Annotated in this window: 45 protein-coding genes and 2 pseudogenes (2 of these 47 running past the window's edge); 30 read left to right on the top strand and 17 right to left on the bottom strand. The window is 63.9% G+C overall.

The features are described 5' to 3' along the window. On the top strand, nt 1-508 hold the final stretch of the coding sequence (locus tag GWG67_RS10275; protein WP_275169236.1) for a hypothetical protein. It extends 566 nt beyond the left edge of the window; 508 of the gene's 1,074 nt are visible here — the last part of the coding sequence; its start codon lies off the left edge, out of view; the stop codon is at nt 506-508. A gap of 129 nt (nt 509-637) precedes the next feature. Here GWG67_RS10275 and GWG67_RS10280 read toward each other — a convergent pair whose 3' ends face one another. Beyond that, nucleotides 638-1,456: a transporter substrate-binding domain-containing protein gene (locus GWG67_RS10280; protein WP_275169238.1), complete on the bottom strand. Its 819-nt coding sequence runs from the start codon at nt 1,454-1,456 to the stop codon at nt 638-640. A 255-nt stretch (nt 1,457-1,711) separates the two neighbouring features. Here GWG67_RS10280 and GWG67_RS10285 point away from each other — a divergent pair, with 255 nt between their 5' ends. Both GWG67_RS10285 and GWG67_RS10290 read left to right on the top strand, forming a co-directional pair. After that, nucleotides 1,712-2,905, top strand: coding sequence for an efflux RND transporter periplasmic adaptor subunit (locus GWG67_RS10285; protein ID WP_275169239.1), 1,194 nt, complete (start codon nt 1,712-1,714; stop codon nt 2,903-2,905). A 15-nt stretch (nt 2,906-2,920) separates the two neighbouring features. After that, on the top strand, nt 2,921-6,079 hold the full coding sequence (locus tag GWG67_RS10290; RefSeq protein WP_275169241.1) for an efflux RND transporter permease subunit: 3,159 nt from the start codon (nt 2,921-2,923) through the stop codon (nt 6,077-6,079). Here the strand turns inward: GWG67_RS10290 and GWG67_RS10295 are convergent. Both GWG67_RS10295 and GWG67_RS10300 read right to left on the bottom strand, forming a co-directional pair. Beyond that, a pseudogene (locus GWG67_RS10295) lies at nt 6,076-8,342 on the bottom strand (cation:proton antiporter). The gene GWG67_RS10290 and the pseudogene GWG67_RS10295 sit on opposite strands and share 4 nt — an antisense overlap. A gap of 436 nt (nt 8,343-8,778) precedes the next feature. Beyond that, nucleotides 8,779-9,951, bottom strand: coding sequence for an MFS transporter (locus tag GWG67_RS10300; protein WP_275169243.1), 1,173 nt, complete (start codon nt 9,949-9,951; stop codon nt 8,779-8,781). A 59-nt stretch (nt 9,952-10,010) separates the two neighbouring features. Between GWG67_RS10300 and GWG67_RS10305 the strand changes: the two genes are divergently transcribed. Next, nucleotides 10,011-10,808: a helix-turn-helix transcriptional regulator gene (locus tag GWG67_RS10305; RefSeq protein WP_275169245.1), complete on the top strand. Its 798-nt coding sequence runs from the start codon at nt 10,011-10,013 to the stop codon at nt 10,806-10,808. Nucleotides 10,809-11,102: 294 nt separating this feature from the next. Then, a complete protein-coding gene (locus tag GWG67_RS10310) occupies nt 11,103-12,455 on the top strand; it encodes a malonyl-CoA decarboxylase (RefSeq protein WP_275169246.1) in 1,353 nt (450 codons plus the stop codon). 339 nt (nt 12,456-12,794) lie between these two features. Here GWG67_RS10310 and GWG67_RS10315 read toward each other — a convergent pair whose 3' ends face one another. From GWG67_RS10315 to GWG67_RS10340, 6 genes are all read right to left on the bottom strand, one after another. After that, entirely contained in the window at nt 12,795-13,082 is a 288-nt protein-coding gene (locus GWG67_RS10315; RefSeq protein ID WP_275169248.1) for a GIY-YIG nuclease family protein, read from the bottom strand. A 225-nt stretch (nt 13,083-13,307) separates the two neighbouring features. Beyond that, nucleotides 13,308-14,477: a D(-)-tartrate dehydratase gene (tarD, locus tag GWG67_RS10320; RefSeq protein ID WP_275169250.1), complete on the bottom strand. Its 1,170-nt coding sequence runs from the start codon at nt 14,475-14,477 to the stop codon at nt 13,308-13,310. Nucleotides 14,478-14,621: 144 nt separating this feature from the next. Further along, a complete protein-coding gene (locus GWG67_RS10325; protein WP_018318553.1) occupies nt 14,622-14,879 on the bottom strand; it encodes a DUF3297 family protein in 258 nt (85 codons plus the stop codon). Beyond that, a complete protein-coding gene (locus GWG67_RS10330; RefSeq protein WP_275169252.1) occupies nt 14,876-15,352 on the bottom strand; it encodes a glutathione peroxidase in 477 nt (158 codons plus the stop codon). Before GWG67_RS10330 ends, GWG67_RS10325 begins: the two co-directional genes overlap by 4 nt. Before the next feature lie 2 nt (nt 15,353-15,354). After that, nucleotides 15,355-16,755: an amidase family protein gene (locus GWG67_RS10335; RefSeq protein WP_275169254.1), complete on the bottom strand. Its 1,401-nt coding sequence runs from the start codon at nt 16,753-16,755 to the stop codon at nt 15,355-15,357. Between the two features lie 202 nt (nt 16,756-16,957). Beyond that, nucleotides 16,958-17,215 carry a hypothetical protein gene (locus tag GWG67_RS10340; RefSeq protein ID WP_007595657.1) on the bottom strand — a complete coding sequence of 86 codons (258 nt, stop codon included), beginning with the start codon at nt 17,213-17,215 and terminating at the stop codon, nt 16,958-16,960. 249 nt (nt 17,216-17,464) lie between these two features. On the opposite strand from GWG67_RS10340, the gene pqqA reads away from it, so the two are divergent. The 10 genes and pseudogenes from pqqA to GWG67_RS10390 all read left to right on the top strand — a co-directional run bounded on the left by pqqA (nt 17,465) and on the right by GWG67_RS10390 (nt 27,467). Next, the gene (gene pqqA / locus GWG67_RS10345; protein ID WP_007595659.1) at nt 17,465-17,545 is read left to right on the top strand and encodes a pyrroloquinoline quinone precursor peptide PqqA; all 81 of its coding nucleotides are present in this window, start codon (nt 17,465-17,467) and stop codon (nt 17,543-17,545) included. Nucleotides 17,546-17,662: 117 nt separating this feature from the next. After that, a complete protein-coding gene (gene pqqB / locus GWG67_RS10350; protein ID WP_275169255.1) occupies nt 17,663-18,592 on the top strand; it encodes a pyrroloquinoline quinone biosynthesis protein PqqB in 930 nt (309 codons plus the stop codon). Continuing rightward, a complete protein-coding gene (gene pqqC, locus GWG67_RS10355; protein ID WP_275169257.1) occupies nt 18,589-19,380 on the top strand; it encodes a pyrroloquinoline-quinone synthase PqqC in 792 nt (263 codons plus the stop codon). The genes pqqB and pqqC overlap by 4 nt, the downstream gene beginning before the upstream one ends. A 6-nt stretch (nt 19,381-19,386) precedes the next feature. Continuing rightward, nucleotides 19,387-19,698, top strand: coding sequence for a pyrroloquinoline quinone biosynthesis peptide chaperone PqqD (pqqD, locus tag GWG67_RS10360; protein WP_275169259.1), 312 nt, complete (start codon nt 19,387-19,389; stop codon nt 19,696-19,698). Then, nucleotides 19,695-20,894 carry a pyrroloquinoline quinone biosynthesis protein PqqE gene (gene pqqE, locus GWG67_RS10365; RefSeq protein WP_275169260.1) on the top strand — a complete coding sequence of 400 codons (1,200 nt, stop codon included), beginning with the start codon at nt 19,695-19,697 and terminating at the stop codon, nt 20,892-20,894. The genes pqqD and pqqE overlap by 4 nt, the downstream gene beginning before the upstream one ends. Next, nucleotides 20,884-21,870, top strand: a complete 987-nt coding sequence (gene pip / locus GWG67_RS10370; RefSeq protein WP_275169261.1) for a prolyl aminopeptidase — start codon at nt 20,884-20,886, stop codon at nt 21,868-21,870. Before pqqE ends, pip begins: the two co-directional genes overlap by 11 nt. Nucleotides 21,871-21,885: 15 nt before the next feature. Then, a pseudogene (locus GWG67_RS10375) lies at nt 21,886-22,564 on the top strand (hypothetical protein). 234 nt (nt 22,565-22,798) lie between these two features. Further along, the gene (locus GWG67_RS10380; RefSeq protein ID WP_275169262.1) at nt 22,799-24,598 is read left to right on the top strand and encodes an FAD-dependent oxidoreductase; all 1,800 of its coding nucleotides are present in this window, start codon (nt 22,799-22,801) and stop codon (nt 24,596-24,598) included. Next, nucleotides 24,568-26,415 (top strand): 2-oxoacid:acceptor oxidoreductase subunit alpha, encoded by a 1,848-nt coding sequence (locus GWG67_RS10385; protein ID WP_275169263.1) that lies wholly within the window; start codon nt 24,568-24,570, stop codon nt 26,413-26,415. Before GWG67_RS10380 ends, GWG67_RS10385 begins: the two co-directional genes overlap by 31 nt. Next, nucleotides 26,412-27,467, top strand: coding sequence for a 2-oxoacid:ferredoxin oxidoreductase subunit beta (locus GWG67_RS10390; RefSeq protein WP_275169264.1), 1,056 nt, complete (start codon nt 26,412-26,414; stop codon nt 27,465-27,467). Before GWG67_RS10385 ends, GWG67_RS10390 begins: the two co-directional genes overlap by 4 nt. A 4-nt stretch (nt 27,468-27,471) precedes the next feature. Here GWG67_RS10390 and GWG67_RS10395 read toward each other — a convergent pair whose 3' ends face one another. Both GWG67_RS10395 and GWG67_RS10400 read right to left on the bottom strand, forming a co-directional pair. Then, on the bottom strand, nt 27,472-27,915 hold the full coding sequence (locus GWG67_RS10395) for a DUF4399 domain-containing protein (RefSeq protein WP_275169265.1): 444 nt from the start codon (nt 27,913-27,915) through the stop codon (nt 27,472-27,474). A 17-nt stretch (nt 27,916-27,932) separates the two neighbouring features. Further along, nucleotides 27,933-29,459, bottom strand: coding sequence for an SUMF1/EgtB/PvdO family nonheme iron enzyme (locus GWG67_RS10400; RefSeq protein WP_275169266.1), 1,527 nt, complete (start codon nt 29,457-29,459; stop codon nt 27,933-27,935). Nucleotides 29,460-29,765: 306 nt separating this feature from the next. Between GWG67_RS10400 and GWG67_RS10405 the strand changes: the two genes are divergently transcribed. The 6 genes from GWG67_RS10405 to GWG67_RS10430 all read left to right on the top strand — a co-directional run bounded on the left by GWG67_RS10405 (nt 29,766) and on the right by GWG67_RS10430 (nt 32,560). After that, complete coding sequence (locus GWG67_RS10405) at nt 29,766-30,383, top strand: hypothetical protein (protein WP_275169267.1); 618 nt, start codon at nt 29,766-29,768, stop codon at nt 30,381-30,383. Nucleotides 30,384-30,414: 31 nt separating this feature from the next. Further along, complete coding sequence (locus GWG67_RS10410) at nt 30,415-30,864, top strand: DsrE family protein (protein ID WP_275169268.1); 450 nt, start codon at nt 30,415-30,417, stop codon at nt 30,862-30,864. Between the two features lie 241 nt (nt 30,865-31,105). After that, a complete protein-coding gene (locus GWG67_RS10415; protein WP_007595691.1) occupies nt 31,106-31,432 on the top strand; it encodes a helix-turn-helix transcriptional regulator in 327 nt (108 codons plus the stop codon). Next, nucleotides 31,429-31,860 carry an SRPBCC domain-containing protein gene (locus GWG67_RS10420; protein WP_275169269.1) on the top strand — a complete coding sequence of 144 codons (432 nt, stop codon included), beginning with the start codon at nt 31,429-31,431 and terminating at the stop codon, nt 31,858-31,860. Before GWG67_RS10415 ends, GWG67_RS10420 begins: the two co-directional genes overlap by 4 nt. 44 nt (nt 31,861-31,904) lie before the next feature. Further along, a complete protein-coding gene (locus tag GWG67_RS10425) occupies nt 31,905-32,129 on the top strand; it encodes a hypothetical protein (RefSeq protein WP_275169270.1) in 225 nt (74 codons plus the stop codon). Further along, nucleotides 32,126-32,560: a DUF1801 domain-containing protein gene (locus GWG67_RS10430; protein ID WP_275169271.1), complete on the top strand. Its 435-nt coding sequence runs from the start codon at nt 32,126-32,128 to the stop codon at nt 32,558-32,560. The genes GWG67_RS10425 and GWG67_RS10430 overlap by 4 nt, the downstream gene beginning before the upstream one ends. 172 nt (nt 32,561-32,732) lie before the next feature. Here GWG67_RS10430 and GWG67_RS10435 read toward each other — a convergent pair whose 3' ends face one another. From GWG67_RS10435 to GWG67_RS10450, 4 genes are all read right to left on the bottom strand, one after another. Beyond that, complete coding sequence (locus GWG67_RS10435) at nt 32,733-34,268, bottom strand: SpoVR family protein (protein ID WP_275169272.1); 1,536 nt, start codon at nt 34,266-34,268, stop codon at nt 32,733-32,735. Further along, a complete protein-coding gene (locus tag GWG67_RS10440; protein WP_275169688.1) occupies nt 34,265-35,542 on the bottom strand; it encodes a YeaH/YhbH family protein in 1,278 nt (425 codons plus the stop codon). Before GWG67_RS10440 ends, GWG67_RS10435 begins: the two co-directional genes overlap by 4 nt. Nucleotides 35,543-35,561: 19 nt before the next feature. After that, the gene (locus tag GWG67_RS10445; protein WP_275169273.1) at nt 35,562-37,505 is read right to left on the bottom strand and encodes a PrkA family serine protein kinase; all 1,944 of its coding nucleotides are present in this window, start codon (nt 37,503-37,505) and stop codon (nt 35,562-35,564) included. 299 nt (nt 37,506-37,804) lie between these two features. After that, a complete protein-coding gene (locus GWG67_RS10450) occupies nt 37,805-38,455 on the bottom strand; it encodes a hypothetical protein (RefSeq protein WP_275169274.1) in 651 nt (216 codons plus the stop codon). Between the two features lie 308 nt (nt 38,456-38,763). Between GWG67_RS10450 and GWG67_RS10455 the strand changes: the two genes are divergently transcribed. From GWG67_RS10455 to GWG67_RS10480, 6 genes are read left to right on the top strand one after another with little or no spacing between them, the layout of a single operon-like run. After that, a complete protein-coding gene (locus GWG67_RS10455; RefSeq protein ID WP_275169275.1) occupies nt 38,764-41,613 on the top strand; it encodes a bifunctional transaldolase/phosoglucose isomerase in 2,850 nt (949 codons plus the stop codon). Nucleotides 41,614-41,626: 13 nt separating this feature from the next. After that, the gene (gene gnd / locus GWG67_RS10460) at nt 41,627-42,625 is read left to right on the top strand and encodes a phosphogluconate dehydrogenase (NAD(+)-dependent, decarboxylating) (RefSeq protein WP_275169276.1); all 999 of its coding nucleotides are present in this window, start codon (nt 41,627-41,629) and stop codon (nt 42,623-42,625) included. A gap of 44 nt (nt 42,626-42,669) precedes the next feature. Beyond that, entirely contained in the window at nt 42,670-44,181 is a 1,512-nt protein-coding gene (gene zwf / locus GWG67_RS10465) for a glucose-6-phosphate dehydrogenase (RefSeq protein WP_275169277.1), read from the top strand. Beyond that, on the top strand, nt 44,181-44,930 hold the full coding sequence (gene pgl / locus GWG67_RS10470) for a 6-phosphogluconolactonase (RefSeq protein ID WP_275169278.1): 750 nt from the start codon (nt 44,181-44,183) through the stop codon (nt 44,928-44,930). Before zwf ends, pgl begins: the two co-directional genes overlap by 1 nt. Beyond that, complete coding sequence (locus GWG67_RS10475; protein WP_106945853.1) at nt 44,917-45,447, top strand: gluconokinase; 531 nt, start codon at nt 44,917-44,919, stop codon at nt 45,445-45,447. Before pgl ends, GWG67_RS10475 begins: the two co-directional genes overlap by 14 nt. A 23-nt stretch (nt 45,448-45,470) precedes the next feature. Next, a complete protein-coding gene (locus GWG67_RS10480; protein WP_275169279.1) occupies nt 45,471-46,283 on the top strand; it encodes an HAD family hydrolase in 813 nt (270 codons plus the stop codon). A gap of 1 nt (nt 46,284) precedes the next feature. On the opposite strand, the gene GWG67_RS10485 is transcribed toward GWG67_RS10480, so the two are convergent. Then, nucleotides 46,285-48,087, bottom strand: coding sequence for a glycoside hydrolase family 15 protein (locus GWG67_RS10485; RefSeq protein ID WP_275169280.1), 1,803 nt, complete (start codon nt 48,085-48,087; stop codon nt 46,285-46,287). Between the two features lie 43 nt (nt 48,088-48,130). Continuing rightward, nucleotides 48,131-50,092: a 4-alpha-glucanotransferase gene (malQ, locus tag GWG67_RS10490; protein ID WP_275169281.1), complete on the bottom strand. Its 1,962-nt coding sequence runs from the start codon at nt 50,090-50,092 to the stop codon at nt 48,131-48,133. Nucleotides 50,093-50,296: 204 nt separating this feature from the next. Between malQ and GWG67_RS10495 the strand changes: the two genes are divergently transcribed. The 3 genes in view from GWG67_RS10495 to glgB are tightly spaced (at most 11 nt apart) and all read left to right on the top strand, a layout consistent with a single transcriptional unit that may run on beyond the window. After that, nucleotides 50,297-52,243: a maltotransferase domain-containing protein gene (locus GWG67_RS10495; protein WP_275169282.1), complete on the top strand. Its 1,947-nt coding sequence runs from the start codon at nt 50,297-50,299 to the stop codon at nt 52,241-52,243. A gap of 11 nt (nt 52,244-52,254) precedes the next feature. Next, the gene (gene treS / locus GWG67_RS10500) at nt 52,255-55,548 is read left to right on the top strand and encodes a maltose alpha-D-glucosyltransferase (protein WP_275169283.1); all 3,294 of its coding nucleotides are present in this window, start codon (nt 52,255-52,257) and stop codon (nt 55,546-55,548) included. Next, on the top strand, nt 55,541-57,671 hold the 5' portion of the coding sequence (glgB, locus tag GWG67_RS10505; RefSeq protein ID WP_275169284.1) for a 1,4-alpha-glucan branching protein GlgB. 8 nt of this gene lie beyond the right edge of the window; the window shows 2,131 of its 2,139 coding nt (coding positions 1-2,131); its start codon is at nt 55,541-55,543; its stop codon lies off the right edge, out of view. The genes treS and glgB overlap by 8 nt, the downstream gene beginning before the upstream one ends.

Here is a 57,671-nt window from a genome sequence, read left to right on the forward strand (position 1 = left end):
TATGGGCAGCTTCCAGACCGGCCCGTCCGAGGACCGCAACGGGCGCAGGAAATGGGAGGCCATCAAGGCCGAGATCGCGGCCACCGATCCCGACTTGAGCGCGCGCGATGACAAGGAGGAGGCGCGGGCCCGCGGCACCGATCATCGCTTCAATCACTGGACCAACGTGCGCGACGGCCTGATGAACGCGCATGCGGATGTTTTCCGGGATATCCCGGGAATCGTGAAGACGCTGCCCGACCCGATCGACCAGATGAAGCTGTTCGAGCTGATCCAGATCGTTCCCACGCCAACGCGGTCGGCGCTCAAGTCCGGCGATCTCCTGAACTACAGGGTGTCCAGTCCGACCATCATGAAGCACCTGCGCAACAACAGCATTTTTGCTTTTGGACAGGCCGACCGGGCGCGAACCTCGGCAAGCTTCCGGGAGATCCTCGCGGCGATGTGGCTGTTCAACCGGAAGTTCGAGAAGGCGATGGCGAAATACGCGGAGATCAAGCCGCGCTGAGGTCGGGGTTTGCGGCGGGACATCAAACCCTCATGGTCAGGAGCCCGCCAAAGCGGGCGTCTCGAACCATGCAGGCCGAGCACATTCGGCAGCGTCCCAGCTGTTCGTATCCGATCGCACTGGCCCGTCCTATTCGGTGCGGATCGGCGTGTCCTTCAGGCCGTTGTTATCATAGGCTTTGCGTAAGGTGCCATTCGTCACCGCCCCGTTCATGAACTTGGCGACGAAGGTGAGCGCTTGGGGATGACCGAGCGGCACAGCGACTGCGGTGACGGTCTTCTTGAAGGTTTCGTCGAGCACTCGCGTGCCCGGAATCCTTTGCGCCATCTTGTTGAGTTGGTCGCGCGACAGCGCGAAGGCGTCGATCTCGCCGCTCTTCAGGAGGCCGAAGATTTCGTCGTAGGTCTGATAGCCCGTGACCTTCGCGTTCTTCAAATGCGCGACCGCGCCGCGCATGGTGGTGGTGGCGTTGACGGCCGCGACCTTGATGCCGGGCTGGTCGAGCGTGACGAAATTGGTGACGCTCGAGCCGGGCTTGACGATGTAGGTGGCGTCCGCGACCTCGTAGATCGGGCCGAACATCATCCTGGTCTCGCGCTCGGGATCCTTGGGCAGCCAGGTGACGTCCCAAGCACCTTTTTCAAGAGCCCCCTTGGACGCCGCATCGGTGATCTGGCCGGAATTCTGGTGCACGACATATTCGACGAGCACGCCGAGCTGGGCAGCCATCTCCTTGCCGAGATCGACGGGAACGCCGGCATAGCCGGCTTCTGTCTTGGTGGACCAGAACGCGCCGCCCGCCGGGCTGATCGCGATCGCGACCCGCAGCTTGCCGGTCGGCGCGATCTCGTCCTTCAGACCATCGGCTAGCGCGGGCATGGCAACCGCCGCTGCGAGAACGAGGCCGGCAAGGACCGACTCAAGCACCGACTGGAGAGACGTGGGCATGTCATGATCTCCCGACCTTTTCTTTTTTTATTCTTCTCTTGTTCGTCCCGACTACTCCGCGTGCCGCCGCACGGCCTTTGACATAATTCTGGTCGATCGTGCGCGCGATGAAAAGCGGTTTGTGATGGCAAAACTGCCAAAGGCCACAGCGCAGGCTGTCGTGCAAGGCCGACGACTGCCATGGCTATGGTGTTCCACGTCCGCGCATTTGTTGGTAGCCTCCCGCCCCGACAGACAGCAACCGGGGGCCACCGAATGACCTGCGCGAATCCCGCATCTCCCGCACGGCGCAAAGGAGCGTGGAGACATGTCGGGCGAGCACTGGCCGCCGCGATGGCCGTGGCCGCGCTCACCGGCTGCGAGGACAAAAATACGTTCGTCGCGCCGCCCCCGCCCAAGGTGGACGTCGCCGCGCCGGTGCAGCGCCCGGTGACCCGCTATGTCGAGGCCACCGGCAACACCGCGCCGGTCAAGAATGTCGATCTCGTCGCGCGCGTGCAGGGATTCCTGCAATCGATCGACTACCAGGACGGCGCGTTCGTCAAGCAAGGCACCCAGCTGTTCACGATCGAGCCCGAGACTTACAAGCTCAAGCTCGACCAGGCGCAGGCGGCCGAGGCGGGCGCGCAGGCCTCGCTTCGGCAGGCGGAAGCCGACTACAAGCGGCAGAGCGATCTTGTGCAGCGGCAAGCGGCCTCGCAAGCGACCTTGGACAACTCGACCTCGAACCGCGACAACGCACAAGCCAACCTCCAGCAGGCCCAGGCCAATACCCGCCTCGCCGAAGTCAACTACGGCTACACCAAGGTGAGCGCACCATTCGACGGCGTCGTCAGCGCGCATATGGTCTCGATCGGCGAACTCGTCGGGGTCTCCTCCCCGACTCAACTCGCGTCCATCGTCGCGATGGACCCGATCTATGTGAACTTTACCGTCAACGAGCAGGACGTGCTGCGCATCCGTGCCGAGGCCGCCCGCCGCGGGCTCACCGCCGCCGACATGAAGCAATTTCCGATTCAAGTCGGTTTGCAGACCGAGGCCGGCTATCCGCATGAGGGCAAACTCGACTATGTCGCCCCGACCCTCACCCAGTCGACCGGCACGCTCGCGGTGCGCGGTCTCGTGCCCAACGACAAGCGGGTGCTGCTGCCCGGCTATTTCGTCCGCGTTCGCGTGCCCTTCACCCAGGAGAAGGACGCCCTGCTCGTGCCCGACACCGCCCTCGGCAGCGACCAGGGTGGTCGCTATCTCCTCGTCGTCAATAGCGACAACGTCGTCGAGCAACGCAAGGTGCAGATCGGTCCCGTCGATAACGGCCTGCGCGTGATCGAAAGCGGCTTGAAGCCGGATGACCGCGTGGTGATCGCAGGGCTGCTGCGGGTGATTCCGGGCCAGAAGATCGACCCGCAGGTGACGAAGATCGAGCAGCCGCAGGCGTCTGCCAAGTAAGTAGGAGCGCCTGCCATGATCTCAAAATTCTTCATCGAGCGGCCGGTCCTCTCGAACGTCATCGCGCTGCTGATGATCCTGATCGGCGGCGTCGCGCTGTTCAATCTCGCGATCGCACAATATCCCGATGTAGTGCCGCCGACGGTGCAGGTCACGACCCGCTATCCCGGCGCCAGCGCCAAGACCGTGATCGACACCGTCGCCTTGCCGATCGAGCAGCAGGTCAACGGCGTCGAGGACATGCTCTACATGCAGTCCTACAGCGGTTCGGACGGCAGCTATACGCTGACCGTGACCTTCAAGATCGGCACCGACCTCAACTTCGCGCAGGTGCTGGTGCAGAACCGCGTCTCCAGCGCGCTGTCGCAGCTGCCCCAATCGGTGCAGAACCAGGGCGTCACCGTGCAGAAGCGGTCGACGTCTATCCTGCTGTTCGTGACGCTGACCTCGCCCGACAAGACGTTCGACAGCCTTTATTTGAGCAACTACGCCACCATCAACCTTCGCGACGAACTCTCGCGCCTGCCCGGCGTCGGCAACGTCACCGTGTTCGGCGCCGGCCAATATTCGATGCGGGTGTGGCTCGATCCGAACAAGCTGCAGGTTCGTGGCCTGGTGCCGCAGGATGTCATTCAGGCGATCCAGCAGCAGAGCCAGCAGGTCTCCGCCGGCCAGGTCGGCGCACCGCCGACACCGTCGGGACAGGCGTTTCAGTATACCCTCAACGTCAACGGCAGGCTCGACGACACCACCGAATTCGAGAACATCATCGTCAAATCGGGCACCAGCGGCGACGTGACGCGGGTGCGCGACGTCGGCTGGGTCGAGCTCGGCGCGCAGACCTACAGCCAGATCTTCTCGCTGAACAAGCAGCCGGCCACCGGCATCGGCGTGTTCCAGTCGCCCGGCGCCAATGCACTCCAGGTCGAGCAAGCCGTCGAAAAGAAGATGGCGGAGCTTGCAAAGGCCTTCCCGCAAGGGATGAAATACGACACGCCGTTCGACACCACCAAATTCGTGCAGGCCTCGGTGCACGAGGTCTACATGACCCTGATCGAGGCCGGCCTGCTGGTGCTGGTCGTCATCCTGGTGTTCCTGCAGGATTGGCGCGCGATGCTGGTGCCGGCAACCACGGTGCCGGTCACCATCATCGGCGCCTTCGCCGCCATGGCGGCGCTCGGCTTCACCATCAACATGTCGACCCTGTTCGCGATCGTGCTCGCGATCGGCATCGTTGTCGACGACGCCATCGTCGTGGTGGAGGGTGCTGCTCACAACATCGAGCAGGGCATGAATGGCCACGACGCCGCGATCAAGGCGATGGACCAGCTGTTCGCGCCGATCGTCGGCATCACGCTCGTGCTGATCTCGGTGTTCTTGCCGGCCTCGTTCCTCGCGGGCCTCACGGGCCGGATCTATTCGCAATTCGCACTGGTGATCGCCGCGACCGCGCTCTTGTCCGCCATCAACGCGGCGACGCTGAAGCCGACGCAATGTGCGCTCTGGCTGCGGCCGACCGTGCCGCCCGCGCAGCGCAATTTCTTCTACCGGGGTTTCAACGCGGTCTATGATCGCGTCGAGCGTGGCTACACGAGGCTGATCGGCTTCCTGTGCCGGCATGCCACGATCTCGGTCGCATTCGCGCTGGTGCTGATCGGGATCGGCGGCTACGGCCTGTCCCGGGTGCCGACCGGCTTCCTGCCGATCGAGGACCAGGGCTATCTGATCGTCGCCGTGCAACTGCCTGACGGCGCCGCGCTGGAGCGGACCCAGAAGGCGCTCGACAGAGCGAGCGAGCTGATCAAGGACACGCCTGGAGTCCAGCAGGTCATCACCATCGCCGGCATCTCCGCACTCGACAACAGCGCCAGCCTTGCCAATGCCGGTGTCGCCTACATCATCCTGAAGGACTGGGACGCGCGCAAAGGACCGGGCGAAGATCTGCGCTCGCTGGTCTACGGGCTGAACGACAAGCTCGCTGTGATCATGGAGGCACGCACTTTGGTGCTGCCGCCGCCGCCGATCCAGGGCATCGGCAACGCGGCCGGCTTCTCGATGCAGGTCGAGCTGCGCGACGGCAACAGCGATTTCGCCAAGCTCCAGGCCATCACCGGCGCGATGGTCAGCAACGGCCAGAGCCAGAGCGCGCTGCAGCGCGTCCAGTCCTCGTTCCGCTCCTCGGTGCCGCAATTCAACATCGAGATCGACCGCATCAAGACCCAGACGCTGCACGTGACGACGGACCAGGTGTTCGCGGCGCTCTCGACCTATCTCGGCTCGTCCTACGTCAACCAGTTCAACAAGTTCGGCCGCGTGTTCCAGGTCTACACCCAAGCCGATCCCGCCTTCCGCGTCACCGAGCGCGACATCGCCAACATGATGGTGCGCAACTCGAACGGCGACATGATCCCGATCGGCACTGTCGCCACCATCACGCCCGCCACCGGCCCGTCGCTGATCAGCCTCTACAATCTCTATCCGTCCTCGACGGTCATCGGCCTGCCGGCGCAGGGCTACTCCTCGGGCCAGTCGCTGAAGCTGATGGAGGAGATCGCCGAGAAGACGCTGCCGCCGGGCACCGGCTACGAATGGACTGCCATGTCCTATCAGGAGAAGGCCGTCTCGAACCAGATCTACTGGGTGTTCGGGCTCGCCATGCTGCTGGTCTATCTCGTGCTCGCCGGCCAGTACGAGAGCTGGTACGCACCGATCTCGGTGATCCTGGCAGTGCCGCTGTCGTTGCTCGGCCCCATGCTGATCCTCAACGCACTGAAGATCGACAACAACCTCTATTGCCAGATCGGCCTGATCCTCTTGATCGCGCTGTCGGCCAAGAACGCCATCCTGATCGTCGAGGTCGGGCTCGAGCTGCACGGCCGCGACGGCAAGCCGGTGCTGGAATCCGCCATCGAAGCTGCGCGCGCCCGCTTCCGCCCGATCCTGATGACGTCGTTCGCCTTCATCCTCGGTGTGGTGCCGCTGGTCCTCGCAACCGGCGCCGGCGCCAGCGCGCGCAAGTCTATCGGCATCACGGTGTTCTCGGGCATGCTGGCCTCGACCTGCCTCGCGGTGCTGTTCGTGCCGGCGTTCTTCGTGGTGGTGCAGCGCTTCGAGAACTGGCGTGCGTCGAAGAAGACGCCGAAGGCGGTGGCAGTGGCCGAAGTGAAATCCTAAGCTTTCTCCGTGGAATTCGGCCGCGCCTCGCCGCTCGAGATCAGCAACACCGAGACCTTTGCCTGCCTGAGCACGGCGTCGGCGACGCCGCCAAAGGAGAGGCGATCGGCCTGGATGCGGTCGACGCCCATTACCACGAGGTCGACGTCGGTGGTCTCGATCTCGCGCAGGATTGCCGCTTCAGGTGCCCGGTTCGCGCGCAAGGTCGTGGTGATGTCGACCTCGTAGCGGGCAGCGAGATCGCTGGCGTCCTTCAGGATGCCAGCCTCCTGGCTCAGACCACGAGAGGCGCCGCGTTGCGCGCCCTTGTCGCGTGTCGTCGCGACGTAGATCACCCGGAGCGAGCCTGATCCCGCCTGCGCCAGCGCGACCGCGACCTCGGCGCCGCGCTTGGAGACGCCGCTGCCGGAGACCGGAACGAGGATGTTGAGCGCCTCGGGCATCGGCTGCTTCAGGTGCTTACCCTTGGCCGCGACGATCGCGAGCGGCCCTTCGAACTCCGCTCCAATATCCTCGATCTTGCGGTCGAATCGATCCTTGGTAGCCGCGACCTTGTCGATACCGACGACAAGGAGATCGAAGCCCTTCTTCGCTTCGTCTCCTATCGTCTCACCGAGCCCGGATTTGCGGACTCGCGTCGTGACATCGACGTTGCGGACATCCTGGTCACCGCTCGCTGATACCGCTTCAGCCGCCTTCTTCACCACCGCTTCGGGGCTTTCCTCCTCGTCGCGGCCCTTCTCCTGCTCCTTGGCGCGCTTGCCGATGTGCAGCACGGTGATCGGCAGGCCACGCATGCCGGCGATCAGGCCAGCGATGTGGGCGGCGAAGCTGGCATTGACGCTTTCGTCCACTGCCAGCAAGGGACGTTCGAGATTGGCGACGAAGCCGCGCTTCTCGAACTCCTCGCGCTCCAGGCGCTCCCTCTCCTCCTCGCTCATCGGCAGCTTCGCCAGCGCCGCGCGCAGCATCGGCGGCATTGCCATCGTGGTCACGATCGCCATGGTCACGATCATCGTGAACAGGTTCTGACTGAGCACGCCGATGGAAAGACCGATGGTGGCGATGATGACCTCGGTCGAGCCGCGCGCGTTCATCCCGCTTGCGAGCGCCAGTGACTCCCGCCTGTTCAGCCCGCCCACGGTTCCGCCGATGAAAGCGCCGCCGAACTTGCCGACGCTGGCGATCACGACCAGCAGGCCGGTGAGCATCAGCAGGTTGGGATCGCGGAGCACGGTGAGGTCGGCGCTCAAGCCGGCCAGACCGAAGAACACCGGCATGAAGAAGCTGGAGATCAGCCCGCGCAGGCGCTCGTCGATCTGCCGCGTCAGGATCGGGGACTCGCCGACCAGAATGCCGGCGACAAAGGCGCCGAGCACGGTGTGGACGCCGATCAGATGCGTGATCAGCGCCATCGCGCACATCATCAGCAAGATCACCGTGATGACCGGCGCGGTGCTGACGAGATTGTCGTTGGCCCATCGAATGAGCTGGAACGCGAGGCGGCGGCCGATGGTGAAGCTGATGGCGAGGAAGGCCAGTGTGCCCAGCACGGCTTTCGCCACCGAGGCGATATCGAGCGTGCCGTGCGAGGCCAGGCTGAAGATCACTGCGATGATGATCCAGCCGATGGTGTCGTCGATGACGGCGGTGGCGACGATGATCTGGCCGACATTGCGGCGCATGAAGTTCATCTCGCGCACCACCACCGCGACGATCTTCACCGAGGAGATCGACAGCGCCGTGCCCATGAACAGCGACGCCACCAGGCGGGCTTGCGGGTTCGGCAACAGCGCGTCCGGCAGGAATTCACCGAGCGCGAAGCCGCAGGCGAAGGGCACGAGGATGCCGGCGATCGAGATCGCGATCGCGGCCTTGCCGACCTTCCTGACCAGCTTGAGGTCGGTTTCCATGCCGGTCAGCAGCAACAGCAGCAGGATGCCGAACTGCGCGATGCCGTCGATCATCGCTTTCTGCTCGGGCGTCTTGGGGAAGATCGCGTGCTGCGCGTCGGGCCAGACCCAACCGAACAGCGAGGGACCGAGCAGGATGCCGGCGAGCAGTTCGCCGATCACCGAGGGCTGGCCGAGGCGCTGCATGATCTCGCCGAGACCGCGGCCGACCGCGATCAACAGCACGATCTGCGCCACCAGCAGGAATTCCGACGGACCGGCCGATTTGCCGCCCTCGGCGCTGGCCGCAACGGTGGTGAGGACAAGCGCCGCGGGACAAGGCCGACCGGTCGGAGCAGGCTCCACTGCATGCAGGAATTTTACCCCTTCATCTGCCCCGGCGAGGTGCCGGGATGACGGGGATAGAACCCGCGGCAGGCGCAGCAGGTTCCTGTCGCTTGCAGCGGGTTAGGGAGGCAATACCAAAAAGCGCGAAAACAACCCCATGCACAGTAGAGATGGGATTGAAAAGGCTGGAGAAAAATTTGTGTGCGCCGAAGCCAGAATTTCGTCTTTGCCGAAATCGCTTGCTCCGTCGGGCAAAACACTGGCATGATGGCATCATCGGCAGACTAAGCGAGCCGCCGCCACATCCGCCGTCAACGCGAGCGCAGCGACTTGTCCGCCGAAGCTTTAGTGAAGGCGGAAGCAATCCAGAATCCCTCCCCGGAAGGATTCTGGATTGTTTAGTCGCTACGCTCCTCGCAATGACGCGGTTGAAACGGGCGCGCGCCTCACGCCGATCCCTCACACCGCCTGCGGTGTCCTGATCTCGCGCGGCAGAATGATCGCCGCTGCGATCGCGAGCAGGCAGAGTGCGGCGAAGGCGTGCAGCATGGTGACGAAGCCGCCCTGCTCGTAGAGCCAGGCGACCAGGCCGACCGAGGCGCCGGCAGCGGTGAAGCCGATGAAATACCGCACGGCATAGGCGCGCGAGCGCCATTCCTCGCTGGTGTATTTGCCGACCATGGCATCGTTGACCGTAACCTGTCCGAACGCGCCCATGACGATGCCGATCGAGACCAGGATCAGCGGCAGATTGGACAGGCTCGCGGCCAGATACAGGAACGGCGCCAGCATGAAGGACAGCGGCAGCGCCACCGTCTTCAGCGAATAGCGGTCGAGCAGCCGGCCGATCGTGTACTGCGTCATCGCGCCGAACACGTAGACGCAGGCCGCAATGACGCCGAGCAGCGCCGGGCTTTTGGTGAGATCGGCGAGCCGCTCCGCGAATAGCTTTGGCAGCGCCACGGTGACGGCATTGAAGGTCGTCGAGATCGCGATCACCACGATCAGCAGCGACAGGATCACGCGCCACATGTCCTGCTTGGCGACCCGCGCCTGAGCTGCCGCCTGCTTCGAGCCCTTGCGGTCCTCGTGCACGACCATCATCGCGAACGCGATGCCGATCAGGATGGTGACGATGCCGGGTACGATGAAGGCGAAGCGCCAGCCGAGATATTGGCCGATCACGCCGGTGACCAGCGCCGACGATGCGACCCCGAGATTGCCCCAGACGCCGTTGATGCCCATCTCGCGGCCGAGCCTGTCAGCGTAGGAGACGATCATGGCAGTGCCGACGGGATGATAGATCGAGGCAAAAATGCCGATCGCGAACAGCGCCGCGCCGAGCTGCGCCGGGGTCTGCACGAAGCCGACCGAGATCATGGAGGCGCCGATGCCGACGAAGAAGATCAGCATCATGTGGCGGCGGCTCCAGCGATCGCCGAGCCAGCCGGTGAGCAGCGAGCCCGCGCCGAAGGCGACGAAGCCCGGCGTCGCGTAAGGCAAGAGTTCCGAATAGGCCATGCCGAGCGCCGGTGCCATGATGATCACCGCGGCGGCGAAAATCAGCATCGCGTAATGGTCGATGAAATGGCCCGCATTGACGAAACTGATCACCCGGCCGGGGCTGTTCATGGGAATCCTCTCCTGCTCCGAAATGAGTTATACGTCTTGGGCATGACGGGATGCTGCCAATGACTGTCGTCGAGACGCCAATCCTCCGGGCGGTCCGGAGCAACCACCGCTCGCCTGCGGGCGTGCATTTGGTCGCGCGCGACTACCCCAAGGGCATGCGGATCGCTCCGCATATGCACCGCGAGGCCCAGCTGATCTATGCCGCCAAGGGCACCATGCAGGTGACGACGCCCAAAGGGCGCTGGCTGGTGCCGCCGGACCGCGCGGTCTGGGTGCCGGCCGGGCTCCAGCACGCCATTGATTTGCTCGCCGACATCGAGATGCGCACGCTGTATTTCGACCTCGCCTGGCTGAAGCGCGAGCAGCGCCATGAGGGACTGATCAAGGAATTCGTGGTGCGCGTGTCGCCGCTGCTGAACCAGGCGATCCTCGCGCTGTTCGACGCGCGCAATACCGAGGAGCGGACCGATCTGCTGGTTCGCCTGGTGATGCTGGAACTGGTCCAGGCCGAGGATTCCGCGACCTTCGTGCCGCTGCCGCACGAGCCGCGCTGCCGGCGCGCAGCCATGATCGTGCTCGACGATCCCACCGGCCTGCACGACATCGACGCGCTGGCGCGCGAGGTCGGAACATCCGCGCGCACGCTGTCGCGGTTGTTTTCGACAGAGACGCAGCTGAGCTTCAAGAGCTGGTGCCAGCGCGCCAGAATTGCGGCGGCGATCCAGCGGCTGTCGACGGATGCCAATGTGTCGGTGAAGCAGCTCGCGACCCAGCTCGGCTATGCCAGCGTGCCGGCGTTTTCGGCCGCATTCCGCCAGGTGACGGGGCGGACGCCGACGGAGTTTGCGGGGAAGTAGGGCCGCGAACGTTCACAAGAGGTCGTCATGCCCGGGCTTGTCCCGGGCATCCACGTTCTCTGGGGTGCCAACGAAGGTCGTGGATGGCCGGGACAAGCCCGGCCATGACGATGTGGAAGCTGCAGCGCCCCAAACTTTCATGCGCAATTGCCTCGCCGTGGCGGGGCATGACAGCAATCCTGGAGCGCATGCCCCCGCTAAACTTGCCAAATTCTGCCTGCTCGATTGTGATCGGCTTCCGCCCAAATCCCGTGTAAGATTCCCGCATCGCACAAACCCGACACGAAAGCCCCGATGGCCAACGCCTTCTTCTCCGACCTGCTCACCACCATCTCCGAGCGCGGCCGCACGCTGCTTCGCCGCGGGGATTCTGCCGACACCAAGCCGGACGCAGATGGGCTCATCGAGCTCTGCGGCGCGCTGCTGTCGGGCCGGGGCGAAGCTTCGGGCACCGCCATGGCGCGTGAGGTGCTCGACATCTACCAGGACCTGGATGCGACGGGACGTCGCGCCTTTTTCGAAGCCCTGGTGCGCGATTTCGGCCCGGATCGGGAGCGCCTGTCCAAGGCGATCGAGACATGGCGTGCCAAGCCGGCCGACGAGGATGCCAGCGCCCTTCATTTTGCCTCCGAGCCGCGCCGGCAGGAGCTGATCCGCCGCCTCAACCGCGCGCCCGGCGGCACCGGCGATCTCGTCAAGATGCGCGCCGATCTGCTCGACATGATGAACGGGCACACCGATCTCGCCGCGCTCGATCGCGATGTCTCGCATCTTCTCTCATCATGGTTCAACAGGGGGTTTCTCGTGCTGCGCAGGATCGACTGGTCGACCCCGGCCAACATCCTCGAAAAGATCATCCGTTACGAAGCCGTGCACGAGATCAGCGACTGGGACGATCTGCGCCGCCGCATCGATCCGGTCGACCGCCGCTGCTACGCCTTCTTCCATCCCGCGATGGTCGACGAGCCCCTGATCTTCGTCGAAGTGGCGCTGACCGAGACGATCCCCGGCGCGATCGCGCCGCTGCTCGCGGTCGATCGCCCCTCCGTCCCGATCGAGCGCGCCCGTACCGCCGTGTTCTACTCGATCTCCAACACCCAGCGCGGTCTCGGCGGCATCTCCTTCGGCAGCTTCCTGATCAAGCAGGTGGTGGAGGAGCTGCGCCGCGAACTACCCAAGCTCGACAATTTCGTGACGCTGTCGCCGGTGCCGGGCTTCATGCAATGGGTGAAGCAGGACAAGGACCTGCCGCTGTCGGACGAGGACCGCGAAGTGCTGAAGCGGCTCGACGATCCCAAATGGTTCGAGAACCCCGAGACGACCACGCTGCTGCGTGGCGTGATCGAACCGCTCGCGGCGCACTACTTCCTCAAGGCGCGCACGCCGAAAGGCAAGCTGATCGACTCCGTCGCGCGCTTCCATCTCGGCAACGGCGCCCGCCTCGAGCGCATCAACTGGCTCGGCGACCTCTCGCCGAAGGGCGTGCGCGAGTCCGCCGGCGTGATGGTCAACTACCTCTACCGCCTCGATGACATCGAGAAGAACCACGAAGCCTACGCCAATGACGGCGAGGTCGTGGCCTCAAGCGCGGTGAAGAAGCTCTTGAAGGGCGAAGGGCGGCGGCTACTGGATATGCGGCTGTCGTAGTCGGCGTCCGGCTCACGCCACATCGTCATTGCGAACGCAGCCGACGATGCTCTCTTCGCCGTCATTGCGAGGAGCTCTTGCGACGAAGCAATCCAGACTGCTTCCGCGGAAAGATTCTGGATTGCTTCGCTGCGCTCGCAATGACGAGATTGTGGCGACACCTCGCGCACTCCCAGCAATTCGCCCGCAGCAGCCAAAGCGCCCGTCGAAGAGGCCCCTCTCTCCACCGTCATTGCGAGGAGCTCTTGCGACGAAGCAATCCAGACTGCCTCCATGGAAACACTCTGGATTGCTTCGCTACGCTCGCAATGACGCGGTGTGTGGTGACACCTGGTGCAATCAGATCAGCGTCTCGTACAAATCCATCCAATCGGGATTAACGCTCTCGATCAGCGCAAGCTTCTTTTCCCGGCTGCCGGCCTTGATCTGCTTCTCGCGTGTGATCGCGTCGGTCATCGTCGCATGCAGCTCGTACCAGACGAGAAGCTTGCAGCCATACCTTGACGAGAACCCCTTCACCAAGCCCTCGCGGTGCTCGAACGCGCGGCGCGGTGGATTGGACGTGACGCCTGTATAGATCGTCCCGTTGCGGCGATTGGCGAACATGTACACGCAGGGCTGCTTCATGATCGCGCTCAGCTGAGGAGAGCTTTCATGATATCACAACCAAGGGATGATTTCGAGACTTTCGCCGACATCGTCATTGCGAGGATCTCGCGACGAAATTGCAAAGCAATTTTGCGCTGATGCGACGAAGCAATCCAGGCTGCCTCCGCGGAAAGATTCTGGATTGCTTCGCTGCGCTCGCAATGACGGAGTGTGCGGCGCGGCCGTCGCGCCCCTCGCGTCGGCCTACTCCGCCAGCGCCTTCATCTCCTTGTAGAGATCCGACTTGCCTTCGAAGCCGATGCCTGACAGCTCCGGCATGGTGATGTGGCCGTTCTCGACGCGGACGCCGTCGGGGAAGCCGCCATAGGGCTGGAACAGGTCGGGGTAGCTCTCGTTGCCGCCGAGGCCCAAGCCGGCTGCGATGTTGAGCGACATCTGGTGGCCGCCGTGCGGGATGCAGCGGCTCGGTGACCAGCCATGAGTTTTCAGCACCTCCAGCGTGCGCTGGTATTCGCACAGGCCGTAGGACAGCGCGCAGTCGAATTGCAGCCAGTCGCGGTCAGGCCGCATGCCGCCGTAGCGGATCAAATTGCGGGCGTCCTGGTGGCTGAACAGGTTTTCCCCCGTTGCCATCGGTCCCGGATAGAATTCGGCGAGGGCTGCCTGCAGCGCGTAGTCGAGGGGATCGCCGACCTCCTCGTACCAGAACAGCGGATAATCCCGCAGCATTTTTGCGTAGGCGATCCCGGTCTCGAGATCGAAGCGGCCATTGGCGTCGACCGCGAGCTGCGCGTCCTTGCCGATCTCCTTCAGCACCGCCTCGATGCGGGTGCGGTCGTCCTCGATATCGGCGCCGCCGATCTTCATCTTCACGACGTTGTAGCCGCGATCGAGATAGCCGCGCATCTCGCCGCGCAGCATCGAGAGGTCCTTGCCCGGATAATAATAGCCGCCGGCGGCGTAGACGAACACGCGCGGATTGGCTTTGACGCCGTGACGCTCAGCCAGCAAGCGGAACAGCGGTTGTCCCGCGATCTTCGCCACCGCATCCCACACCGCCATGTCAATGGTGCCGACCGCGACCGAGCGCTCGCCATGACCGCCCGGCTTCTCGTTGGTCATCATCGCGCCCCAGACCTTGTCGGGATCGAGATTGTCGCCGGCCGCGTTCAGCAGCGATTTCGGATCGGCCTCCAGGATGCGCGATGCGAAACGTTCGCGGATCAGGCCGCCCTGCCCGTAGCGGCCGTTGGAGTTGAAGCCGTAGCCGACGACGCGCTTGCCGTCGCGCACGACGTCGGTAACGACGGCAACCAGGCTCGTCGTCATCTTGGTGAAATCGATATAGGCGTTGCGGATCGGCGAAGAGATCGGTTTCGTGATCTCGCGGACGTCGACGATGCGGACGGACATGGGTTTGGCCTTTCATTTTCGTCATTGCGAGAAGCGAAGCGACGAAGCAATCCAGACTGCCGCCGTTGAAAGATCCTGGATTGCTTCGCTTCGCTCGCAATGACGGAGAAGAGCAGTTCGCAATGACGAGGAGAGAGCGCGCTCCTACTTCTTATCCCTGAAATACGGCTCGACCGGGCCGTGCACCTTGATGGTCAGCGGGTTGCCGTGGCGGTCCTTGGCGTTGCCTGCGGTGACGCGGACCCAGCCTTCGCTGATGCAGTATTCCTCGACATTGGTCTTCTCGACACCCTTGAAGCGGATGCCGACGTCGCGCGCCAGGATGTCCGCGTTGTAATAGGGGCTGTTCGGATCGACCGAGAGGCGGTCCGGAAATTCGTCGCTCATGATTGTCTCGCTCATAACAGGGTCTCGATTTGCTGCCGCAATCCTTCGGGCCGGGCGGTCGGCGCGTGGCGCGCGACCACCTTGCCGGCGCGATCCACCAGGAATTTGGTGAAATTCCATTTGATGGAGGCGCCCAGCAGGCCGGATTGCTGGCGTTTCAGGTACTCATACAACGGATGCGCATTGCTGCCGTTGACGTCGATCTTCTCGAACAGGGGAAAGGTGACGTCGTAATTGGTCGAGCAGAACGCCTGGATCTCGCTCGCCGGTCCAGGCTCCTGCGCACCGAACTGGTTGCAGGGAAAGCCGAGCACCGAGAAGCCGCGCGGATTGAGATCGCGATGCAGATCCTCCAGCCCGCGATATTGCGGCGTGAAGCCGCATTTGCTCGCGGTGTTGACGATCAGCAGCACCTGTCCCTCGAATCTGCGCAGGGCGACTTCTTCGCCGAGAAGCGAGTTGGCCTTGAAGTCGTAGATCACCGACATCGCTAGCCCACGGGGTCGATCGGCGACGGCGGCACGCCGCCCGCCTCGATCGCCTCGCCTGCGAGCAGGCAGAGATCCTCGCGATAGCGGCCGGACACGATGTGCACGCCGACCGGCGCCTTGCCGACGAGGCCGGTGGAGACCACGAGGCCCGGCAGGCCCATGAAGGGAATGGCGATCTGCGGCAGCTGTGCTTCCCAGACGCGTTTGAAGGAAGCGTCGTCCTTGCGGTCGAGATGATCGGGGAACGGCAGTTCGCCGGAGACCGGCGTCAGCAGCACGGCATAGGTGTCGAAGAACAGCATCCAGTCGCGGGTCAGCGTGGCGCGGCGGGTCAATGCCTTGGCGTAATTCGCCTGGTCCATCGGCGTGACCCTGGCGCGGTTGCCGCGCAGGCACGCCAGCGCGCCGGGATCGCCCTCACGCTCGGCCATTTCGAGTTGCGCCTCATAGCCGTCGCCGAGCCAGAGCTTGATCTGCCACTCGACCGCTTCGCGCATCGGCGGGGTGTTCTCGATTGTCTCGACGGTCCAGCCGGCCCGTTCGAGCCGCTTGCCGGCGTCGATGACGGCGGCCTTCACCTCGGGCGCGGTGGCCAGGCCGTCCGGATTGAGACACAGCGCGGCGCGCTTCGGCCGCGCGGGGCCTTCCAGCGGCGCGGGCACGAACCAGGGGTCGCGGATGTCGCGGGCCGACATGGCCGCGAGCGAAATCCTGATGTCGTTGACGGTGCGGGCCAGCGGGCCCGACACCGCCATGATCTGCGGCCCGATCGGGCGCTCCGGCAGGGCCGGATTGAAGGCCGGGATGCGGCCGAGCGTCGGGCGCAGACCATGCACGCCGCAGGCATAGGCGGGATAGCGGATCGAGCCCGCAATGTCGGTGCCATGGGCGATATGGCCGATGCCGGCCGCGACCGCCGAGCCGGCGCCGCCGGAGGAGCCGCCCGGCGTCAGCGAGGCGTCGCGGGGGTTCTTGGTGTCGCCGTGGACCAGATTGGTGGTGAACCAGCGATAGGAGAAGGCCGGGCAATTGGTGCGGCCAAGGAGAACGGCGCCGGCTTTGCGGAAATTGGCGACCACCGGATTGTCCTCGCGCGCGATCAGGTCGCGCTGGAGCTTGAGGCCGTTAGTGGTGGCAAAGCCCTCCTGGTCAACATTGGCCTTGATGGTGACGGGCACGCCGGCCAGCACGCCGGGGTCCTCCCCCCGCGCAATGGCGGCATCGACGGCATCCGCCTGCTTGAGCACGTTCTCCGGCCGGTGGTCGATCACGGCGTTGAGGCTGGGATTGACGGCGTCGAGCCGGGCCAAGCCGGCCTGCGCGGCCTCCCTGGCGGAGACCTTTTTGGTTTTGACGAGATTGGCGAGGTCGGCCGCCGACAGGCGCCAGAGATCTTGCATGGCTTGCTCCGTTTAACCGGCGTCTTTTAGACCCGGGAACGCGGCAAAGCCATGCGGATTTCGCAGGGACGAAGGGCGGGGGCTGCGCCGGCCACGCTTCTCGTCATTGCGAGCGAAGCGAAGCAATCCAGACTGCCTCCGCGGAAGCAGTCTGGATTGCTTCGTCGCAAGGGCTCCTCGCAATGACGGGGAGAGACGGGGGCTAATGCCGCGTCGCGGACTGGTCCGGGATGTCCAGCAATGCCTCGGTGAAGGGGAATTCGAGCACGATCTCGCCTTCGCGGTCGGTGACCTCGATGACGGCTTCAAGCAGGGCCGGCTGGGTGCCTTCCGATCGCAGCACCTCCAGAATCATCTGGCGGGCAACCTCCCAGGCGCGGTCAGGATTGCGCAGATCCTCTCCCTCAGGATCCACGATCAGTTCGTTGCCGATACGGGTGTTGAAGAAATATCTGGGCATCACGAAGTTCCAGTTGGGTCGCCTGTACCGGATTGAAAGCTGCACTGCACTCACAACTGCTTTATCAGGACAGGGTTCGCGACCGAATGCGCCAAGCGCAAGGCAGCATCACCAGCAAGTATTGTTCCGCCAGCATTTTTCGCGCCGCAACATAGGCTTCTCGGGAAAATTTCACTGGCGAACTTTTCCACCCGCACTAACTTAAGGGTTGGGCGGATACGTCCGAATTCTCGAAAATGGAGAGCCAAAATGGCCTGGAAAGCCCCGAAGATCGTCGAAGTGCCCTGTGGCATGGAAATCAACATGTATGTGAGCGCCACCCGCAAGTAAGTGGCTGGCGATCTGCGTTCAGCGCAGGTGGGTCTTTCGGTCACGGCAGGTTTCCGAACGACGGAAACTGTGTTGGCCTGAGATCCACCTCGCAGCGTTCCTTCCAGGAGACGGATCATGCTTCGCGTCGTCGTCCTGGGCGCCGCAGCCGGCGGCGGAGTGCCGCAATGGAATTGCGGCTGCGAGGGCTGCCGGGCGGCCCGTGGAAACGGCCAAGAGCTGCAACGGACCCAAGCCTCGGTCGCCTTCAGCGGCGACGGCGAGCACTGGTTCCTGATCAACGCCTCCCCCGACCTCCGCCAGCAATTGAATGCCACGCCACAGCTGCATCCGAAGGCGGGCGCGCTGCGCCATACGCCGATCGCAGGCGTGATCCTGACCAACAGCGAAGTGGACGCGGTTGCAGGCCTCCTGTCGATGCGCGAGGGTTCGCCCTTCACGGTCTATGCGCATGAGAAGGTGCTGGCGATCCTGAAGGCCAACAGCATCTTCAATGTGCTGAACGAGAAGAACGTGCAGCGCCAGCCGGTCAACATCAATGAGCCATTCGAGCCGCGGCTGCCGAACGGAGCTCGCTCAGGACTTGAGGTGCTGCCCTTCGCGGTCTCGGGCAAATCGGCCTGGTACCTGGAAGGCAAGGCGCATCCGGGCGGCGACGCCGGCGAGGGTGATACGCTGGGGCTGAAGATCACCGATAAATCGACCGGCAAATGCTTCTACTTCATCGCCGCCTGCGCCGAGGTCACCGACGCGCTCAAGGCCGAGATCGACGGCGCTGCGCTGGTGTTCTTCGACGGCACGGTGTGGCAGGACGACGAGATGATCAGGGCCGGGCTCGGCCACAAGACCGGCAAGAGCATGGGCCATGTCGCGATGTCCGGCGACCACGGCGCCATCGCACGGCTCGCCGACCTCACACTCGACAGGAAGATATTTCTGCATATCAATAACTCGAACCCGGCGCTGCTGCCCGCGTCACCCGAGCGCAAGGCCGCTGAAGCGGCGGGCTGGCAGATACCCGCCGACGGAACGGAGATCGTGCTGTGAATGCCGCGTCACTGACTGGAATGACCGCGCTCTCGATCGGCAAGGACATCAGACTTAACTCGGCCGAGGAGCTGGAGGCGACGCTGCGCCATATCGGGGCGACGCGCTATCACAGCCTGCATCCGTTCCATAAGATGCTGCACGGCGGCAAGCTCAACAAAGGCCAGGTCCAGGCCTGGGCGCTGAATCGCTACTATTACCAGAGCACCATCCCGATCAAGGACGCGGTGGTGATCTCGCGCTTCCGCGACCGCGCCACGCGGCTGGAATGGCGCCACCGCATCGAGGACCATGACGGCGATATCGGCTCCGAAGGCGGTATCGAACGCTGGCTGAAGCTGACCGACGGCCTCGGGCTGGACACGGCCTACGTGGAATCAACCGAAGGCATCCTGCCAGCGACGCGCTTTGCGGTGGAAGCCTATGTGCACTATTGCCGCGAGAAGTCGCCGCTGGAGGCGATCGCCTCCTCGCTCACCGAATTGTTCGCGCCGAACCTGCACGAAGAGCGCATTGCCGGAATGCTGGAGCACTACGACTTCGTCAATCCTGACATCATGAGCTACTTCAAGCGCCGGTTGGCGCAGGCGCCGCGGGACGCCGGCTTTGCGCTCGACTATGTCAAGGCGCATGCCACCACGCCCGAGCAACGCGCGTCGGTCTGCAACGCGCTGATCTTCAAGACCAGCGTGCTCTGGGTGCAGCTCGACGCGCTCCAACACGCCTATGTCGAGGGCCACATTCCGCCGGGCGCGTTCGTGCCCCAAGAACACCAAAAAGCGAGCTGAGGAACAATGGCCGGGCCGCGTCACATCAGCGTCAGCGAGACCAGCCGGCCGGTGCTGCCGCGGCACGCCAAGCTGAAATATGACGAGACGCGAAAGGTCTGGGTGATCCTGGCGCCCGAACGCGTGCTGGCGCCGGACGAGATCGCGGTCGAGGTCTTGCAGCTCTGCGACGGCGAGCGCAATGTCGGCGAGGTTTCCGACCAGCTCGCGGCAAAATACGCCGCGCCACGCGAGGCGATCCTGGCCGACGTCATCGTCATGCTGCAGGATCTCGCCGACAAGGGCTTTCTCACGGAGGCCCGGGAGAAGACGTCATGAGCGATGTGCTCGGCAATCCCACCATCCCGCCCGACGCCAGCGACAGTCTCGCGGTGCTGGAGAAGAGCCGCTCGACGGCAGAGACGTTCGGCATTCCACTCGCCGTGCTGCTCGAGATCACCCATCGCTGCCCGCTGCAATGTCCCTATTGCTCCAACCCGGTCGAGCTCGACCGCTCGGGCAAGGAGCTGACCACCGAGGAATGGAAGAAAGTCCTGAGCGAGCTCGCCGAGATCGGCGTGCTCCAGGTGCATTTCTCCGGCGGCGAACCGACCGCGCGCAAGGACCTCGTCGAGCTGGTCAAGCACGCCAGCGACGTCGGCCTCTACACCAACCTCATCACCTCGGCCGTGCTGCTGACGCGCGAACGGTTGAGCGAGCTGGCCGATGCCGGGCTCTGCCACGTCCAGATCAGCTTCCAGGGCGTCGAAGAGAGCTTGGCCGATCGCGTTGGCGGTTACAAAAACGGCCACCGCAAGAAGCTCGAAGTGGCAAAATGGACCCGCGAGCTCGACCTGCCGCTCACCGTGAACGCGGTGATGCACCGGCAGAACCTGCACCAGCTGCCCGATATCATCCAGATGTCGATCGATCTCGACGCCGACCGGCTCGAGGTTGCCAATGTGCAATATTACGGCTGGGCACTGAAGAACCGCGCCGCCTTGATGCCGACAGTGGCGCAGCTCGACGAGTGCACCCGCATCGTCGAGGAGGCGCGCGAGCGGCTGAAGGGCCGGCTCACGATCGACTATGTCGTGCCCGATTATTACGCGCTGCGGCCGAAGAAGTGCATGGGCGGCTGGGGCCGGCAGTTCTTCAACATTTCGCCGGCCGGCAAGGTGCTGCCCTGCCACGCCGCCGAGAGCATCACCGGGCTCGACTTCGAATCGGTACGCTCCAACCATTCGATCGCCTGGATCTGGCAGAACTCGGACGCCTTCAACCGCTATCGCGGCACCGGCTGGATGAAGGAGCCGTGCAAGAGTTGCGAATTCCGCGAGATCGATTTCGGCGGCTGTCGCTGCCAGGCCTTTGCGCTGACCGGTGACGCCGCCAACACCGATCCGGCCTGTGCGCTATCGCCGCTGCACGAGGCCATCTTCAAGCAGGCCGAGCGCGAGGCCGAGGGCGATACCAACCGCTTCGTCTATCGCAATTTCGCCGGCGGCACTCTGGAATCCGGGAATGATGCCTGACGCCGACGCGGCCAGCTCAGTCAAGCGCGCCGATCCCTTTGCGCCGCTGACCTCCGAAATGCTCGACGTCGGCGACGGGCACGAGCTTTATGTCGAGAGCGTCGGCCGCACCGACGGAATCCCCGCGGTCTATCTGCATGGCGGCCCCGGCAGCGGTTGCCAGCCCGACCATCGCCGGCTGTTTGATCCTGACCGTTTCCATGCCGTGCTGTTCGACCAACGCGGCTGCGGCCGCAGCCGGCCGAAGGGATCGCGCCAGCACAACACCACGCAGCATCTGATCGCGGACATGGAAAAGATCCGCGAGAAATTCGGCGTCGCGCGCTGGATGGTGGTCGGGGGGTCCTGGGGCGCGACGCTGGCGCTGGCTTATGCGCAGGCGCATCCCGAGCGCGTCTCCGGAATTGCGCTGCGCGCGACGTTTCTCGGCACGCGTGCTGAAGTCGAGATCGCCTTCACCTCGCGCCTCTCGCAATTCTACCCCGCGCTCTACGAGGATTTTCTCAGCGTGCTGTCTCTGGAGGAGCGCGCGCGGCCGGTGGAAGCCTACTATCGCCGCATCCTCGATGCCGATCCGGCCGTGCATGGCCCGGCCTCGCGCGCATGGCACGACACCGAGCGCGCCTTGTCGGAGCACAAGGCGGCAAAGACGCGGATCGACCTGGCGTCGCTGAACGTCTGGCGCACATTGCCGGCGACGCCGTTCATGGAAGCGCATTATTTCGTGCAGGACAGCTTCATGACGGAGAACCAGTTGTTGCGGAACGCCGGCAAGCTCGACGGCATTCCCGGCATCATCGTCCAGGGCCGCTACGATCTGTTGTGTCCTCCCGGGACATCGCAGGCGCTCGCGAAAGCGTGGCCGGGTTCCGAGATTCGTATCGTGGAAGAAGCCGGCCATTCGCTCTATGATACCGGCGTGCGGGACGCGGTCATGAAGTCGATCGCGGACATCGCTTCGAAGATTTCGCGATAGTAGGACAACAAGAAAATGCCGCTCGTCGGGAAAGGCATGCTGCTGACGTCGATGAACGTCGACGTTTCAGATGAAGCCGATTTCAATCGCTGGTACGATCGCGAGCATCTGGAAGAGCGCGTTGCGATCGAGGGTTTTCTGGAGGCGCGGCGCTATGTCGCGCACGCCGCCAATCCCAAATATCTCTCGCTGTATTCGACTGCGACACTCGACGTGCTCGACAGTCCCGCCTACCGGGCGCGGCTCGCCAACCAGACCGAATGGTCGCGACGGAGCATGGCGCATTTCAAGGACATGCTGCGGGTCGTCGCGCGCATCACGATCAGCAACGGTACCGGCCGGGGCGCGGCGCTCGGCCTCGTGCGGCTGCGGCCGACGTCGGACAATGCAGTCGCATGGCGTGACGCACTGCAAGACAGGCTGACGCCGGAAAAGCACGACGGCATCATCTCGATGCATCTGCTCGAAAGCGAGCCGGAATTGTCGGGCGCGACCGCGGACATTCCGGGCGGTGCGCAACGAAGGCGCGCGCGACTGGTTCGTGCTGATCGACGGCACGCATGTCGGCGCAGTCTCGGCCGTGATCGCCGCGCGCTTCACCGGCCCTGCCGCCTCGCCATTCCCGCTTCCCGTGTCGGTCGGCACCTACAGCCTGATGTGGGACCTCTCGAAGAGCGACATCGCGCGCAACTAACCCATCGGACGCATCGCAACATGCTGCACCGCACGCATCTCGCGCGACCATTAATGATGTGCGCGCTGGGCTCCCATGAAAGCCGGTGATCCCCCAAATTTGCCGTTGTACTTCGGAACGGTTCTAATAAGCTAACCCAATGACGTCATTCAGAAACCAGATCGCCGCGCGTTAGCGTTCGCCAAGCTCAAGAAAAGGCCGCGGGGTCTTTGAGCCTGCGCGGACAGGGTAGGAATGAAACCGACCGATATTGCGGCCCCCGACTACTTTCACAAAGTGGTCGATTGCCAATGGGCCTGTCCTGCGCACACTCCCGTTCCCGAATACATCCGACTGATCGCCCAAGGCCGCTACAGCGACGCCTATATGATCAATTGGAAATCGAACGTGTTTCCCGGAATTCTGGGACGCACCTGCGATCGTCCATGCGAGCCGGCGTGCCGCCGCGGACGCGTCGAGGAGACGCCGGTCGCGATCTGCCGCCTGAAGCGCGTCGCCGCCGACTTCAAGGATGACATCACGCAACGCCTGCCGCGGCCCTCGGCCAAGAACGGCAAGCGCGTTGCATTCGTCGGCGGCGGTCCCGCTTCGCTGACGGTGGCGCGCGATCTCGCTCCGCTCGGCTATCACTGCACCGTGTTCGACGGTGATCCACGAGCCGGCGGCATGATGCGCTCGCAGATCCCGAAATTCCGCCTGCCCGATTCAGTCATCGACGAGGAGACCGGCTACATCCTGGGTCTCGGCGTCGACTTCAAGGGCGGCCACCGCATCGAGAGCATGAAGGCGCTGCTGGCGGAGAAGTATGACGCGATCTTCGTCGGCTCCGGCGCACCGCGCGGCCGCGAGCTCGACATTCCCGGACGCAAGGAAGCAGCCGCCAACGTCCATATCGGCATCGACTGGCTGTCCTCGGTCTCGTTCGGCCATACCGACAAGATCGGCAAGCGCGTCATCGTGCTCGGCGGCGGCAACACCGCGATGGATTGCTGCCGCACCGCGCGCCGCCTTGGCGGCGAAGAGGTGAAGGTCGTCGTGCGCTCCGGCTTCGAGGAAATGAAGGCCTCGCCCTGGGAGAAGGAAGACGCGCTCCACGAGGACATCCCGATCCTCAACTTCCTCGTCCCCACAGCCTTCATCCACGACAATGGCAAGCTCACCGGCATCACCTTCCAGAAGGTGAAGGCCGAATACGACGCCAAGGGCCGCCGCAACCTCGTGCCCTCGGGCGAGCCGGACCAGACCATCGAATGCGACGACGTGCTGGTCGCGGTCGGCCAGGAGAACGCCTTCCCCTGGATCGAGCAGGATTGCGGCATCGAGTTCGACAAATGGCACATGCCAAAAGTCGATCCGCAAACCTTCGTCTCGACCAATCCGAAGGTGTTCTTCGGCGGCGACGCCGCGTTCGGGCCGAAGAACATCATCTGGGCGGTGGCGCAGGGCCATGATGCCGCGCTGTCGATCCACAAAATGCTCTCGGGCGAGGACGTCACCGAGCGGCCATTGCCGGAAGTGCACGTCTCCTCGCAGAAGATGGGCATCCACGAATGGAGCTATGACAACGACATCTCCAACGACAAGCGCTACAAGGTGCCGCATCGCGACAAGGTGATCGCGCTGAAGGACATCCGCACCGAGGTCGAGCTCGGCTACGACGTCAAGCTCGCGCTGGGCGAAGCCCATCGCTGCCTGAACTGCGATGTCCAGACCGTGTTCTCGACCTCGCTTTGCATCGAGTGCGATGCCTGCGTCGACATCTGTCCGATGGATTGCATCACCTTCACGGACAATGGCGAGGAAGGCGATCTCCGTCAGCGCCTGAAAGCGCCCTCGCTGCATCCGGACCAGGATCTCTATGTGTCCAGCGATCTCAAGACCGGGCGCGTGATGATCAAGGACGAGGATGTCTGCCTGCATTGCGGGCTGTGTGCCGAGCGCTGTCCCACCGGCGCCTGGGACATGCAGAAATATTTGATCGAGATGACTCACGCAGGTTCAGCATGTCCGACAAAAAGCCGATCAGCAGCGTAAACGACTTCGTCGTCCGCTTCGCCAACGTCAACGGATCGGGCTCGGCCAGCGCCAACGAGATGTTTGCGCGCGCCATCCTGCGCCATGGCGTTCCGGTGAGCCCCCGTAACATCTTCCCCTCCAACATCCAGGGACTGCCGACCTGGTACGAAGTGCGGGTGACCGAAGACGGCCATCTCGGCGCCCGCGGCGGCGTCGACATGATGGTCGCCATGAACCCGCAGACCTGGGACAAGGACGTCGCCGGCATCGAGCCCGGCGGCTATCTGTTCTACGATTCCACCAAGCCGATGCCATCGACGAAATTCCGCGACGACATCACCGTGATCGGCGTCCCCCTGACGGCGATCACCAACTCGACTTACACCGATCCGCGCCAGCGCCAGCTGTTCAAGAACATCATCTATCTCGGCGCGCTCTCGGCGCTGCTCGACATGGATCCGAAGCTGATCGAGCAGCTGATCGGCGAGCAGTACAAGGGCAAGGAGAAGCTCTTGTCCTCCAACGTCCACGCGCTGCATCTCGGCCGCGACTGGGCGCTCCAGAATCTGAAATGCCCGACCGGGCTGCGGGTGAAGAAGTCCGACAAGGTCGGCGACCGCATCTTCATTGAGGGCAACAGCGCCGCCGCGCTCGGCGCCGTCTATGGCGGCGCCACGGTGTGCGCCTGGTATCCTATTACGCCGTCCTCGTCCGTGGCGGAGGCTTTCACCGCTCACTGCAAGAAGTACCGGCACGATCCCGAGACCGGCAAGGCGAAATACGCGATCGTGCAGGGCGAAGACGAGCTGGCTTCGATCGGCATCGTGATCGGCGCCTCCTGGAACGGTGCGCGCGCCTTCACCGCGACCTCCGGCCCTGGCATCTCGTTGATGACCGAGTTCATCGGCCTGTCATATTTCGCCGAAATCCCGGCCGTGATCATGAACATCCAGCGCGCCGGTCCCTCGACCGGCATGCCGACCCGCACCCAGCAATGCGACATCATCGCCTGCGCCTATGCTTCGCATGGCGACACCAAGCATGTGCTGCTGTTCCCGGAGGATCCCGCCGAGGCGTTCGAGTTCGCGGCCGCGGCCTTCGATCTCGCCGAGCGGCTCCAGACCACCATCTTCCTGATGCTCGACCTCGACATCGGCATGAACCACCGGCTCTGCCGCCCGCTGAAATGGGACGATTCCAAGCAATATGACCGCGGCAAGGTGATGACCGCGGAGATGCTGGAGGAAGGCCGCGACTTCGGCCGCTACCTCGACGTCGACGGCGACGGCATTCCCTACCGAACCTATCCCGGCACGCATCCGACCAAGGGCTCCTATTTCACCCGCGGCACCTCGCGTGATCGCTATGCGCGCTACTCCGAGGAAGGCTCGGTCTACGCCGACAACATGCAGCGCCTGATGCGCAAATTCGAGACCGCGCAGGATCTGGTGCCGCGGCCGCTCCAGGCCAATGCGGAACGGCCGACCAAATACGGCGTGATCTATTTCGGCTCGACCACGCCGGCGATGGACGAGGCGATCGGATTGTTGGAGACACGAGGCCATCAGCTCGATCGCCTGCGCATCCGCGCCTTCCCGTTCCATTCGAGCGTGGCGAGCTTCCTCGCCGAGCACGATTTCGTCTACGTCGTCGAACAGAACCGCGACAGCCAGCTGCGCCAGCTCATCGTCAACGAGAACGGCATCGACCCGGTGCGGCTGGTGCCGATCGTGCATTACGACGGCTCGCCGATCACCGCCCGTTTCATCGCGAAAGCCATTGGCGACCACCAGGATCACCTTAAGGTGACCCCGCTCCGCAAGGCCGTGTCATGACCTACATCGCAAAGCCGAAATTCCACCATCCCGGGCTGAAGAAGAACGAGCTCGGCTACACCCATCGCGACTACGAAGGCAAGATTTCGACGCTGTGCGCCGGCTGCGGCCATGACTCGATTACGGCGTCGATCATCGAGGCCTGCTATGAGCTCTCGATCGAGCCGCACCGGGTCGCCAAGATCTCGGGCATCGGCTGCTCGTCGAAGACACCCGATTATTTCCTCGGCAATTCGCACGGCTTCAACTCCGTGCACGGCCGCATGCCCAGCGTGCTGACCGGCGCCAACCTCGCCAATCGCGACCTGATCTATCTCGGCGTCTCCGGCGACGGCGATTCCGCCTCGATCGGCTTCGGCCAGTTCGCGCATTCGATCCGGCGCGGCGTCAACATGACCTACATCGTCGAGAACAACGGCGTTTACGGTCTGACCAAGGGCCAGTTCTCGGCGACGGCCGACCGCGGCTCGAAGTCCAAGAAGGGCGTCACCAACACGGACAACGCCATCGACCTCGTCGCCATCGCGCTGCAGCTGGGCGCCACCTTCGTCGCGCGCTCGTTCTCCGGCGACAAGACCCAGCTCGTGCCGCTGATCGCGGCCGCGATCGGCCACAAGGGCGCGTCGTTCATCGACGTCATCAGCCCCTGCATCGCCTTCAACAACCACGCCGGCTCGACCAAGAGCTTCGACTATGTCCGCGAGCACAATGACGCGGTGAACCGGCTCGACGTGCTGGTCGGCCGCGATCCGATTGCGGTGGATTACGCACCGGGCACGGTGCAAATGGTCGAGCAGCATGACGGCAGCAGGATCGCGCTGCGCAAGATCGACGCCGACTACGATCCGCACGACCGGCTCGGCGCCCAGACCTTCCTGCAAAAGCACGCCGCCAAGGGACAGATCGTCACCGGCCTGCTCTACGTCGACCCCGACGCGGAAGATCTGCACGAGCATCTCAACACGGTCGAAACGCCGCTCAACACGCTGGAAGCGGACACGCTCTGCCCGGGCTCGGCGATGCTGGACAAGTTCAACGCCAGCCTGCGGTGATCGCCTATCGCGCCGCGGCGGGCTGCCTGACGCGTATGGTGATCTTCTCCGACACGATGGGCGGCTCGAACGGATAGTGCTTGGCATCGCCCAGCACGAGTTGCAGCGTATGCGTCCCGGGTGGAAGCTCGAGAAGCGTTTCGGTCTGCCCTGCCCCGAAATGCAGATGCGACTTGTCCTGCAGGATCGGCTCCTTGGGATCGATGGGGTCGTTGACGTCGATCAGCAGATGATGATGACCGGCGTTCTGATACTCATCGCCGGCATGGGTCACACCCATGTTGCGCAAGCCGAACCGGACCCAGAATCCGCCGCGGACCTTCTGCCCGTCATGCGGGGTGATGAAATAGAGCTTTGCGTCCTTGGGAGCTGCCTTGCCTTGCGAAAAGGCCGTCGCCGGAAGCAATGCGAGCGCCGCCGCCAGCGCGACGCAACGAAGGATCTGCATCAAACCAACTCCTCCACTCAAGGGCTGAGCGCCACGCGGAAGCCGTGCGTCGGATAACGAACATGGGTGTCGTAGCCATCGCGGTTGGACGGCCGCACATATCTCGAATCGTTCTTCCAGGAGCCCGAGCGCAGGACATGAGCGCTGCAGTCCCCACTGCTCCATGCCGAGCCGTCGCCGGGCGCACCCTGATAGGTCTTGTGCCAGCAGTCCTCGACCCACTGGTCGACACCACCGCCCATGTCGTGGAGCCCGAACGGATTTGGCTTGAAGCTGCCGACCTTCGCCGGCTGCTCGGCCGCGAGGTCACCGCAATCCTTGCAACCGGCCATGCCCGGCTGCAGCTTGTCGCCCCACCAATATTTGGTCTGCGTTCCGCCCCGCGCGGCATATTCCCATTCGGCCTCGCTCGGAAGCCGATACGTCTTCTTCGTCGCCTGAGCGAGGTAGGCCGCATATTGCTGCGCGTCGGTCCAGCTCACATTGCTGACCGGCGCATCGTCCTTGCCGATGGCCGTGAAGCCGCACGCCTTTGCAGCGGCGCACTCGTTCCATTCCTGCACGGTCACCGGATATTTGCCGATCGAAAACGGCTTGACCGTCACCTGATGGACAGGACGCTCGGTCGGGTCGTCATTGCTTCCCATCGCAAAGCTGCCGCCGCGAATAGCCACCATCTCGGGTTCGCGGACGGGAATTGGCGATGGAGTTGGCGCCGGAGCGGGCGACGGGGATGACGAAGCCGACGAGGGAGAAGGCTGCGGCGTCTGCGGCGCGGCTTCGCGCGGCGGAGGCTGCGGGCTTGGCGATGCGGCAGGAGAAACGGTAGTGACGGCGGCCTGCTCGCTCACCCTGCCCGGTGTCTGAGCCAGCAGATACCACAGCACACCGGCGGCAATCACCGACAGCGTGATACCCAGGAGAAAGATCAGAGTATTCTCGCGCCGCCCCCGCGTCCTGCCGACCGCGTCTGCATCCGGCAGCACTTTATAGACGCGCACGGGATCGGTGATGTTCTTGACCTTGCGGTCCCCGAGCGACTCGTAACCGCACACGACCTTGTGCTTGATCTGCTCGTAGATCGCGCCGGAGATAAAGACCTGGCCTGGTTCGGCGATGCCCTCGATGCGCGTTGCGATGTTGACGCCGTCGCCGTAGACGTCGTCCGGCTCCACGATGACGTCACCGAGATTGACGCCAATCCGGTACTCGATCCGGGTCTCCTTCGGAAGCGAGGCGTTGCGGCCGATGAGATTCTGCTGGATGACGATGCTGCATCGGACGGCCTCGACCGGACTGTCGAAAATCGCGATGAAGCCATCGCCCGTCGTCTTCACCAGACTTCCATTGTGCTCGACGATGCTGGGCCGGATGAGATCCCGCTCGATCCGCTTGACGCGGACGTGCGTGCCCTCCTCGTCGGCCTGCATCAGGCGGCTGTAGGAAGCGATGTCACCGACAATGATGGCCGCGAGGCGACGAGGCATAGGGCCGTGCGAAGGCGGCTCGTCATTCCCGGATCTGAAGTTGCGAATTTCGCCCATTGCGGGGGGACTCCACAAACTTACAAAGGCAGGCCCCAGCCTACGACCGCTAGAGGCGATCGTCTGTGAAGGCTATCACATCGATGACGTCGGGTAATGTCGTAAGAACCGCAGGGCGTCAGGTTCCGAAAGGCGAAGGGGTCACGTCGAATGAACCTTCATGACCCCACCGATGACTAAAGCCCGGCGTGGAACTGATCACCTGGCTCCGCCCAGCGATGATCCTGTCAGATGTGCGGACGTTGAACGCGTCGCACCCGGGCCGCGTCTACAGCGTACAGCTCAGCTGCTGCACGCGAGGCCATCATGAAGCTTTTTCTCGTTGCTGCCGTCTTCCTTGCCGCATTCGGCGCTGCTCATGCCGAAGAGGCCGACGATATCCGTGAGGCCAGCAAGGCCGAAGTCGAGACCTTCGACGCGCGTATGTATGCGGGCTCACCCGGCAACAAGGCCTATGCCTGCTTCGTGCGGCGCTACGATGCCGAGCATCTTGCGCGCCATCCGAAGCAGAAGGTCGCCGCGATGAAGCTGCTGATCTCGGCGGAAGAGGACACGGAGGACAAGCAGCTCCACAACACCTTCCGCCTCGGCTTCAGATATCGTCACCGCTCCGGCGATTTCGACTCCAGCGGCTCCTGTCATCACGCCGTGTTCACCAAGGACGGCACCGAAATCCGCCTGGGTTGCGGCGTCGACTGCGAGGGTGGCGGCATCGGCGTCGCGCTCTCAAGGGACGACAAATCGGCGATCGTGCGGCTCGCGCGAGTCAGGGTCTGGCCGAACAACAAGCCGGATGACTATGCTGAACTATCACTGGTCGCCGGTGCCGATGACGGGATTTTCCGCCTAGATCGAACGGACAACAAGGAATGCGCCTCGCTCGTGACCGACCGCAAGGAACTCGCCGCGCTCCGCCACAAATGATATGCGTCCGGCGCAATCGAGGGAGATCGTCATGAACCGCCGGAACATGTTGTGGAGCGCCGTCTCGGGCCTGGGCGCGGCGCTTGGCGCCTCCAGCGCGAAGGCCGCGGCGGACGCCGGCACGGGCAACAGGCTGAAGGTGGTCTATCATTTGAGCGATGCCGAGAAGGTCAATTTCGTGCTCGGCAATATCCAGAACCACATCGACGGCGTCGGCGGTCCGGACCATGTGACGATCGCGCTGGTGATTCACGGGCCGGCGCTGAAGGCGTTTCACTCGGCGCAGGCCAATCCTGACATCAGCAAGCGCGTCGGCGATTTCACCAAGGACGGCGTCGAGCTTGCCGCCTGCGGCAACACCATGAAGGCGCAGAACGTCACGCTCACGGAACTCTTGCCGGGCTTCGTCAGCGCGGAGAAGGGCGGCGTGGTCCGCTTGGCCGAGCTCCAGTCGCAGGGCTATCTCTATCTGCGGCCGTAGGTAGCAGCGAAAGTGGTACGCTCCCTCCCCCGCTTGCGGGGGAGGGTCGGGGAGAGGGTGTCTCAGCAATCGAGAACCCCAAGTGGAGAGAGCCCTCACCCGGCGCTGCGCGCCGACCTCTCGCGCATGCGGGAGAGGTAAGAGGAGTTTGCGGGATCACTTCCCACACCAATCCGCTTCCCCTTGACACATCTATAACTCCACGGTTATGAATATCCATAACTTACAGGTTATGGATATTATGCCCGCTGCCGCCCACGACCTTCTGTTCAGGACGCTCGCCGACCCCACCCGTCGGGCGATCTTCGAGCGATTGTGCCGCGAGGGCGAACAGACGGTCGGGGCCCTGACGGCACTGTCGGGCGTTTCCCAGCCAGCGGTCTCAAAACATCTCGGTGCGCTGAAGCAGGCTGGCCTCGTGCGTGACCGGCATCAAGGGCGGCAGACGCATTACAGCGCCCAGCCCGGCGCGCTCAATCCGCTGATCGACTGGACCAGCCAGATGGCCGGATTCTGGCAAAACCGGCTCGATGCGCTCGACGATCTCCTGAAGAGGATGGACCAATGAACGAATCCGCGAGCGAAACCCGATCTGTCGTCGTCGAGCGCGAATTTGCCTTTCCGGCAGAGCGGATCTGGCGCGCGCTGACGCAGCCGTATCTGATCGAGGAATGGCTGATGAAGAACGACTTCAAGCCGAACGTGGGCCACCGCTTCAATCTTCGCGGCGAGTGGGGCGGCGTGCTGGACTGCGAGGTCCTCACCATCGAGCCGCAGAAGACGCTCGCCTACACCTGGAATTTCTCGCATGACGACGCGGCGTTCGATCTCAAGAGCGTCGTGACCTTCACGCTGACCCCGACGGACGCAGGCACGCATCTGCGCGTCGAGCAAGCGGGCTTCAGCCCGACGCAGAAGCAGGCTTTTGGCGGCGCGCATGCCGGCTGGAAGCAGTTTCTCGCCAAGCTGGACGAGCTGCTGGCAAGGGCAGACTAGCTCGGCCACCGGCCTTCATTCGATCATCTCAAGAGGAGGTTTCATTGACCGGAAACATGTGGGTTCGGCAGATCCATCGCTGGCTGTCGATCGCTTTCACGCTGGCCGTCACCGCCAACATCGTCGCCATGACCATGCAGCTCCAGGCCATCTGGATCGGCTTCCTCGCGCTGGTCCCGTTGATCCCGTTGCTCGCGACCGGGCTCTATTTGTTCGCGCAGCCCTATTTCGGCCGGCGCGACGGCACGCAACAGGAAGCGCGATCGTGACAAAGGCCGCGACCGCGACAAAGAAGGACGCGAATGGACCGTCGCCCTCCAAGCTGATCGACGGCAGGATCAAGGAGCTCGGCGACTGGCGCGGCGACATGCTCGGGCGAATCCGTGCCCTGATCAAGGAGGCCGATCCTGATGTCGTCGAGGAATGGAAATGGCGCGGCGTGCCGGTGTGGGAGCACGACGGCATCATCTGCACCGGCGAGACCTACAAGGCCGTGGTAAAGATGACGTTTGCCAAGGGCGCGGCGCTGGACGATCCCGCCGGCCTGTTCAACTCGAGCCTCGACGGCAACGTGCGCCGCGCGATCGACATTCGCGAGGGCGAGAAGATCAACGAAAAGGCGTTGAAGGCGCTGATCCGCGCGGCCGTGGGGCTGAATGCGTCCAAAGCCAAGAAGAAGCCAGCGAAACGTTCCGGATAGAACAGCCGTTGTAGAGCCAGAACGCTTTCCTTCTCCCCTTGTGGGAGAAGGTGGCGCGAAGCGCCGGATGACCGCAGTGAGCTTGTGTCTCCCGGCGTCGCCGCCCTCTCCCACAAGGGGCGAGGGCACATCAACGCGCATCTCGCGTATTGCTCCGCGTAGTCAGCCGTCCTCAGGCCACCGCCGAGATCGGGCGCGGGCTCACGACATATTCGCGCAGCACCTTGTCGTTGGCGTCGACCTCGATCAGCGCAACGTCGTAGGTCCAGAGATCGGCCAGATGCTGGAGCACGCGCTTGGCGTCGGTCTCGTTGAGCTGCGCGCCCTTGATGACATGATGATGCAGGATCAGCCGCCGGTCGCCGGAGAGATCGACGTCGACCACCTCGATGTTGGCGTCGATGTAGCCGACATCGTGCTGCCGTGCCAGTTCGCGCCGGACGCGGCGGAAGCCGCGCTCGTCGTGAATGGCGTCGACCCGGATGCCGGCGCGTTCCTCGGGATCGTCATGCAAGTGGAACATGCGGAGGTGCCGCATCAGCTTCGGACTCAGGAACTGGGCGATAAAACTCTCGTCGCGGTAGTTGGCCCAGACGTCGCGCAGCACGCCCATCACGTCGTTCTTGCCGGCGATGTCCGGGAACCACTCGCGGTCCTCGTCTTCCGGCCGGGTGACGATGCGCTCGATGTCCTGCATCATGGCGAAGCCGAGCGCGTAAGGATTGAAGCCGGAAAAGCGCTGGTCGTCGAATTCGGGCTGGAACACGACATTGGTGTGCGACTGCAGGAATTCGAGGAAATTGCCGTCGCTGATGCGGCCCTGCTGATGCAGCTTGGTCATGATGCGATAGTGGACGTAGGTCGCCGTCCCCTCGTTCATCACCTTGGTCTGGCTCTGCGGATAGAAATATTGCGCGATGTGTCGGACGACGCGCAACAGCTCGCGCTGCCAGGGCGCCAGCCGCGGCGCACTCTTCTCGAGGAAATACAGCAGGTTTTCCTGCGGCAGGCCGAGCAGCTTGCGGCGGCGTTCGATGCTGAGCGCGGACCGGGTCTTGCTCTTTCCCGCCGGCACGGTGCGCCAGAGGTCGTTGAAGACCTCCTCCTCATGCTGGCGGCGGCGCCCTGCCCGCTTCTCTTCGGCGCGGAGATCGAGCTTCTTCTTGCCGGGATAGCGGTCGATCCCGTGCGACATCAGCGCATGCGCGGCATCGAGGGTGCGCTCGACCTCGACGCGGCCGTAGCGATCCTCGCATTGCATGACGTAGTTCTTGGCGAAATCCAGATAGTCCAGGATGCCGTCGGCGTCGGTCCATTGCTTGAACAGATAGTTGTTCTTGAAGAAATGATTGTGGCCGAAGGCGGCGTGCGCGATCACGAGGGTCTGCATCGTCGCCGTGTTCTCCTCCATCAGGTAGGAGATGCAGGGCGAGGAGTTGATCACGATCTCATAGGCGAGCCCCATCAGGCCCTTGCGGTATGAGGCCTCGTGATACGCAAAGTGCTTTCCGAACGACCAGTGTTTGTAGAACAGCGGCATGCCGACGGACGAATAGGCGTCCAGCATCTGCTCGGCGGTGATCACCTCGATCTGGTTCGGATAGACGTTGAGCCCGAGATCTTTCGTCGCCACCTCCTCGCAGGCATCCGTGATGCGCTGCAAGGTGTGGAAATCCCAATCGGCGCCTTCGAACAAGCGTTCCGTCATGGAGCGGCTTTCTCCTGGGCAGTGTCGCGGCGCTGGAACAGATCGTGGAACACCGGAAAAATCTCGCTGCGCTCGCTGACCTTGCGCATCGAGAGCGGCGCGCCGCTGTTGCGCAGGCGCTCGTAGAGGGTCCAGAGCGAGGAATCGGACAGATCGAAGGCGCTGCCGCCGGACTCGCCGACCTCGAGGTAGGCGAAGAACTGGCAGACCGGCAGGATCTTGTCGGTCAGCAGCATGCCCGCGAGCTCGCCGTCGGAATAGGAATTGTCGCCGTCGGAGGCCTGCGCGGCGTAGATATTCCAGTCCGACGGACTGAAGCGTTCGCGCACGATCTCGTGCATGGCCTGCAGCGCGCTGGAGACCAGCGTGCCGCCGGAAGCCGGGCCGTAGAAGAAGGTCTGCTCGTCCACCTCCTCGGCGCGATCGGTGTGGCGGATGAAGACGATGTCGACGTGCTTGTAGCGGCGCTTCAGGAACACGTAGAGCAGCATGTAGAAGCGCTTGGCGAGATCCTTCATGTGCTCGGACATCGAGCCCGACACGTCCATCAGGCAGAACATCACGGCCTGGGCAACGGGCTTGGGCACCGTCTCGAAGCGGCGATAGCGGATGTCGAGCGGATCGATGAAGGGAATGCGCTTGGACTTCGCCTTCAGTTTTTCGAGCTGGGCCATCAGCAGCAGACGCTCGTCCTCATCCGCGCAGGCAGCGATGGCGGATTCCAGCTCTTCGATCTCCTCCTTGCTGGGACGCTTGAGCGCGATACGGCGCGCCATTGCGCGCCGAACCGTCCGGCTCACCGAGATGTTGGATGGCGAGCCCGACGTGGTGTAGCCGGCGCGCTGGATGCCCTCGCTCTCGGTCTGCGCGATCTTGCGCTTGGCGAGATCGGGAAGTTCGAGATCATCGAGGAAGAGATCGACGAATTCGTCGCGGCTGAGCACGAAGCGGAAGGCGTCCTCGCTGTCGCCTTCGCCGGGACCGGAATCCTTGGCGCTGCCCTGGCCGGAGCGCTGGAGATAGTCGCCCTCGATGAACTTCTTGTTCCCGGGCAACACCATGTCGCGCGTTCCGCCGTCGCGGCGGAAACGCGGCTCGTGCATGCCGTCGAGCGGAATGGTGACCTCGCCACCCTCCAGGACGTCCTTGATGTCGCGTTCCTGCGAGGTCTTCTTGACGGCGCCCTGCACCAGGGATTTGGCCCGACGCAAGAACCGCTGCCGGTTCTCGAGACTCTTGCCGCCTGGATTCAGGCGCCTGTCAATAATGTGAATCGGCACTTTTCCATCCGCCTCAACCGGCCTGCTTCACGCGCATGTACCATTCGACGAGCCGGCGAACCTGACGCTCGGTGTAGCCGCGCTCCACCATGCGTGCGACGAACTCGCCGTGCTTCTTCTCCGTCTCGCCGTCCTTCTTCGACCCGAAGGAGATGACCGGAAGCAGGTCCTCGACCTGGGAGAATATCCGCTTTTCGATCACATCGCGAATCTTCTCGTAGGAGATCCAGGTCGGATTCTTGCCCCCGTTCTGGGCGCGCGACCGTAACGAGAATTTGACCACCTCGTTGCGGAAATCCTTCGGGTTGGCGATGCCCGCCGGCTTCTCGATCTTGGTCAATTCCTGGTTCAAGAGTTCGCGATCAAGCAGCTGGCCGGTGTCGGCATCCTTGAAATCCTGGTCCTCGATCCAGGCGTCGGCGTAGTCGACGTAGCGGTCGAACAGGTTCTGGCCGTAATCCGAGTAGGATTCGAGATAAGCCTTCTGGATCTCGTTGCCGATGAACTCGGCATAACGCGGTGCAAGGTCGGCCTTGATGAATTCGAGGTAGCGCTTCTCGATTTCCTCGGGCAGCTGCTCGCGCTTGATCGATTGCTCCAGCGCGTACATCAGATGCACGGCGTCGGCGGCGACTTCCTGCGGATCATGGTTGAAGGTCGCAGCCAGGATCTTGAAGGCAAAGCGGGTGGAAACACCGTCCATGCCCTCGTCGACGCCGGCGGCATCGCGATATTCCTGGACGCTGCGCGCCTTCGGATCGGTCTCCTTCAGGCTCTCGCCGTCGTAAACCCTCATCTTGGCGTAGGTCGTGGAATTTTCGTGCTTGCGCAGGCGCGACATCACCGAGAACCGCGCCAATGTCTCCAGCGTCGCGGGCGCGCAAGGCGCGGCCGCGAGCTCGGAGCCCTGGATCAGCTTCTCGTAGATCTTCTGCTCTTCCGTGATCCGCAGGCAATAAGGCACCTTGATCACGCAGATGCGGTCGATGAAGGCCTCGTTGTTCTTGTTGGCCTTGAAGCTCGACCACTCGGCCTCGTTGGAGTGCGCGAGGATGACGCCGGTGAACGGGATCGCGCCGATATTCTCGGTGCCGATGTAGTTGCCTTCCTGCGTCGCGGTGAGCAGCGGATGCAGCATCTTGATTGGCGCCTTGAACATCTCGACGAACTCGAGCACGCCCTGGTTGGCGCGATTAAGGCCGCCGGAATAGCTGTAGGCGTCGGGATCGTTCTGCGCGTAGGTTTCGAGCTTGCGGATGTCGACCTTGCCGACCAGCGAGGAGATGTCCTGGTTGTTCTCGTCACCCGGCTCGGTCTTGGCGATCCCGATCTGGCGCAACCGCGACGGCTGGATCTTTGCGACCCGAAACTGGGAAATGTCGCCGCCGAAGGCTTCCAGCCGCTTGTAGCACCACGGGCTCATCAGGCCGGTGAGACGGCGGCGCGGAATGCCGTATTTCTCTTCCAGCATCGGGCCGAGCTGATCCGGATCGAACAGGCTGAGCGGGCTTTCGAACACGGGCGAGAGCTCGTCGCCGGCCTTGAGCACGTAGATTGGATGCACTTCCATCAGCGACTTGAGCCGTTCGGCGAGTGAGGACTTGCCGCCGCCGACCGGACCGAGCAGATATAGGATCTGCTTGCGCTCTTCGAGGCCCTGCGCCGCGTGACGGAAGAAACCGACGATGCGCTCGATGGTTTCTTCCATGCCGTAGAAGCCGGCGAAGGCCGGATAGGTGCGGATCGTGCGGTTCAAAAAAATACGGCCAAGGCGTGGGTCCTTGGCCGTGTCAATCGTCTGGGGCTCACCGATCGCTGCTAGCAGTCGTTCGGCCGCGTTCGCGTATTTCATGGGATCGCTTCGACACGATTCCAGATATTCCGCCATCGACATGTCGTGTTGGCTTCTCGCCTCGAACGACTTAGCGAAAGCGTTGAATAGAGAATCGTTATACATGATCCCTCTCCGCGTGAGTTCCGCTACACAATTGAACGAAAGCAGCGACCGGACCGTTCCTTAGCGCCACTCTCGAATCAGCGTGAGCACATGACGATCATTCGACACCCGGGCGCCTTCTCGGCGCAACGCACAACGTAGGCACAGGGTGAGTTACGAACAGGCACCTGCCTGATATTTGAGCGAATCTTTGTCTATATTGGCTCATTTCCAGAAAATGTCACTCGCTCGCAACATCCGGGCATTACCGGGGATGCGTTCATCCGGCGCTGCATCATAGCCGTCTGCGAACGGCGATCTTATGACGCTTGTACGGCGAAGCCTTGGGTGCCGCGTTCATCTTCCTGCTGCAATGCGGTGCGTGGACCGCTGGCGGCGTGACAGTCGCGGCAAGCGCGCAGCAGTGTATCAAAATCGGTCGCCAGGCCCTCCGACCGGATGACGATGCGGTCGTCCCTCACGCAGCGGGCCAAGCCGCGGATGCTGCTGAGCTGCCGCTGCAGAGCCGGCGTCGGGGCCAGCACGATCACCTTGCGCCCGCGGCGTTCTTCAGCCGAAATCTCCGCGATCGAGTCCCACAGCAGAAATTCATTGCCGATGCGGAGATCGCGAATGCCGTAGGGGGTGACGATCACCACCGATCCCCGTTCGGCGGGGAGCACCCAGATCAGCCCACCGGTCATCAGGGCGAACACCACCACGCCGGCATAGCCGAGCATCGTGTCGTAATGGCCAAAAGCATTCCACCAGCCCAAGGCGAGCGTTGCGCTGAGCAGCGTCATGGCGAAGCCCGTTACGACCAGCAGCCGCAGTCGGGTCGTACATGGACCGATTTCGAGATCGTGGGACGCATCGACGCATCCGGTCGACGTGACCGATCGGGGTCTGTCCGTGACAGCGAGCGCCGGACGGTCATGATGTGCTTGCATGCCTTCCCCCAGCATGGCCATTCGCGACCGAGCCACAATGCATCAGGCGGACCGGAATCCGCTGATGAGTACTCCGCGCAGCCGCTAGCGGCGAGGCGAGGCTGCTGACGTTACACAACGAGGCCCGGCCGATTCCTCACGGCCAACAACCCTTTACGCAACTTGCGCCACCTCTACGCCGATCGCCATGATCGCGACGGAGTTACACTGGAGGATATGACGCCCATACCCTTGATTGGTTCCCTCAAGGAAGCATGTAAGCTAGAGGATAGCGCGTCAGGACCGGCGCGGAAACCCCTCGCCCGCAGGCTTGGAGATAAATTAGCATCATGAATCCCGTCAAAGAACTGGAAAAGCACGGACAAGCCGTCTGGCTGGACTTCCTGGCCCGTGGCTTCATCGCCAAGGGCGACCTGAAGCGGCTGATCGACACCGACGGCGTCAAGGGCATCACCTCCAACCCCTCGATCTTCGAGAAAGCGATCGGCAGCTCCGACGAGTACGACGCGCCGATCGGCAAGGCGTTGAAGCGCGGCGACCGGTCGGTCGCCGACCTGTTCGAGGCCGTCGCGGTCGAGGACATCCAGAACGCCGCCGACGTGCTGCGCCCGGTCTACGACCGCCTCAAGGGCGGCGACGGCTATGTCAGCCTGGAAGTCTCGCCCTATCTGGCGATGGACACCAGCGGCACGGTCACCGAGGCGCGGCGGCTCTGGAAGGACGTCAATCGCAAGAACCTGATGGTGAAGGTGCCGGCAACGCCGGAGGGCCTGCCGGCAATCGAGACCCTGATCGGCGACGGCATCAGCATCAACATCACGCTGTTGTTCTCCAGGGACGTCTATCTGCAGGTCGCCGAGGCCTATCTCGCCGGTCTGGAGAAATACGTCGCAGGTGGCGGCGACCCCTCGCACGTGGCGAGCGTGGCGAGCTTCTTCGTCAGCCGTATCGACTCGGTGGTCGACAAGCAGCTCGACGACAAGATCGCCCGCGCCAACGATCCGAGCGAAAAGGAACGGCTCGCTGCGCTGAAAGGCAAGGTCGCGATCGCCAATGCGAAGGTCGCCTACCAGGATTACAAGCGGCTTTTCTCGGGTCCCCGCTGGGACAAGCTCGCGGCCAAAGGCGCCAAACCGCAGCGCATGCTGTGGGCCTCGACCGGCACCAAAAACAAGGACTACAGCGACGTCCTCTATGTCGAGGAATTGATCGGTCCCGACACCATCAACACCGTGCCGCCGGCGACACTGGATGCGTTCCGCGACCACGGCACGCCGCGCGACAGCCTGGAAGAGAATGTCGACGACGCCAGGCGCGTGCTGGAAGAACTGGAGCGCTCCGGCGTCTCGCTCGACGCCATCACCGAGGAGCTCGTCAAGGACGGCGTCAGGCAGTTTGCCGATGCCGCCGACAAGCTCTATGGCGCGGTCGCCCACAAGCGCGCCACCGTGCTCGGGCCCGCGATCGACCGCCAGCTGCTCTCGCTCGGCGACGGTCTCGGCAAGGCCGTGGCCAAGAGCACCGAGGAATGGCGTGCGTCGGCAAAGATCCGCCGGCTGTGGCAACGCGACAAATCGGTCTGGACCGGCACCGACGAGGACAAATGGCTCGGCTGGCTCGACAGCGCCGCCAAGGCCGACGTCGCCGACTATGAGGATTATGCCAGCCGCGTGAAAGGCCAGAAATTTTCCGACGCCGTCGTGCTCGGCATGGGCGGGTCAAGCCTCGGGCCGGAGGTGCTGGCCGAGACCTTCGGCAAGAAGCCCGGGTTCCCGAAGCTGCACGTGCTGGATTCCACCGATCCGGCGCAGGTGCGGGCAATGGAGGCCAGGATCGACATCGCCAACACCGTGTTCATCGTCTCCAGCAAATCCGGCGGCACCACCGAACCGAATGCGATGAAGGATTATTTCCACGAGCGCGTCGCGCAGGCGGTCGGGCCGAAGGTCAAGACCGGCCATCGCTTCATTGCGGTCACCGATCCCGGATCGTCGCTGGAAAAGGCGGCGAAGACGCTGAACTATGCGCGCATCTTCCACGGCGAGCCCTCCATCGGTGGACGCTACTCGGTGCTCTCGCCGTTCGGCCTGGTGCCGGCGGCAACCGCGGGCATCGATATCAAGACCTTCGTCAAGCATGCGCTTGCGATGGCCCGCTCCTGCGGACCGGACGTGCCGCCAGCCGAGAACCCCGGCGTGCAGCTCGGCCTTGCCATGGGCCATGCAGCCCTCGAAGGCCGCGACAAGGTGACGATCCTGTCGTCGAAGAAGATCGCCGATTTCGGCGCCTGGGCCGAGCAGCTCATCGCGGAATCGACCGGCAAGGACGGCAAGGGCCTGATCCCGATCGACGGCGAGCCGCTGGGCGAGCCCGCGGTCTACGGCAATGACCGGCTCTTCATCGACATCCGTATCGAGGGCGAAGCGGACGCCGCCCATGACTCACAGCTTGCTGCGATCGAAGCGGCCGGCCATCCCGTCGTGCGCATCGTGATGAAGTCGATCGACCATCTCGGCCAGGAGTTCTTCCGCTTCGAAATGGCAACGGCGGTGGCGGGCAGCATCCTCGGCATCAACCCGTTCGACCAGCCGGACGTGGAAGCGGCCAAGATGAAGACCCGGGAGCTCACGGCGTCGTTCGAGAAGACCGGCTCGCTGCCGGCCGAACGGCCGGTGGTCAGCACCACCGAGGCTGATCTCTACACCGACGAGACCAATGCCGCGGCCCTACGCGCCGCCGGCGCCAACGGCGACCTCACCTCATGGCTGAAAGCGCATCTGTCGCGCTCCAACCATGGCGATTACGTCGCCCTGCTCGGCTACATCGCCCGCGACAAGGCGACGATCGACGCACTCCAGGCCATGCGGCTCGAAGTCCGCGAGAAGCGACATGTCGCAACCTGCGCCGAGTTCGGACCGCGCTTCCTGCACTCGACAGGACAGGCCTACAAGGGCGGCCCCGACAGCGGCGTGTTCCTCCAGATCACTGCCGACGATGCCAAGGACTTGCCGGTGCCGGGTCAGAAGGCCAGCTTCGGCGTCATCAAGGCCGCGCAGGCGCGCGGCGACTTCGACGTGCTCACCGAGCGCGGCCGGCGCGCGCTGCGGGTCCACCTGAAGGGCGGGCTCAAGAAGGGTCTCGCGGCGCTCAATGCGGCGCTCAACGACGCACTGAACTAAGGGAATTTCTCAAATGCAACTCGGCATGATCGGCCTCGGCCGGATGGGCGGCAACATCGTTCGCCGGCTGATGCGCCAGGGACATTCGACCGTGGTCTACGACAAGGACGCCAAGGCCGTCGCGGGCCTTGCCGCAGACGGCGCTGTCGGGTCGGCGACGCTCGAAGAGTTCATTGCGAAACTGGAGCGGCCGCGCACGGCCTGGGTGATGCTGCCGGCCGGCCACATCACCGAGACCACGATCAACACGATCGCGGGCGCGATGCAGGACGGCGACGTCATCATCGACGGCGGCAACACGTTCTGGCAGGACGACGTGCGCCGCGGCAAGGCGCTGAAGGAGCGCGGCATCCACTATGTCGACGTCGGCACCTCCGGCGGAGTCTGGGGCCTCGACCGTGGCTATTGCATGATGATCGGCGGCGAGAAACAGGTGGTCGATCGGCTCGATCCGATCTTCGCCGCGCTCGCGCCCGGCGCCGGCGACATTCCACGCACGGAGGGACGTGAGGGGCGCGATCCCCGCATCGAACAGGGCTACATCCATGCCGGCCCTGTCGGCGCCGGTCATTTCGTCAAGATGATCCACAACGGCATCGAATACGGCCTGATGCAGGCCTACGCCGAAGGTTTTGATATCCTCAAGAACGCCAACATCGACGCCTTGCCGGCGGATCATCGTTACGATTTCGATCTCGCCGATATCGCCGAAGTGTGGCGGCGCGGCAGCGTGATCCCGTCCTGGCTGCTCGACCTCACCTCGACCGCACTCGCCGACAGCCCGGCGTTGACGGAATACTCCGGCTTCGTCGAGGATTCCGGCGAAGGCCGCTGGACCGTGAACGCCGCAATCGACGAGGCCGTGCCGGCCGAAGTCCTGACCGCGGCGCTGTTCGCACGTTTCCGTTCCCGCAAGGAACACACCTTCGCCGAGAAAATTCTCTCAGCGATGCGAGCCGGCTTCGGCGGCCATAAGGAGCCGAAGCAGTCGGCTGCTTCGAAGCCCAAATAGCTCGAAGCTGAAGTAGAACGTAATCAAGCGAAGGCCAACAGTTCGTGACAAAAGACCCGCAGCCAAAGCGCAAGCCGGAAAATTGCGCCTTCGTCATCTTTGGCGTGACCGGAGATCTCACCCATCGGCTGGTGATGCCCTCGCTCTACAATCTGGCGGCCGAGCATCTGTTACCGGAAAAGTTCTGCGTGGTCGGCGTCGCCCGCCGGGGCCAGTCGGACGACGAGCTGCGCGACAGCCTGTTGAAGGGCTTGCGCCAGTTCGCGACCCGTCCGGTGGACGACGACATTGCCAAGAAGCTGCTGGAATGCGTGACCTTCGTCGAAGCCGACGCAAAGGATCCGCCATCCTTTGATCGCCTGCGCGAGCATCTGGATTCCCTGGAATGCGCCCAGGACACCGGCGGCAACCGGCTGTTTTATCTCGCGACGCCGCCGGCGGCGTTCGCGCCGACCGCGCGCGAGCTCGGCCGCACCGGCATGATGAAGGAGAACGGCGCGTGGCGGCGGCTGGTGATCGAAAAGCCGTTCGGCACCGACCTCGCCTCCGCGCGCGCGCTGAATGGCGAGCTGCTGAAGATCATGGACGAGCACCAGATCTACCGGATCGATCACTATCTCGGCAAGGAGACGGTGCAGAACATCCTGGTGCTGCGCTTTGCCAACGGCATGTTCGAGCCGATCTGGAATCGCAACCATATCGACCACATCCAGATCACGGTGGAGGAAAAACTCGGCGTCGGCCATCGCGGCGGCTTCTACGACGCGACCGGCGCGCTGCGCGACATGGTGCCGAACCACCTGTTTCAGCTGATGTCGCTGGTCGCGATGGAGCCGCCGGCGCGTTTCGACGCCCATTCCGTGCGCTCCGAGAAGGCCGAGATTCTGACCTCGATCCAGCGCCCGAGCGAAGAGGAAGCGCTGAAGAGCTCGGTGCGCGCCCAGTATCTCTCGGGGCGCATCGGCGACGATGAGATCCCGGACTATCGCAAGACCGAGGACGTCAAGCCCGGCAGCACCACCGAGACCTATGTCGCGCTGAAGCTGATGATCGACAATTGGCGCTGGGCCGGCGTACCGTTCTATTTGCGTACCGGCAAGGCACTCGGCCACAAGCGCACCGAGGTCGCGATCAAGTTCAAGCAGGCGCCGCTGTCGATGTTCTCAGGCACGGCTGTCGATCGCCTCTCGCAGAACTTCCTCACCATCGGCATCGCACCGACCGAGACCATCGAGCTCCAGTTCAACGCCAAGATCCCGGGGCCGAGCGTCACCATCGACGGCGTCGAGATGAAGTTCCGCTACGGCGACTATTTCCGGGCCGATCCCTCGACCGGCTATGAGACGCTGATCTACGACTGCATGATCGGCGACAACATCCTGTTCCAGCGCGCCGACGGCATCGAAGCCGGATGGCAGGCGGTGCAGCCATTCCTGGACGCCTGGAAGAACGCGGGCAGCAACGGCATCGAGACCTATCAAGCCGGCAGCGACGGCCCCGCCTGCGCCGATGAATTGCTCCGCCGCGACGGCCGAAGCTGGCGTAAGTTTTCGTGATGGCGACGGCCGGACAGCCGAAGCTGATCGTCGAGCCCGACGCCGTGGCTCTCGCCCAAGCCGCGGCCGAACGGGTGATGGCGCGAATCGCGGCCAATCCCGGGCGCATCGCGATCTGCCTGACCGGCGGCTCCAGCCCAAAGAAGCTCTATCAGCTGCTGGGCAGCGACGCCTGGCGCGAAAAGATCCCGTGGGAGCGCGTGCACTGGTTCATCGGTGACGAGCGCTTCGTGCCCGAAAGCGATCCCCTCCACAACATGGCGGTGGCGCGCGCGACCTTCCTCGATCACAACGCGCCCTCCGGCCATGTTCACCCGATCCCGACGACGGCAGACACCCCCGATCAGAGCGCCGAAGCCTATGCGCGCGAGTTGCAGGCTTTCTACGGCGCAGAAAGCCTGGATCCGGCACGGCCGCTGTTCGACATGGTCTTGATGGGTGCGGGCCCGGACGGCCACACGGCTTCGCTCTTCCCCGGCTACCCCGCCATCGAGGAGACGGGACGCTGGGTGGTCGGCGTCCCCAAGGCCAATGTTGCGCCCTTCGTGCCGCGGGTCTCGCTCACCCTGCCCGCGCTGGCGTCCTGCCGCGAAATGCTGTTCGAGATAGCGGGGCACGACAAGCAGCCGATCTTGACGCGCCTGCTCAATGGCGAGACTCTGCCGGCTGTACGCGCGCGCTCGAATGGCGAGACCGTCTGGCTGGTCGACCAGGCCGCGCTTCCGGAGGGAATTCGTGGCGGGCGTTGAAGCACCTTGTGCATTGATCGTGATGGGCGTGTCGGGCTCGGGCAAGAGCACGGTTGCAAAAGCCCTCGGCGAGCGCCTCGGCTGGCGATTCGAGGACGGCGACAGCTTTCACCCCGCCAGCAATGTCGAGAAGATGCGGGCCGGCCATCCCCTCACCGACGAGGACCGCTGGCCCTGGCTCAACGCCATCGCCGACGAGATCGCGCGGGTCTGCGACAAGGGCGAGCACGTGATCATCGCCTGCTCGGCGCTGAAGCATACTTATCGGGACGTGCTCCTGCGCGGACGCGACGACGTCCGCTTCGTCTTCCTGAGGGGCACGAAGGAGCTGATCGCCGCTCGCCTCGCGCAACGCAAGGGGCACTTCATGCCGCCCGGCCTGCTGACGAGCCAGTTCAACACGCTGGAGCCGCCGGAGGCTGGCGAGCACGTGATCACCGTCTCGATCGACGAATCCGTGGAAGCGATCGTGGACGGCGCGGTGCGGCAGTTGAAACTGGGCGGCGCGAAACGCTGAGGCCAAATACCCAAGGGACCGCCATGACAAAAATCTCGCTCGTCGTCTCGGACGTCGACGGTACGCTGCTGACCAAGGACAAGACGCTGACCGACCGCGCGAGGTCCGCGGTGCAGCGGCTGCACCAGGCCGGCATCGGTTTCACGATTACGTCGAGCCGCCCCGCGATCGGCATGCGCTTCCTGATCGAGCCGCTGGCGCTCTGGCTGCCGGTCGGCCCGTTCAACGGCTCCTCGATCGTCGATCCCGAGATGAATCCGGTCGAACAGCATCTCATCCCGGCCGGCGCGGCCGAGCGAAGCTTGCAGATTCTCCGGGCCTTCGGCGCCGACATCTGGCTATTCACCACCGACAAGTGGCTGATCGACAGGCCTGATGGCCAATACGTCGCTCACGAGCAGCACACCATCCGCTCCGATCCCACCATCGTCACGGACTTTTCACCCTATCTCGCGAGCGCCTGCAAGATCGTCGGAGCCAGCGCCGATGCAGCCGGCCTCGAAGCTTGCGAAAAGGCGATGCAGAAGGCGCTCGGCAGCGAGGCGATGGCGGTGCGCTCGCAGACCTATTACCTCGACATCACCCCGCCCGGCTTCGACAAGGGCACATTCGTGCAAGCCATGGCCAGGCGCCTCGGCATTTCAACGGACGCGGTCGCCACCATCGGCGACATGCAGAACGACCTCGCGATGTTCCGCGTCAGCGGCACCTCGATCGCCATGGGCAACGCCGCCGACAACGTCAAGGACCAGGCGACCCACGTCACCGCGACCAACGAGCAGGACGGTTTTGCGGAAGCGATGGAGATGATCTTGAAGCGGAACGAGGTCGCCTAGGTCACTGCTTCGACCGCTGCATCGCCGGCTTCTGGCTGCCCTGCCTTGCCGCCGACAGATTATGCGCGGTGTTGACCAGCGCGATATGGGTCAGCGCCTGCGGGAAATTGCCGGTCTGACGCCTGGCGCCTGAATCATATTCCTCGGCCAGCAGCCCGACGTCATTTGCGATACCGACCACGCGATCGAACAAGACCTGCGCCTTGTCGAGATCGCCCGACAGCACATGGGCATCGGCCAACCACAAGCTGCAGGCGAGGAAGGCGCCTTCGAGCGGGGGTTGCCCCGCAGGCACCTCGCGGGGATCGTGCCGCAGCACGAAGCCGTCGCGCAGCATGTGCTTTTCCACCGCCGCGATGGTGCCGCGCATGCGCGGATCCGACGCTTCCAGGAAGCCGACGCCCGGCAGCAGTAGCACGCTGGCATCGAGCAGCTTCGAGCCGTAGGACTCCACGAAGGCATTCTCCTCCGCGTCGAAGCCCCGGTTGCAGACGTCGCGATGAATGGCATCGCGCAAGGTACGCCAGTGCAGCAGCGGCGCCTTGAAGCCGAAGGTCTCGGCGCTCTTGATGCCGCGGTCGAAGGCGACCCAGGTCATCACCTTGGAGAAGACATAATGCTTCGGCTGTCCGCGCCGCTCCCAGATGCCATGATCGGGCTGGTCCCAGACTTCGGCGAGATGCTTGAGCACGGCGCATTCCAACGCCCAGCTCTCGTCGTCGAGCTTGAGCTTGGCCATGCGCGACTGGTGGAAGGCATCGATCAGTTCGCCGTAGACGTCGAGCTGGAGCTGCGCATGCGCGGCGTTGCCGACGCGCACCGGCTGCGCGCCCTCGTAACCGTCGAGCCAACCGGCTTCCCATTCCAGCAGCCGCCGCTGGCCCCAGATGCCGTACATGATCTGCATGTTCGACGGCGAGCCGGCTGCCGCACGCAACAGCCAATTGTGCCAGGCCGAGGCTTCCTCGGTATAGCCTGAGTTCATCAGAGCCAGCAGCGTGAAGGTGGCATCGCGCAGCCAGCAGAAGCGGTAGTCCCAATTCCTGGCGCCGCCGAGCTTCTCCGGCAACGAGGTGGTCGGCGCCGCGACGATGCCGCCGGTCGGACCGAAGGTCAGCGCCTTGAGCGTGATCAGCGAGCGCACGATCAGGTCGCGATAGTCGCCATCGCGATTGCAGTGGCTGCACCACTCCTGCCAGAATTTCTCGGTCTCCTGGAGCGCGAGTTCCGGGTCGATCGGCGGGGGCGGCGCGAGATGCGAGGGGCCGTAGGTCAGCACGAACGGCACGGTCTCGCCGGCCCTCACCTCGAAATCCGAAACCGTGGTCAGATCCTCGCCGCGGGTCTTCGCCGGCGTCCGCAGCACGGTCATGTCCTGCCCGGCGACCGCCAGCAGGGAATGGTCGATCCTCCGCACCCACGGGATGTCGACGCCGAAGCCGAAGCGGATCACGAGCTCCATCCGCATCTTCACCGTGCCGCTGACGCCGCGGACCAGCCGCACGATGTCGGAGGCTTTGCCGCGCGGCGGCATGAAGTCGATCAGCGCAACGGTGCCGCTTTTCGTCTCAAAGCGCGTTTCGAGGATGAGGGTGTCGCCGAGATAGCGGCGCGACGTCGCGGTGACGTCCTCGCCCGGCGCGATCAGCCAGCGGCCGTTCTTGTGGGTGCCGAGGAGCGCGGCAAAGCAGGCGTCGGAATCGAAGGCCGGCCAGCACAGCCAGTCGATCGAGCCGTTGCGGCCGACCAGCGCCGCGGTCTCGCAGTCGCCGATCAGCGCATAGTCCTCGATTTTCTGAGACAATGTCGTGCGAGCCTCGAAAACGGCGTCCTGGACGACCCGGCGATCAACGCCCGCCGGGCAACGAGCGTTCCCGTGTGGCGGCCTTCAAAGCCGCGAGATCGACCTTCGAGGCGATCTTGTCGAGCGTCACTGGCAGGCGCTGGCGCCAGTTCGGATGCTCATCGATCGTGCCGGGAATGTTGGGCTGGTCGATCACGCCGAGCAGATCCTCCAGCGACACCGCAAGCAGCCGCGACGGCGTGCGCGACAGGAAGGCGAGCACCGAATAGACATCATTGGCACGGATGCCGTTGGCACGCAGGATCTCGTCGAGCAGGCCGAGCGCATCCCAGCGGGCCTGATCGTTCTCGCCGGGATCGAGCCCGAGCGAGCGCTTCATCTTGAGATCGCTGAAGGAGCGCCAGCCGGCATAGGTCGACAAATCATGCGTGTTCAGCGTCACCAGCGCGTTGGGCCGGTAGTGATCGACGGGCCGGAAGTGACCGGCATCGTCGCGCTCGAACATCATGACGAGATAGGACCAGATGCCGAAATCCTGCATGGTCTCGCGAAAACCTTCCGGCACCGTGCCGAGGTCCTCGCCGATCACGATGCACTTATGGGCCGCGCTCTCGCGCGCCACGGTCGCTAGCAGCGCATCGAACGGCATCTGCACATAGGCGCCGTTGTCGGGCTTGAAGCCGCGCGGCACCAGATAAAGCCGCTTCAGGCCCAGCACGTGATCGAGACGGATGGCCCCGGAATGGCGCATCGAAGCCGCGAGCATATCGGCGAACGGCACGAAGGATTGCGCCTCCAGGCCGCCGGCATTGAAGCCGGCGAGGCCCCAATCCTGGCCGACGGTGTTGAGCACGTCCGGCGGCGCGCCGACGGCGAGATGACGGGAAATCGCCCCCTGCTCGTTCCAGGCATCGAAGCCGTTCGACTGCACGCCGACGGCAACGTCGAGATAAAGCCCGACCCGCATGCCGAGCTGGCCGGCCAGCTCCTTGGCGGCATGCAACTGGCTATCGGCGGTCCATTGCACGAATTCGACGAACTCGACCTCGTGCTTGTCGGGCCCGCTGCGCAGCTCGGCGCATTTCGCCTCGTCCGGCTGCTGCCATTCCATCGGCCATTCCCACCACGGCGCCGCGAAGCGATGACGGAGCACCTCGAAACAGGCAAAGCGGGACAACAGCGGCGCGCGAGCCGCGCGGAAGGCGTCGAACTGGTTGCGGCGGACGCCGCTCGCGGTTTTCACGAAGCTGTCGAAGGCGGCGCGCAAGGCCAACCATTTCAAGGCCGCCATATCCGGATAGGGCACACGATCGCCTTTACGGAGCCGCGCGGCGGTCGCGGCCGCGTCGGGGACGAGGTCGGGAGAAAATTCCGGGATCGCCTCGACGTCGATATAGAGCGGATTGAGAAACAGCCGGCTGTTCGGCGAATAGGGGCTGCAGTCCGCCGGATGGTCGTCGAACAACACATGTAGGGGATTGAGCCCGACGCCGTCGGCCCCCAACTGCTTGGCGAGCCGGACGAGACCGGCGAGGTCGGTGAAATCGCCGATGCCCCAATTGCGGTCCGAGCGGACGCTGTAGAGCTGCACGGCAAGCAGCCAGCCGCGGTCGAAATCGCCGCCAAAGGCCCGCTCCGGCGCCACGATCATCGGCACTTCTTCGGTCACGCCTTCGGCATCGGTCAGCGTCAGGCGGTGATAGCCGAGCGGCAGGCCGGCGGGCCAGGCAATCACGGGCTCGCGCGTCTCGCCTTGCGCGATCAAATTGCCGTTGCCCGTGATCTTCCATTTGAGTGGCGGCGCACCGATCGTCGTCAATTCGGTGCGCGGATGTCCCAAGGCGCGTACCACCACGGGCCCGCTGACGAAGCGGTAAACCCGCTTCTCCGGCAGGGCGTCGAGGATGGATTTGAGGGCCACGGGATCGGTGACCCGCAGCTTTCCGAGGGCATCGACGAATTCGGATTGAACGCCCTTGATCCGGGCTTGAGCTAAAAGATCCATTCGGCACGCAGCTTGCAGGCCATTTTTTGGCCGGGGGCATCGATTTTAACGAGGTCGCGGAAGAGGTTAGTCAGGGTTAACTCGCGAGCCGCGCCTGCCGTTCCCAACGGAACCAATGACACACAAGCGGCTTTCTATAGTGGTATCAAGCGTAGGTTCCCGGCAAGGGAAACGGGCTCCTGCTTTCTTGTCAATGGCATCACCGTGAACAAGACAATTCAAACTGTCGAGAGTGCCGCAGCGGGCAGCACTTTCCTCATCGAAGACGTCTATCCCCTGATCGACGGCGGGCGCTTCCCCGTGAAGCGGATTGCGCGCGAACCGGTCGAGGTCTGGGCCGACATCTACCGCGACGGCGACGCCGTGATCGGCGCAGCGCTGATCTGGCGACAGGAGCAGGACCGCGAATGGCAGAGCGAGCCGATGATCCCTCACGGCAATGACCGCTGGTCCGGCGCGTTCACACCCGTCGAGCCCGGCAAATATGTCTATGCGATCGAAGCCTGGACCGACGAGTTCGCGACGTGGTCGCACGCGGTCGCGCGCAAGCAGCGCTCCGGCGCCGACGTCACGCTCGATGCGATCGAGGGCGCCGGCCTCCTGACCAAGGCGCATGGCGCGCAGCAGGACGCCGCCGCTCTCATCGTCAGGCAATGCGAGGACTATCTTCAGACCGGCGACGTTGCCCCGCTGCTGGCAACCGAGCTCGGCGCAGCCATGGCGGAGAGCCAGTTGCGGCCCGACCTCACGCGCTCGGCGCTATTCCCACTGTTCGTCGACCGCGACAAGGCACGCTTCGGCGCCTGGTATCAGATGATGCCGCGCAGCCAGAGCGCGGTGCCGGGACAGCACGGCACACTCCGCGACTGCATAGCGCGCGTGCCCGACATCGCCGCGATGGGCTTTGACGTGCTCTACTTCACGCCGATCCATCCCATTGGCCGCAGCCGGCGCAAGGGCCGCAATAATGCTCCGGTAGCGGGCGACGGCGATTCCGGCTCGCCTTATGCGATCGGCGCCATCGAGGGCGGGCACGATGCGCTGCACCCCGAACTCGGCACGATCGAGGATTTTCGCGCGCTGGTCGCGACCTGCCTGGAATACGGCCTCGAACTCGCGCTCGACTTCGCCGTGCAATGCTCGCCGGACCACCCGTGGCTGACGCAGCATCCGGAATGGTTCAAATGGCGGCCGGACCGCTCGGTGCGGACGGCTGACGGCCCCTATTCCGATATCGTCATCCCCGATTTCACGTCCCTCGACCGGGCTGGACTGTGGAATGCGTTTCGCGACGCCATGCTGTTCTGGATCGACCACGGCGTCACCATCTTCGCCATCGACAATCACGACACCGCGCCGCTCGCTTTCTGGGAGTGGCTGATCCGTGACATCCGCCGCCGGCATCCCGAGGTGATCCTGTTCTCCAAGACGTTCGCGCGCCCGAAGCTGATGAAGGGGCTCGCCAAGCTCGGCTTTGCACAATCGTTCAGCTATTTCCCCTGGCGCACGGCAAAGTGGGAGCTGGAGCAATATCTCGGCGAGCTGACGCGCTACCCCGAACGTGAATTCTATCGGCCGAACCTGTTCGTGAACACGCCCGATCTTTTGCCCTATCATCTCCAGGGCGGCGAGACATGGGCGTTCAAATCCCGCGTCGCGCTGGCGGCGACCTTGTCCGGCAGTTACGGCGTCTACAGCGGATTCGAGTTGCTGGAGCACGACGCGGTCCCCGGCCGCGAGGAATATCTCGACTCCGAGAAATACCAGATCAAGCAGCGCGACTGGAACAAGCCCGGCAACATCAAGGCCTACATCACGGAGCTCAATCGCATCCGCAATGAGAATGCTGCGCTTCAGCAGACGGCGAACCTGCGCTTCCTCGGCATCGAAGACGGCGAGACGATCGCCTTCGTCAAGGAAGCGACCGGCCCGGCCAACATCGTCGTGGCCGTTGTTGCGCTCTCGCGCCACGCGCGCGAATTCTGGTTGCCGCTCGGCGACGTCACGGTTGACGCCGGCGGGCAGCGACACCATGTGTCGGCACTCGAAAACCTCCTCACCGGCGAACAGGCCCGCATCGAATGGGGCGGGATCAGGTTGCGTATCGATCCCGAGCGCGATCCGGCGCTGCTGTTCCGTTGCCTGGCGTAAGGGCGCACGCCATGAACGTATTGTCTTCCGTCGACACCAAGAAAGCCGAGGCTGCCGAGATCGTGGATGAGCTCTGGTACAAGGACGCCATTATCTATCAGCTCCACGTCAAGGCGTTTGCCGATAGCAATCAGGACGGTATCGGCGACTTCGCAGGCCTGACCGAGAAGCTGCCTTATCTGCAGGAGCTCGGCGTCACCGCGCTGTGGCTGCTGCCGTTCTATCCTTCGCCCGGCCGCGACGATGGCTACGACATCGCCGACTACGGCGCGGTCAATCCCGATTTCGGGACGATGAAGGATTTCAAGCGCTTCATCCAGGAGGCGCAGAAGCGCAGCTTGCGCGTCATCACCGAGCTCGTCGTCAACCACACCTCGGACCAGCACAATTGGTTCAAGCGCGCGCGCCGCAGCCCTCCGGGCTCGAGCGCCCGCAACTGGTATGTCTGGAGCGACACCGACCAGAAATACCAAGGCACCCGCATCATCTTCACCGACACCGAGAAGTCGAACTGGACCTGGGACCACGAGGCCGGCGCGTTCTATTGGCACCGCTTCTTCTCGCACCAGCCGGATCTCAATTTCGACAATCCCCGCGTCGTCAGCGCCCTCATCCAGGTGATGAAGCGCTGGCTGGACGCCGGCGTCGACGGCTTCCGTCTGGACGCGATTCCCTATCTCTGCGAGCGCGAAGGCACCTCGAACGAGAACCTCCCGGAGACGCACGCCATCATCAAGCGGCTCCGCCATGAGCTCGATTCCTACTCCAAGGGCAAGCTGCTGCTGGCCGAGGCCAATCAATGGCCCGAGGACGTGCAGGAATATTTCGGCCGCGGCGACGAGTGCCACATGGCCTATCACTTCCCGCTGATGCCGCGCATTTACATGGCGATCGCCCAGGAGGACCGCTTTCCGATCACCGACATCCTGCGCCAGACGCCGGACATTCCGGCGAGCTGCCAATGGGCGCTGTTCCTGCGCAACCATGACGAGCTGACGCTGGAGATGGTGACCGACGTCGAGCGCGACTATCTGTGGACCACCTACGCCAACGATCCGCGCGCCCGCATCAATGTCGGCATCCGCCGGCGCCTCGCGCCGCTGATGGACAACGACCGGCGCAAGATCGAGCTGATGAACTCGCTGCTGCTGTCCTTCCCGGGAACGCCGATCATCTATTACGGCGACGAGATCGGCATGGGCGACAACATCTATCTCGGCGACCGCAACGGCGTGCGCACGCCGATGCAGTGGAGCCCGGACCGCAACGGCGGCTTCTCGCGCTGCGACCCTGCCCGCCTCTATGCGCCGCTGATCATGGATCCCGTCTACGGCTATGAATCAGTGAACGTGGAGGCGCAGTCGCGCAGCCTGTCCTCGCTGCTCAGCGCCACCAAGCGCCTGATCTCGGTGCGCAAATCGACGCTCGCCTTCGGCCGCGGCACCATGACCTTCATCCGTCCGGCCAACCGCGCCGTGCTGGCCTATGTCCGGCAGTACCGCGACGAGGTAATCCTCTGCGTCGCCAATCTGTCGCGCGCAGCCCAGGCGACCGAGCTCGATCTGTCGCCCTGGAAGGACCGCATCCCGCAGGAGATGCTCGGCCGCACGCGTTTTCCGGCGATCGGCGAACTGCCCTACATGGTCACGCTGGGGCCCTATGGCTTCTACTGGTTCCAGCTCGCCGAGCGCGACAAGTCCGAGCCGGTGACACCGCGCGCTGTGCCGGAATTCGAGACGCTGGTGGTGCCGGTGAACTCGACCTGGGTGTCGCTGGCGCGCGAGCGCGGCGTGTTCGAGCATGAGGTGCTGCCGGGCTTCCTGTCGCGCACACGCTGGTATCCGGAGCACAATCCCAAGCACATCAAACCGACGCTGACCTCGGCGGTGCCGTTCTGCGACATCGGCGACAACAGGCCCTGGATCGCGTTCTTCGAGGCGGCGCAGGGCGACGTCACCACGCGCTACGTGCTGCCGATGCAGATCGAATGGGTTCGCTTCGACCGCGAACGCTTCAATCCCAGGGCGCTCGCCGCCGTACGCCAGGGTGCCCGCGAAGGCACGCTGCTGGATGTGGCAACCGAGCAGATCTTCATTGGCCTGTTCCTGCGCAATCTGTCGCAGAACCTAGTGGTGGAGGAAAACAATCTGCGGCTGGAGTTCAAGGCGACCAGCCGGTTTGCCGAGTACACCATCAAGGAGCCCGAACGCATCCGCGCGATCGAACAGTCGAACAGCACCGCGCTGGTCGACAACCAGTATGTCGCCAAGATCTATCGCCAGCTCGAAGCCGGTATCCATCCCGAGATCGAGATCGGCTCCTATCTCACCGAAATCGCCCGCTTTGCCAATACGCCGGCACTGCTCGGCAGCGTCGAGCTGGTCGAAGACGACCGCCGCAGCGCGGTCGGCGTGCTGCACGCCTATGTCGAGAACCAGGGCGACGGCTGGGGCGTCACCGCGGGCTATCTCGACCGCTATATCGACGAGCAGCGGGTGCTGCCTCCGGGCGAGATGCCCCGCGAGACCCAGGAGCAAGCGCCCTATCTGCACTTCATTACGCAGATCGGCCGGCGGCTCGCCGAGCTGCATGTGGCTCTGGCCGCCGCAAAGCCTGGCGATCTCGCGCCGGAGCCGATTGGCTCCGTACAAATCAAGCGCTGGTCATCCGAGCTCAAGGCACGGGCCGAACGGGTCTTCGAGCGGCTGGCCGCCAGCACCGACGGCCTGCGGGAGGCGGATCGACCGCTGATCAATCAGCTCGTCGCGGAGCGCGCGTCCCTGTCCGGCCGGCTCAACGCGCTATTACCTTCCGAGATCGGCGGGTTGAACATCCGTCATCATGGCGACTTCCGCCTCGGGCAAACTCTGATCGTGAAGGACGATATCTTCATCATCGACTTCGACGGAGATCCGCGTTTGCCGCAGGCCGACAAGCGGCGCAAGCTGCCTGCGGCGCGCGACGTTGCCGGCCTGATCCGCTCGATTGATCTTTCGGTTAACGCGGCGCTCCATCGCGCGCTCACGGGCGCCTCCGACGAACAGGGCCGGCTTACGGCTGCGCTCGACGAATGGCGCGAGCGCACCACCGCGACGTTCCTCACCGCCTACCGCGACGCTATGACCGATCGGCGGCTGTGGCCGGAAGATCCGCAATCCGCGGCAGGCCTGTTAAGCTTTTTCCTGCTTGATCATGCATTCGAGGAAGTAGAGTACGAGCTGTCCAACCGGCCTGAGGGGCTCCATGCGCCGCTGTCCGGACTGCTTCGCATTCTGTCCAGTATCGAGAGCGAAGCCCATGCCTAAACTCCCTGCCGAGGCCTATGCGATCATCGAGGGTCGCCACTCCGATCCCTTCCACTATCTCGGGCTGCATCCCGAGGGCGACAAGAGCGTGGTGCGCGCGTTTCTTCCCGATGCTTCCAACGTCGAAGCGGTGGGCGAGCACGGCGAGGTGGCGAAGCTCGATCGCGTCCATGATTCCGGCCTGTTCATCGGCGCTCTGCCGAACGGCGCGAAGCACTACCAGCTCCGCGCGAAGTTCGGCGACAACGTCATCGAATTCGAGGACACTTATCGCTTTCCGCCGATCCTGACCGATTTCGACCTCTATCTGCTCGGCGAAGGCACCCACCAACGCCTTTACGACAAGCTCGGCGCACATCCGATGCGGCTCGAAGGCATCGATGGCATCGGCTTCGTGGTGCTGGCGCCTAACGCCCGACGTGTCTCCGTGGTCGGCGACTTCAACTTCTGGGACGGGCGGCGCCATCCGATGCGGGTGCGCGGCGCGGGCTATTGGGAATTGTTCATCCCGCACGCCAAGGCCGGCGACCACTACAAGTTCGAAATCATCGGACCGCATGGCCATCTGCTTCCGCTGAAGTCCGATCCGATGGCGTTTGCGAGTGAGGTGCGGCCGAAGACCGCTTCCATCGTGTTCGACGAAGCGCATCTGCCGCGGCCGCGACCGGCGCCCGACGGCATCAACGCGCTGTCCGCACCGATGTCGATCTACGAGGTGCATCTCGGCTCGTGGCGGCGCAAGAACGGCGATGAATGGCTGACCTATCGCGAGCTGGCAGAGCAGCTGCCGGCCTACGCCCGCGACATGGGCTTCACCCATCTCGAATTCCTCCCCGTCAGCGAGCATCCCTTCGACGGCTCATGGGGCTATCAGCCGACCGGCCTGTATGCGCCAACCAGCCGCTTCGGCACGCCGGAGGATTTTGCCGCGCTGGTCGATGCCTGCCACCGCGAGGGCGTCGGCGTGCTGCTCGACTGGGTGCCCGGCCACTTCCCGGACGACCCGCACGGGCTCGGCAGCTTCGACGGCACAGCGCTGTACGAACACGCCAATCCGCTCCAGGGCCGCCATCTCGATTGGGGCACGTTGATCTACAATTACGGCCGCACCGAAGTGACGAACTTCCTGGTGTCGAACGCGCTGTTCTGGCTCGAGCGCTACGCGATCGACGGACTGCGCGTCGATGCGGTCGCGTCCATGCTCTACCTCGACTACAGCCGTCCGCCCGGCGCGTGGATTCCGAACCAGCATGGCGGCCGGGAGAACATCGAGGCGATCGCGTTCCTGCGCCGCTTCAACACCGAGCTGTTCGCGCGTTTCCCACAGGCGACCACGGCCGCCGAAGAGTCCACCGCCTGGCCGCAGGTCTCGCGTCCGGTCGAATTCGGCGGGCTCGGCTTCGGCTACAAGTGGAACATGGGCTGGATGCATGACACGCTGAACTACATCAGCAAGGACCCGATCCACCGCAAGCATCATCACGGCGACATCCTGTTCGGCCTGCACTACGCCTTTTCGGAAAACTTCGTCCTGCCGCTGTCGCATGACGAGGTCGTGCACGGCAAGCGCTCGATCCTGGGGCGCATGCCCGGCGACGAATGGCAGCGTTTCGCGAATTTGCGCGCCTATTACAGCTTCATGTTCGGCCATCCCGGCAAGAAGCTGCTGTTCATGGGCGCCGAGATCGCGCAAAGCCGCGAATGGAATCACGACCAGTCGCTCGACTGGCACTTGCTCGAGTACAAGCCCCATTCAGGCATCCAGGCGCTGATCCGCGATCTCAACCGGCTCTATCGCGCGGTGCCCGCCCTGCACCAGATGGACTGCGAGCCGGCCGGCTTCGAATGGCTGATCACCGACGACGCCAACCGCAACGTGTTCGCCTGGCTGCGCAAGGGGTTTGACGAGCACGCTCGGTGCATGGTGATCGTCAACTTCTCACCCAACGTCTATCGCAACTACCGCGTTCGGGCGCCCTTCGGTGGCAAGTGGAAGGAAGTGTTCAACTCGGACTCCGCCCATTACGGCGGCAGCAATGTCGGCAACATCGGCGAAGTCCACGCCGTCAATGGCGAGCTACGGCTCACCATTCCGCCGCTCGCCGCGATCTTCCTCGTTCCGG

It is taken from the genome of Bradyrhizobium sp. CSS354 (genome assembly GCF_029051725.1).
Classification (GTDB): Bacteria; Pseudomonadota; Alphaproteobacteria; order Rhizobiales; family Xanthobacteraceae; genus Bradyrhizobium.

Bases quoted from the DNA above. Each gene is read 5' to 3' on its own strand.
- GWG67_RS10435 (WP_275169272.1), bottom strand. From the start codon at position 34,268: ATGACGGAACGCTTGTTCGAAGGCGCCGATTGGGATTTCCACACCTTG.
- pqqE (WP_275169260.1), top strand. From the start codon at position 19,695: ATGAGCGATGTGCTCGGCAATCCCACCATCCCGCCCGACGCCAGCGAC.
- pip (WP_275169261.1), top strand. From the start codon at position 20,884: ATGATGCCTGACGCCGACGCGGCCAGCTCAGTCAAGCGCGCCGATCCC.
- GWG67_RS10480 (WP_275169279.1), top strand. From the start codon at position 45,471: ATGACAAAAATCTCGCTCGTCGTCTCGGACGTCGACGGTACGCTGCTG.
- GWG67_RS10420 (WP_275169269.1), top strand. From the start codon at position 31,429: ATGAACGAATCCGCGAGCGAAACCCGATCTGTCGTCGTCGAGCGCGAA.
- GWG67_RS10395 (WP_275169265.1), bottom strand. From the start codon at position 27,915: ATGCAGATCCTTCGTTGCGTCGCGCTGGCGGCGGCGCTCGCATTGCTT.
- GWG67_RS10450 (WP_275169274.1), bottom strand. From the start codon at position 38,455: ATGGCCATGCTGGGGGAAGGCATGCAAGCACATCATGACCGTCCGGCG.
- GWG67_RS10445 (WP_275169273.1), bottom strand. From the start codon at position 37,505: ATGTATAACGATTCTCTATTCAACGCTTTCGCTAAGTCGTTCGAGGCG.
- GWG67_RS10415 (WP_007595691.1), top strand. From the start codon at position 31,106: ATGCCCGCTGCCGCCCACGACCTTCTGTTCAGGACGCTCGCCGACCCC.
- GWG67_RS10280 (WP_275169238.1), bottom strand. From the start codon at position 1,456: ATGCCCACGTCTCTCCAGTCGGTGCTTGAGTCGGTCCTTGCCGGCCTC.
- GWG67_RS10305 (WP_275169245.1), top strand. From the start codon at position 10,011: ATGACTGTCGTCGAGACGCCAATCCTCCGGGCGGTCCGGAGCAACCAC.
- pqqD (WP_275169259.1), top strand. From the start codon at position 19,387: ATGGCCGGGCCGCGTCACATCAGCGTCAGCGAGACCAGCCGGCCGGTG.
- tarD (WP_275169250.1), bottom strand. From the start codon at position 14,477: ATGTCCGTCCGCATCGTCGACGTCCGCGAGATCACGAAACCGATCTCT.
- GWG67_RS10285 (WP_275169239.1), top strand. From the start codon at position 1,712: ATGACCTGCGCGAATCCCGCATCTCCCGCACGGCGCAAAGGAGCGTGG.
- GWG67_RS10315 (WP_275169248.1), bottom strand. From the start codon at position 13,082: ATGAAGCAGCCCTGCGTGTACATGTTCGCCAATCGCCGCAACGGGACG.
- GWG67_RS10325 (WP_018318553.1), bottom strand. From the start codon at position 14,879: ATGAGCGAGACAATCATGAGCGACGAATTTCCGGACCGCCTCTCGGTC.
- GWG67_RS10455 (WP_275169275.1), top strand. From the start codon at position 38,764: ATGAATCCCGTCAAAGAACTGGAAAAGCACGGACAAGCCGTCTGGCTG.
- GWG67_RS10330 (WP_275169252.1), bottom strand. From the start codon at position 15,352: ATGTCGGTGATCTACGACTTCAAGGCCAACTCGCTTCTCGGCGAAGAA.
- malQ (WP_275169281.1), bottom strand. From the start codon at position 50,092: ATGGATCTTTTAGCTCAAGCCCGGATCAAGGGCGTTCAATCCGAATTC.
- GWG67_RS10310 (WP_275169246.1), top strand. From the start codon at position 11,103: ATGGCCAACGCCTTCTTCTCCGACCTGCTCACCACCATCTCCGAGCGC.
- GWG67_RS10340 (WP_007595657.1), bottom strand. From the start codon at position 17,215: ATGCCCAGATATTTCTTCAACACCCGTATCGGCAACGAACTGATCGTG.
- GWG67_RS10380 (WP_275169262.1), top strand. From the start codon at position 22,799: ATGAAACCGACCGATATTGCGGCCCCCGACTACTTTCACAAAGTGGTC.
- GWG67_RS10410 (WP_275169268.1), top strand. From the start codon at position 30,415: ATGAACCGCCGGAACATGTTGTGGAGCGCCGTCTCGGGCCTGGGCGCG.
- GWG67_RS10335 (WP_275169254.1), bottom strand. From the start codon at position 16,755: ATGCAAGATCTCTGGCGCCTGTCGGCGGCCGACCTCGCCAATCTCGTC.
- pgl (WP_275169278.1), top strand. From the start codon at position 44,181: ATGGCGACGGCCGGACAGCCGAAGCTGATCGTCGAGCCCGACGCCGTG.
- pqqB (WP_275169255.1), top strand. From the start codon at position 17,663: ATGCTTCGCGTCGTCGTCCTGGGCGCCGCAGCCGGCGGCGGAGTGCCG.
- GWG67_RS10300 (WP_275169243.1), bottom strand. From the start codon at position 9,951: ATGAACAGCCCCGGCCGGGTGATCAGTTTCGTCAATGCGGGCCATTTC.
- gnd (WP_275169276.1), top strand. From the start codon at position 41,627: ATGCAACTCGGCATGATCGGCCTCGGCCGGATGGGCGGCAACATCGTT.
- treS (WP_275169283.1), top strand. From the start codon at position 52,255: ATGAACGTATTGTCTTCCGTCGACACCAAGAAAGCCGAGGCTGCCGAG.
- GWG67_RS10290 (WP_275169241.1), top strand. From the start codon at position 2,921: ATGATCTCAAAATTCTTCATCGAGCGGCCGGTCCTCTCGAACGTCATC.
- GWG67_RS10405 (WP_275169267.1), top strand. From the start codon at position 29,766: ATGAAGCTTTTTCTCGTTGCTGCCGTCTTCCTTGCCGCATTCGGCGCT.
- pqqA (WP_007595659.1), top strand. From the start codon at position 17,465: ATGGCCTGGAAAGCCCCGAAGATCGTCGAAGTGCCCTGTGGCATGGAA.
- GWG67_RS10390 (WP_275169264.1), top strand. From the start codon at position 26,412: ATGACCTACATCGCAAAGCCGAAATTCCACCATCCCGGGCTGAAGAAG.
- GWG67_RS10385 (WP_275169263.1), top strand. From the start codon at position 24,568: ATGTCCGACAAAAAGCCGATCAGCAGCGTAAACGACTTCGTCGTCCGC.
- GWG67_RS10400 (WP_275169266.1), bottom strand. From the start codon at position 29,459: ATGGGCGAAATTCGCAACTTCAGATCCGGGAATGACGAGCCGCCTTCG.